Genomic DNA, 56,586 nt, shown 5'->3' with positions numbered 1-56,586 from the left:
CCACGGCCGCTGTCGGGAATAATCGACGCCGCCGCGCGCCCGACATAGACCACGCGCTGGCGGTCGAGCAATGCCACGCCACGGCGGCGAAATGGCACGATCAGCACCGCACCGGCGGCGAACCCGCCCACATGGGCCCAGAAGGCGATTCCGCCATCGACTCCGCCGGTTGAAACGGCTGCCGCTGACGCCACCTGGACGACGATCCACAGGCCCAGAACCGCAAAAGCCGGCAGCCGGAGGGTCATGAAGAACGGGCCGACCACGAGGATTCGCGCACGCGGATGCAACATCAGATAGGCGCCCAGCATGCCGGACACCGCGCCCGAGGCGCCGATGGTGGGGATGGCAGAGCCAGGCTCTGAAACAACGTGGACAAGACCAGCGGCCAACCCGCACAGCCCGTAGAAGACGATCATGCGAAAATGGCCGACCGCATCTTCAACATTGTCGCCGAAGATGTGCAGGTACAGCATATTGCCGAGCAGATGAAACACGCCGCCGTGCAGAAACATGCTGGTGAACAATGTGGCCCACGCGGGTATGGCGCCGGCCGCCCCGTCGCCTGTCAGGTGCGCCGGTACCAGGCCGTATGATTCCACGATGGATTGATAGGACTCTCCACCGCCACTGACGCCGATAAAGAAAATCGCCACATTGGCGATGATAATCGCCAGCGTCACATAGTTACGGCGGATTTGCCGTACCGGATTGAAGTCGCGGAGAGGAATCAGGCCCACAAGCGATCGCTCCGCCGGCGCGGTTCAGGCCAGTCCGGCGAGCGCGGCGAACAGGGCGCTGCCGTCACGGCCTCCCAGCAGCGGATCCGCCGCTCGTTCGGGGTGCGGCATCATGCCAAGAACACGGCGCGATTGGCTCAGGATTCCGGCAATGTCCCGGGCTGAGCCATTAGGATTGGCCCGCCGCCAGTCGTCATACGGCTCGACGCCCGGTTCGGTACTGGCGGCATAGCGAAACGCCACCCGACCATCGCCATCCAGCCGGTCCAGCGTTTCGTCATCGGCGAAATAGCAGCCGTCGTGATGGGCGACAGGGATCGTCAGCATCTGGCCCGCCTTATATCCGGTCGTGAACGGCGAGTCGGTTGTTTCCACACGAATACAGACGTCGCGGCAGACAAACTTCAGCCCGGCATTGGTCATCAGCGCGCCTGGCAGAAGGCCGACTTCGGTCAGAATCTGGAATCCGTTGCAGATACCGAGAACCGGTACGCCCCGTTCGGCATTCTCCACCACGTCACGCATGATCGGTGATCGCGCCGCCATGGCGCCACAGCGCAGATAGTCGCCATAGGAGAATCCGCCGGGCACGACCACCAGGTCCGACTTCGGCAGGTGCGACTGACGGTGCCAGACCATGTGCGGTTCTATGCCGGTCGCTTGGCGCAGGGCAACCTGCACATCACGGTCGCAGTTGGCGCCAGGAAAGACGATTACCGATGCCTGCATGGCCGGGCTTCCTCAATCGGCTGGGACTTCGTCCCCGTCATGCGAAGACGGTCAGGAGTCACCGTCAGCCGGCGACAGATCGATCTCATAGTCCTCGATGACCGGATTGGCCAGCAGGCGGGCGCACATGGCGTCCAGCCTGTCTCTGGCTTCGCCGGCGTTAGTTGCTGCGATCTCGACTTCGATCAGCTTGCCCTGGCGTACGTCGCCAATGCCCTCGAACCCCATGGCTTTGAGGGCATTGGCGATAGCCTGGCCCTGCGGGTCCAGGACGCCGCGGCGCGGCATGATACGGATGCGGGCTTTCATCGGGCGGTCATTGCATGCGCTGCGGGCCCTTCATGTCCCGCGGCCCGCCTTCAGGCAGTATGCCCAAGCGACGGGCGATCTCCTGATAGGCTTCCTCGACCTTGCCGAGGTCACGGCGGAAGCGGTCCTTGTCCAGCTTTTCGTTGGTTTCCAGATCCCACAAGCGGCAGCTATCGGGAGTGATTTCGTCGGCCAGAACGACCCGCACTTCCTCGTTCTCATAGAGCCGGCCGAACTCCACCTTGAAGTCGATCAGGCGCAGCCCGACGCCAAGGAACAGGCCGGTAAGAAAATCGTTGATGCGCAAGACCAGGGACAGAATGTCATCCATGTCCTGCGGTGCCGCCCAGCCGAAGGCGGTGATGTGCTCCTCCGACACCATCGGATCATCCAGCTCGTCGGACTTGTAGGTATATTCAACGATCGAGCGGGGCAGGGCGGTTCCCTCGGCGATGCCGAAGCGCTTGGCGAGAGAGCCGGCGGCGACGTTGCGGACGATGACCTCGACCGGAATGATCTCCACTTCCTTGACCAGCTGCTCACGCATATTGAGCCGGCGCACCAGGTGGGTCGGAATGCCGATCTCACCGAGCTTCGTCATCAGGTGCTCGCTGATCCGGTTGTTCAGAACGCCCTTGCCGGTAATGATCCCGCGCTTCTTGTTGTTGAAGGCGGTCGCATCGTCCTTGAAGTATTGGACGATGGTTCCCGGCTCCGGACCCTCGTAGAGGATCTTGGCCTTGCCTTCGTAGATCTTTCGCCTGCGGGCCATGGAGACAATCCGTGCCATATCTCTGCCGGGTTAATGCGGTCGGGGCCGGTTGGGTGGCCGGAGGCCGCGGGCGGCTGTTGGGTCAATGACCAACCTAACACCCTTCACTGGCCGGCGGGAGTTGCCCCCGCCCGTCAGCGATCCGGCGGCAAGTGGCCCGCCAGGCCAACCGTCGCATAGGCGGTTTGGTGGGGTGGTCCGGCGGCAAAGCGCCACACCGGGCGGGATCCGCCGCCTGACGTCCTCGCCGCCGGCACGGCGATAATCGAGCTGGATACGGTGCCGTGGTCGCCGGGTCCGGCCAGGCTCATGGCGCCGCGTGGACCGGCCCCGTCCGCCGAATGACGGCTGCCCATCAGAGTTTCCCAGCCGCTCCAGCTTCCCTCGCCACCGGCCTGCGGGTCAGGCGCGACAAGCGAGGAAAACCGGGGCAGATAGTCGCGAATCCGCGGATGGCTCATGTCGTTTGGGATGCCGCTGGTGGTCAGCATGGTCAGACCATCGGCCAGGCGCGTCACGTCCACCTGTTCCTGCGGCTGGCCATTGTCGTGGCTCGCCCTGAAGTTGCGCACCAGCCATGCCGCCGCGTCATCGGCGACGACCAGACTGAAGGGCCGGAAGGCCGCCCCGTTCAGATCGGCCAGGGCTTCGGCCGACTGCGTGGCGGACACACCGTCCGCGGCCTCCAGCACCAGCTCGCCGCGTGAGCGATAGCCGGCGGCCGGGCCCCGGCTAAGCGGCCCGTTGAGCACCGCCGCTACAATGCCGGACGGTGAGAGGACCAGCCACGAACCGCCGGCTTCCAGGTCCAGACCACCAATCACGCCCGGCCGGTCCGGCCAGTGCGCGGCCGGTGGTCGCCACGGCCGGTCGCGGGCCTCGTCGCGGTTGGCGCCAACGATCAGCGGCCAGTCATGGCCCGGCCGGCGCAGCAGAATCAGTGTGCACATGGCCGGGCCATCCGGGGTGGTCGGGTCTCTCGCCTCGCCTCTGAAGGCGACGGGCCCAGGGACGGCGGGTATGACATCGGGGCCATCGGGACTATGTGGCTGGTTGTGATAGTATTGGCTTTGTGGAACAAAGCGGCAATGGCTGCGTTTCGTATTGTCACCGCGCCCTGGCGCGGCTGGCGGTGCGGACCACGGCATGGACCATGATCAGGGAAACTTCGGTATATGAGCAATTTCGACGACCGGGAAAAAGGTTTTGAGCGCCAGTTTCAGCGGGACGAGGAACTGCGTTTTCGCGTAACCGCCCGGCGCAACAAGTTGCTTGGGCTGTGGGCGGCGGAGCAATTCGGCATGAAGGGCGATGCGGCTGAGGCCTATGCCCGCGAGGTGGTGTCGTCTGACTTCGAAAAGCCCGGCGATGACGATGTGGTGGCCAAGGTGCTGGCGGACTGCCGGGCGCAGTCGGTCGATATGGACGAACGTCGGCTGCGGCGCCAGATGGATCGTCTGATGGGGGACGCCAAGGCTCAGATTCAGGGCGAGAAGGCCTGAATTGTCTTAGCTTGCGGCCCGCTGCCTCACGGCGGCGGTTTGCTCGGGCCCCGCGCTGTCTCCCAGCACCCGGTCGAAAACCGCATCGATCCGGTCCAGATGACCCGTCACGTCGAAAAGGCCGGCCAGGGTTGCCGCCGGCAGCATCTCACTGACGTCCGGATCCGCGGCCAGACAGGCCTGAAAATCGGTGGCGCCTTCCCATACCTTCATGGCGTTGCGCTGCACCAGGCGATAGGCGTCTTCACGCGCCATGCCGCCATCGGTCAAGGCCAGCAGCACACGCTCTGAGAAGACAAGCCCGCGCATACGATCCAGATTGGCCTGCATGGCCTCGGGATAGATCGACAGCCGCTCCACCACGCCGGCCATGCGGGCCAGGGCGAAGTCCAGCGCGATAGTGCCGTCGGGTCCGATCACCCGCTCGACGCTGGAGTGGGAAATGTCCCGCTCGTGCCACAGGGCCACATTCTCCAGCGCCGGCGTCACCATGCCGCGAACCAGCCGGGCCAGTCCGGTGATATTCTCACTCAGAACCGGATTGCGTTTGTGTGGCATGGCGCTCGACCCTTTCTGGCCGGGCGCGAAATATTCCTCGGCCTCGCGCACTTCCGTGCGCTGCAGGTGGCGGATTTCTGTGGCCAGCCGCTCCAGTCCGCTGGCCACGACGCCGAGGGTGGCAAAAAACATGGCATGGCGATCACGCGGAATGACCTGGGTGGAGACCGGCTCCGGCTCCAGGCCGAGTTTCTCGGCAACCTCTGCTTCCACCGCCGGATGGATGTTGGCGTAGGTGCCCACGGCGCCGGATATGGCGCAGGTGGCGATTTCCCGCCGCGCCGCTACCAGCCGCGCGCGATGGCGCACGAACTCCGCATAGTGGCCAAGCAGTTTCAGGCCGAAGGTCGTCGGCTCCGCGTGGATACCGTGGCTGCGGCCGACGCACGGGGTGTGGCGGTGTTCCACGGCGCGCTTGCGCAGGGCCGCCAGCAGCCCGTCCACGTCGCTGATCAACAAATCGCTGGCCCGTGTAAGCTGCACCGCAAAGGCGGTATCCAGCACGTCCGATGACGTCATGCCGCGATGGACAAATCTGGCTTGTGGTCCCACATGCTCGGCCAGATTGGTCAGGAACGCCAGAACGTCGTGTTTCAACTCGCGCTCGATCTCATCGATCCGCGCGATCTCCCACTGGCCTCGCTCCCACACGGTCCGCGCCGCGGCGGCGGGAATGACGCCCAGCCGGGCATTGGCATCCGCCGCATGGGCCTCGATTTCGAACCATATGCGGAACCGCGTTTCCGGTTCCCAGATGGCAGTCATTTCCGGTCGTGAATAGCGCGGAATCATACGGCTCTCGCTTGATCGGCCCTGACGGCGCGGAGACCTGCGTCGCCTCTGGCCAGGCTATCACATTTTGCTGTTCTGGTGCGCCCCCTGCGGGCCTCTTGGCACACCGCCGCGCGAGCCCTAATTTCGTCTGATCGGAACCTGTCCGGGGACATGCCATGGCGGAGGATATTCAGGAGGTCCGGCGCGATCTGGCGGCGACGTTTCGCTGGGCCGATCGTCTCGGCCTCAATGAGGGGATTTCCAACCATTTCAGCTATGCCGTGGCTGACGACCGGTTTCTGATCAACGGCTGGGGCTGGCATTGGTCGGAGATCACTGCCTCCAGCCTGTTGTTATGTGACGGCGAGGGGCGTGTGGTTGACGGGCCTGAAAGCGGCGTCGGCAGCACGGTGGAGCTGACCTCGTTGTTCATCCACGCCCGCGTGCACCAGGGCGCGCCGGCAGCGCGGGCGCTGTTTCATACCCACATGCCCTACGCCACCGCCATCGCCTCGGTCAAAGGCGGCCGTCTGATCATGGCCAGCCAGAACGCCCTTCGCTTCTACGGTCAATGCGCCCATGACGACGCCTATGCCGGTCTGGCGCTGGCCAATGACGAAGGGGACCGGCTGTGCCGCGCCATGGCCGGCAGACGCATTCTGTTCATGGCCAATCACGGCGTTCTGGTGGCGGGCCGCACCATCGCCCAGGGCTTTGATGACCTCTACTACCTTGAGCAGGCGGCCAAGGTGCAGGTTCTGGCGGCGGCCACCGGACAGCCCCTGCGCGAGCTTGATCAGGCAACCTGCGAAGCCACTGCATCACAGCTCGACTATGAGCGTGAAAATGCGTTCTTCCACCTGGCCGCCATCCGTCGGGTGCTCGACCGGGAAGGCTCCGACTACGCTCATTGAGGTGGCTCTGTGCTGCCGTCCAGACGGGCCGGTGACACAAGCAGCCAGGCGAAGCCGGCCACCTCCAGCACCAGGACAATGCCGAAGGCGGCGGGATAGCCGCCGGCGGGCCAGTGTTCGATCAGCCAGCCCATGCCGGCCTGGACAGCGAAGGCGCCGACGAAAATCAGCAGATTGAGTGTCGTATTGGCGCGACCGACGATGTCGGTGGAAAAGATGCCGGCAAGCACCGCAAAGCTCAGGGTGCCGGCCGTGCCAAAGAAGCCGAACAGAATGATCAGCGGCCACGACAGCCAGGTCAGTTGCAGAACCAGACCAACCTGGACAAGCAGAAAGATCAACATGCCGCCGGCCGCTACGTGAAGCGTCGCGTAGCCCCGCCGGGTCAGGTGGGTGGACAGCGCGCCCAGGGCCAGATAGCCGGCGACCATGGCGACCGCCATGACCAGAAGGTGGTTGGCCGCACTCAGGGCGTCGTGTCCCGCTACCGTGCGCAGCCAGGCGCCGGCCCACAGACCCTGGATCGCCAGATAGGCGGCCTGCACCATGGCGGTGACCGGGGCGATTCGCCAGAACCGGGGGTCACCGACCACCCGCCGCAGGCCGTCCAGCCCCGCCGGCGGCGAGCCGCCCGGGCCGGTCCGCGCTTTCTCCGGTACGACGCCGATGATCGCCGCTGCCGCTGCCAGGGTCAGGGCCGCCAGCCAGACGAACACGCCGCGCCAGTCGGTCAGTCCCAGCGCCACTTCCACCGGGGTGGTGGCGGCCAGGGCGCCGAGTCCGCCAGTTGCCAGCACCATGCCGTTGATTAGCGGCAGGCGCTCACGCGGGTACCACAGGGCGAATATCTTGAGCGACGCCATCAGGCACGCCGAGACGCCGAGGCCGATCAGGGCGCGGCCGATGACTAGTCCCGTCACACTGTCGGCCATGGCGAACAGCAGGCTGCCGCCGGCCGCCACGGTTAGCAGGGTCGCCTCGCTGCGGCGCGGTCCGAAGCGGTCGAGCGCATAACCAAGCGGCAACTGGGCTGCCGCGAATGCCAGGAAATAGGCGCCGGTCAGCAGGCCGATCAGGCCCGGCCCCAGACCTAAATCGGCCATGATATGGGGCGCTGCCACGGCGTTGACCGTGCGGAACAGGTAGCTCAGAAAATAGCCTGCCGCGAAGGGCAGAAACACGCGCAGAACGATCATCCGGCCGGCCTTGGTGAGAACATGCGGCAAGGTCGGTCGCCGTCGCCCTTGTGTCCAGTGGTGGTCACCGCCAGACTAACGAAAACGGCCCCGGCATGCACGCCGGGGCCGCTGTTTTCGCTGGCAAGTCTTGTCGTCAGGTCGGCGACTTGCCGGTGATGTCGCTGATGAACGACTCGATCTGATTGCGAAGCTGTTCGGCCTCCTTCGACAACTGGCCGGATGCGTCTCGCACTTGGCTGGAAATGGCGCCGGTTTCCGAGGCCGCCTGCTGCATCTCGGTCACATTGCGCGCTGCATCCTGCGTCCCGGTTGCCGCCTGCTGCACCTTGCTGCTCGATGGCGGTGGAGATGGACTGGGTGACGTGAGCGTGAACCCAGTAGTAGTCACCGCTCTTGGTCATGTTCTTGACATAGGCGAAAATTTCATGGCCTGCGCCCAGGCGGTCCCACAACAGCTTGAACACGGCGCGCGGCATGTCCGGATGGCGGATCATGCTGTGTGGCTGGCCGAGAAGCTCTGGCTCAGTAAATCCCGAGATGGCCATGAAGACCCGGTTCACATAGGTGATTTCACTTTTGAGATTGGTTTTGCTGACGATGACGTCGTTGTCCGCAAAGAACCGCTCGGGTCTGTGTCGGTGTGATGCTGGTGGCCAGCTTGCGGGCAGCCTTACCGCGACGCGTCGTGATATTGGTGTCCGGCCGGTCGAGAAGGTCTGTGCTGCGCATGGTGTCCTGCCACGGGGTTGGTCCAGGACACAATTCGGTAAGCTTTAGAAATTAAGAGCAAACTAATGCCGGCAGTCTTGTTGCGTGGCGAGGTGTGTGCCAAAGCGCCGCAGGGTGCTGCCGGTTGCCGGCTATAGCAGACCTAGCTGGCGGAAACTGGCGTGACCGGCGCGGCCGACAATCAGATGATCGTGCAGCGTAATCCCCAGGGACTGGGCGGCCGTCTGCACCTGCCTGGTCATGGCAATATCGGCCCGCGATGGTGTCGGATCACCAGACGGGTGATTGTGCGCCATGATGATCGACGCGGCGCCGAAGTCGAGCGCTCTGGCTACAACCTCGCGGGGGTAGACGGATGTGTGATCAAGCGTGCCTTCGTTCTGCACCTCGTCGGCGATAACCGCGTTGCGGCTGTCCAGGTAGAGGATGCGAAACTGCTCGCGCTTAAGGTGCGCCATGCTGGCCCGCAGATACTTGATCAGGGACTGCCAGTTGGACAGCACGGTTCCCTGCTGCATTTCTTCCCGCGCCAGGCGGTGGGCGGCGCTCTCCACCACCTTGATGGCGGCAATCGCCGCGTCACCTACGCCGGCCACCCGCGACAGCCGCTCCGGTGGCGCGGTCAGAACGCCGCTCAGGCTCTTGAACTGGTCCAGAAGCGCCTTGGCAATCGCTTTGGTATCGCGCCGGGGGATGGCGTTGAACAGCACCATTTCCAACAACTCATAGTCAGCGACACTACGTTCGCCGCCGTTTACAAAGCGCGCCCGCAGTCGCTGGCGGTGGCCCTGTGTTCCGTCGTCCTCAGACATCGTCCGCTTCTCAGACGCGTTCGCTCATGCATCCGGGGCCGGGTAGGGCGGCTGATGCCATTCTTTGGGGGACAGGGTAAAAACCTCGTACCCGTCTTCGGTGACCCCAAGGGTATGCTCGAACTGGGCAGACAGCGCCCGGTCGCGGGTAACGGCCGTCCAGCCGTCGTTGAGTACTTTCACCTGCCAGGTGCCGGCATTGATCATCGGCTCGATGGTGAAGAACATGCCCGGCTGCAAGGCCATTCCGGCGCCGGGCTCGCCATAGTGCAGGATGCTTGGCGCGTCGTGAAACACCTTGCCAATGCCGTGGCCGCAGAAATCCCTGACAACAGACATTCGTTGTCCCTCCGCCAGGGACTGGATGGCGTGTCCGATATCGCCCAGTGTCGCGCCCGGTCGCACCTCGGCAATGCCGGCCATCATGGCGTCATAGGTCGTCGCCACCAGGCGCCGCGCCTTCACGCCGACGTCGCCGGCGTAATACATGCGGCTGGTATCGCCGTGCCAACCATCGACGATGACCGTCACATCGATGTTAAGGATGTCGCCGTTGGTCAGACGCTTGGTATCATCGGGGATGCCGTGGCAGACCACATGATTGACCGACGTGCATATGGACTTGGGAAAGCCGCGATAATTAAGGGGCGCGGCAATGGCGCCATGGTCGCTGATAAATCCGGCGCACAGCCGGTCCAGCTCGCCGGTGGATACGCCTGGCTGCACATGGGGCGCAACGAAATCAAGGGTTTCGGCAGCCAGTCGCCCGGCCCGACGCATGGCGGCGAAGGCCTCGGGCCCGTGAATCGGCACCGTATCGGCCCTGGCGGCGGTCTCGGCCATCTCTTCGCCGTAGCTGCTCATGGTGCAGTCATAGCGCGAGGGCGATGGGGCCGTCCATGCGCACTTCCTTCAGATTGATTTTGCAGGCCCAGGCATAGGCCTCCACGCCGGCCCGACGCGCCGCGGTGAAGGCCGCGCTATAGGTCGGGTCGATGTCGGTGGCCAGGGCAAACTGGCCGCAGTCGGCCCTCTGTATCACATACAGCATGACCGCCCGGCCGCCGGCGCGGGCCACATCGGCCAGTTCATCCAGGTGCTTGGCGCCGCGGGCTGTGACTGAATCCGGAAACTCGGCCAGTCCCATCCCTCCAACGCCGTCGCGCCGCAGATGAACGTTCTTCACCTCCACATAGCAGGGCGGCCGGTCATCGTTGCTCAAAAGGAAGTCGATTCGCGAATTGCGGCCATACCGTACTTCCCGTTGCCTATGGTCATAGCCCGTCAAGGGTTCGAGGTGTCCGCCGGCAATGGCTTCCTCCACCAGGAGGTTGGGCCGGCTGGTGTTGATGCCCACCAGGCCACGCGGTCCCGGCGCCACTCGGACCAGCTCCCAGCTCCAGTCGAGACGCCGTTTGGGCGAAGCGGCCGGCGCCAGCCAGATCTCGCTGCCGGGTTCCGCCAGACCGGTCATGGCGCCGGGATTGGCGCAGTGGGCGGTCACCGTTTCGCCGGACGTCAGTTCGGCATCCGCCAGAAAGCGCTTGTAACGCCGCACCAGACGGGCCTGGACGAGGGGTTTGGACCATCGCATGGCGGGCAGGGTGGCCTGTCTGGCGAGCCGGTGGCAAGGCGGCCCCCACACCCAGGCTCCCACACCCCGGCCTCACGTCCCCGACAGGTGCCACCCGGCGGCGCAGCGTGTAAACTGGCTGCCTACCGCCTGGCAGGTCATGGCCGGTGGACCATGGGCTTGAGGGGTCTCAATGAGCGACGTCGGGGACGGCCGGGAGAGCACGGCCTGCATTGTCATTATCGGCAATGAGATCCTGTCCGGCCGGACCAAGGACGCCAACATGCCGTGGCTGGCGGAGCAACTGAATGCGCTTGGCGTTCGCCTGCGCCAGGTCCGCATCATTCCCGATATTGAGCAGACCATCATTGATACCATCAATGAAGTGCGCCGGCACTTTACCTATGTCTTCACTACCGGCGGCATCGGCCCGACTCACGATGACATCACCGCGCCGTCCGTAGCCAAGGCCTTCGATGTGCCATGGGAACTCCATGAAGAGGCGGCGCGCCGGCTGCAGGTCCACTATGGCGATGGCGGCGTCAACGAGGCGCGGCTGCGCATGGCGACCATTCCGCGCGGCGCTACCCTGATCGACAATCCCATCAGCCGGGCCCCCGGCTTTCGTATGGACAATGTCTTCGTCATGGCCGGTGTACCGGCAATCATGCAGGCCATGTTCGCCGGTTTCCGTCATGAGCTGGTGGGCGGCGAGCCGATGCAGAGCCGCACCATCTCCAGCCCGCTGGCGGAGGGGGCGCTGGCTCGCTTCGTCGGCGACCTGCAGGATCGCTATGGCGACCTGGAGGTTGGCAGTTATCCGTTCTTTCGTCAGGGCCGGGTGGGGGTCAGTATCGTTATCCGCGGTGTTGATGCGGCGCGTCTGGACGTGGCGGCCGGCGAAATGGCCGACTATGTGCGCAGCCAGGGCGAAACCCCCGTGATCGAGGGAGTGATCGACGGGGCGAAGACATCATGACCGCACCCAGGTCCATGCTTTGGTCCGGACGCCGCACTGCGCGGCGGCGATTACCGCACTAGATTATCGGTCGCCCCAGGCGGCCTCTGCGGGCGTGGCGGAACCGGTAGACGCACGGGACTTAAAATCCCGGGCCTAATGGCGTGGGGGTTCGAGTCCCCCCGCCCGCACCATTTCATTGAATGCCAGGATCGCCGGGGTTGCCGGCAGGCCCGCTACTGCCCGTGGTGCAGGACGATGACCAGCCGGTCGACCGCCGCGCTGAACGGCAGGTCCGGCTGCGCGCCGCAGGTGTCGTCCAGCCAGGCCAGCAGGTCTGCCATGTCCCGGCCGGCGGCAACGTCCGTGCCCGGATAAACAAAGCGGTTATAGGCGGTCAGATAGCCGTCCAGCCAGGCGCGCAGGTCAATGTCCTGGCCTTGCTGGCGGGCGGCACTCCATGTGGCGCAGGTGGCTTCGCCAAGGCCCAGCGGGACGTACTGGCCGTTGCGGTCCAGGGCCGCCGCTGGGTGGCCAGGCGCGGCCAGCCACAGGCCGCCGGCGATCAGCGCCACGACCAGCCGCGCGGCGTATTTTCGGCCAGGCCCGCCGGGCCCGACGTTGTGCGGTGGTGTCATGGGACACCCTCGACAGTGTGAATTTGCGCGGACTATAGCCGGCCCGCCCGGCCCCGCCATGGCGAGCCCCGAAATTGACCGTGTGGGGCGGTGAATCCTCCGCATGGCTGGGGTAGATTGCCGCTCATGCGGCAACACTTGGGCGGAGGCATCGTCATGGCGGCTGGATCACTGGAACACACGGCACAAGCTATGGTTGCGCCCGGTCGCGGCATTCTGGCGGCTGATGAAAGCACCGGCACCATCGGCCAGCGTCTGGCGTCCATTGGCGTCGAGTCCACAGAAGAGTCCCGGCGTGACTATCGCCAGGTCCTGCTTACGGCCCCGGACCTGGGACAGTATATCAGCGGCGTCATTCTCTACGATGAAACCCTGCGCCAGTCGGCAAGCGATGGCCGCACCTTCGTCTCCATTCTGCAGGCCGCCGGCGTCATTCCCGGCATCAAGGTTGATACCGGCATGCATCCCCTGGCCGGCTTCCCCGGAGAGAAAGTGGCCGAGGGACTGGATGGCCTGCGCCAGCGTCTGGCGGACTATCACCGCCTGGGCGCGCGCTTCGCCAAATGGCGTGCGGCACTGGAGGTCAATGACACGCTGCCCAGCGACGGGTGCATTTCAGCCAATGTGCATGCGCTGGCCCGCTATGCGGCGCTGTGTCAGGAGGCCGGCATCGTGCCGATGGTGGAGCCGGAGGTTCTGATGAACGGCGACCATTCCATAGAGCGCTGCGAGGCTGTAACCGAGACCGTGCTGCGTCGCCTGTTCGCCGCCCTGGCCGATCAGAACGTCTCTCTGGAGGGTCTGATCCTCAAGACCAACATGGTGGTCTCCGGCGAGAAGAACCGGCGTCAGGCGCCGGTGGACGAAGTGGCGGCAGCCACCGTGCGCTGTTTCCTGCGGGCAGTTCCGGCGGCCGTGCCGGGAATCGCCTTTCTCTCGGGCGGCCAGAGCGACGCGGCGGCAACCGCTCATCTCGACGCCATGAACCGGAGCTCGCCGAATCTGCCGTGGACGCTCAGCTTCTCCTATGGCCGGGCGCTCCAGGCCCAGCCGTTGAAGATCTGGGCTGGCAAGCCCGGCAATGTGGCGGCCGCGCAGAAGGCGCTGCTGCATCGCTCACGCATGAACGCGCTGGCGGCGACCGGCCAATGGTCGGCTGGTCTGGAACAGGCCGCCTGAACGGGTTCTGGCATGAATTGGCGGTTCAGGACCGCCCCATCATCATGCGTCGCAGCGCCATGAAGGCCATGGGCGCCAGGCTCACCACCAGCAGAATGCGGACGATGTGGTGGGTGGAGACGAACGCCACATCCGCCTGTATGGCGAGAGCAATCAGGCTCATTTCCGCCAGTCCGCCCGGCGAATAGGCAAGCAGCAGGGCGCCGAACTGGCCGCTGCCGATCACCAGCGCCAACAGGGCGAACACACCGGCCAAAAGCACCATCATCAGATTGGACGCTGCGGCAAAGGCGATGGGGCGCGCCATCTCACGCAGTTTGACGCCGGCGAAGCGGACACCGATACCGCAGCCGATCACCACCTGCGCCACGCCGACCAGCTCCGGTGGTGGTGTTGAGTCGGTAAGGCCGCCCAGATGGGCCGCCGCGCTCAGGAACAAGGGCCCCAGAAACTGGTAGGCCGGCAGGCGCAGCAGGCGGCCCAGCGGCAATCCAAGGACCGCCGCCGCCACCAGCACGGCAATGTCGGCCCCGGCCATGGTCAGCAGGGGGTCGCCGCCGCCGGGCGGCCCGCCGCTGCCGATGCCGTGCAGCCAGCGAAAGAAGAACGGTATGGCCAGAACGACGATAAGCAGGCGTACCGCATGGGTCAGGGCGATGATCCGGTCGTCCCCGCCCATGACGCTGCCGACGGTTATCATCTCCACCAGCCCGCCAGGGGCGGCGGAGAAATAGGCGGTAGCCGGGTCATAGCCTGCCACCTTGTGCAGGAACAGCATGAGGCTGAATGTGGAAACGGACATGAAAGCAGCCAGAATCCCTATGGAGACGGCCCACTCGCCGGCCCGGCTCAGCAGGTCCGGCGTAAAGGCGCTGCCCAGCATGACGCCGATGACCGCAATCATGATCGCGCGCAGCCGCCCGTGCATGACCAGCGGCACGCCGGCCAGGGTCAGTCCGGTGGTTGCCACCATGGCGCCCAGCATCCAGGCCAGCGGCAGATCCGCCTGCCATGCCAGCCAGCCGCCGGCGGCGCCGACCGCAAGCGTGGCTATGAAGCGCGGCCAGGCAAACGCGGCCCCTATGGCGCTGTTGGCCACCGCCAGGCGGCGCTGACGGACGGCGCTGGCGGACATGTCCGGGTCCACCGCCATCAGGTTTCGAACTGCTCCTTGACGATGCGCTCTTCCAGATCGTGCTCGGGATCAAACAACAGACGAACCGTGACTTCCGGTGCGGAACGCACTTCCACGCGGGTGACGTTGCGCACCTCTACATGGTCGGCAACCGCGCTGACCGGACGGAACTCGGCTTCGAGGACGTCAATGGCGATGGTCGCATGGGACGGCAAAATGGCGCCTCGCCACCGGCGCGGGCGAAAGGCGCTGATCGGTGTTACCGCCAGCACATCGGCAGTCAGCGGCAGGATGGGACCATAGACTGACAGATTATAGGCGGTGCTGCCGGCCGGGGTGGCGACCAGAATACCATCACACACCAGACGCTCCAGTCGCTCCACATCGTCGACGCTCATGCGCAGATGCGCCGTCTGCCGGGTCTGGCGCAGCATCGAAACATCGTTGATGGCCAGCGCCTCGCGTACCCGGCCATTGGCCTGATGGGCGCGCATGTGTAGCGGATGCAGGTCCAGCTCGACCGCGGTGGCAACGCGCCGGGGCAGGCCGGACTCCCGATACTTGTTCATCAGGAAGCCGACTGAGCCTCGGTTCATGCCATAGATCGGCTTCTTCCGTTTGAGGTAGCGATGCAGCGTTTCCAGCATGAAGCCATCGCCGCCCAGAGCGACGATGACATCGGCGCTGGCCGGTGACAGGTCACCATAGCGCTGCTTCAGCCGGTTGCAGGCGGCCAGGGCGTCGGGCGCATCTGAGGAAACGAATGATAGCTTCATCGGGCTGTCCTGCGCCGTCCGGCCTGGAGTCGGCGCCGGCATGGCGCCCGTTGCCGGAGTATAGACCCGGGCTCCGCCAATGACAGCCGGTGCCGCTAACCGCCAGTACCGGTCAGGACTGCCAGTACCTGCTGATTGCCGTTCCGTCGTGCATAATCCAGCACCGAATTGCCTTCAGCGTCCCGCCGTGTCGGGTTTGCACCGGCGCGGACCAGTTCGCGGACAATGTCGGGATTGCCATTCCATGCCGCGCGCATCAGCGCGGTGACGCCCTCCGCGTCGGCCTGATCCACGGGCACATTGGCGTCAACCAGTGCATCAACCACAGTGGCATGGCCATTTGATGATGCCCACATCAGCGGGGTCCGCCCGTCAGGGTCGGCAACCGTCAGCGAAGCGCCGGCGTCGAGCAGGGCGTTGATGGCCTCGACCCGGCCGCGCCATGCGGCGTTGATCATGGCGGTGCGGCCGGAGGTGTCCTTGCCGTCCGGGTCGGCGCCCTGTGACAGGGCCGTGGCGATGGAGCCTATATCGCCGGCGATGGCTGCGGTGTTCAGATCGGCGGTGAGAGAAGTTCCCTCATTGCCGATGTAGCGGGGCCGTCTCTGGTTGGACAGGTCGGGCTTGAACTCCTGCCTGATCACCGCTGCGCGCAGGATGTCCTCCGGAGACAGGAATGGCTCCAGTTCCTGCCGCAACTGGCGTGCGGTATCGCTGCCATTGGCCGCCGCCTGATCCAGCAGGGCGACGGCTTCACCAAGGTCGCGTGGCTTGCCGACTCCGCTGGCTGACAGGGTCGCCAGCAACTCCTGCGCCGGGGCAAAGTCCTGTCGGCTGGCGTCGCGCAGCAGGCGACGGGCCTCGTCAATGTCCTGTTCGACGTCGCCCCCCAGCAGGTACCGTTCGGCCAGCGCGTATTGCGCGTGGGCGAAGCCCTGATCGGCCAGCCGGCGCAGCCGCTGGATTGATTGCGCGGCTGCCTCACGGTCGGCAACCGCGCTGCGTTCGGCCAGGGTGCGCAAGCGTTGTTCCTGGTCCTCGGCGATCTCTGCAAGCTGCAGTCCGATTCTGGCCAGCCGCACGTCCGGCGGTTGCCATCCGGCCTGGGTCTGGTTCGGATCCGCATCCGCGCTGGTCAACTGAACCGGTGGCGCCAGGAGGCGGGCAAGAACGTCGCCGGCCGGCGCCGGCGTCGCCGGTCCGGTGCTCAGGGCGTCCGGCGCCAGGGTGTTGCTGCCGCCGCCCTCCGTTGCCGGGCTTGTGGCAATGTCCGCTGATTGGGCGGTGATGATCGAACCGGACAGGTCACGGTCGGCTCTTGGCAGCAGGCGGGCGACGCTTGTCCCCGTCTGTGGGTCCGGAATCTGTGCCCGATCCAGCGCTGACTCGACCGGTTGCTCGGCAACGCCGGCCACCGCCGGCACCTGGGTCAGGGGCTGGCCGGCATCCCTCTCGCGACTGGTGTTGCCGGTTGTTGGCGCCAGCGGCAGGAATCCGGGCTGAAAAACGCTGGCGGTCAGGTCAGTGTGGGGTTCGGGGCTCCGCGTCGCCGGATCATTGCTGTCCTGGCTGAGGGCCGCACTCTGTTCCGTCGCTGGCGCCTGGAGAGGCCCGGCGGTGACGGCCTGCGATGCGGTCCCCGACTCATCTGCGCCGACGGCTGACCGCCCCGGGCTCTCGGCGAGAGGCTGGTTGTCCGGCGATGGCAGAACCGTGCTTGCCGTCGCCACCGGAAGCGTCGGCAGCGCGGAATCCTGCGCCTCTCCCTCAGGCGGAGTTGCGATCTGGTCTGCCGGGACCGCCGCCGCCAGAGAGTCCGGCAAGGGGCGGCCCGCGGCGTCGGTGGCGGTCGCGTCGTTGGTGCCGCCGCCCGTGTTCCGGGCGTCTCCCTCAGATGCGCCCTCCGGCAGCCCGCTTGCAGCGCTGCTCTGCCCCGTCTCAATGCGGTCGAACGGCTCCGCCACGGAGACGAACATGACGATCTCCCGAAACTCGGGCTGCGCACGGGGCGAGGGGTCTATCTCTTCGCTCTCAACAGTCTCTGCACTGTTGGGGGCGAGTGTGCGTCCCTCTACATTGCTGCGGCCGGGCTGCGGCTCACCGAGCTGGGTCAGGGCGCGGCCAAAGCGGGTTTCACGCTGCTCCTCGTCATTGCCCTCGGTATCGCCGGTAATGGCTTCCAGCCCGACTGCATTGAAGCTGGTTGGCGCGGAAACATCCTTGTCTTCGCTGAACAGAAGCACATTGGCAAAGCCGGAGCCGACGCGACCGCGGTCCAGCAACAGCGTGAAACCCGGCAACCCGAAAGCGATGGTTGAGGTGAGAGTCAGGTGGCCGACCAGCGACAGGGCAAGGCCGATCCGCCAGGGACGGCGGGCCATGGGGGTGGCACTGCGGAGCGGCGCCGTGGCATAGGACATTGCCGTCGTGTCAGATCGCCGCACCGCACACCGGCCTAGCCGCCGGTCATGCTCATATGGCGGCCGACCGCGGGCCGGTCGTGCCGCCGGTCGATAATGAAATCGTGCCCTTTTGGCTTGCGCGCGATGGCCGCGCGGACTGCCTCCTGCAGGGGAGTATCGGATTCACTGCGGCGAACGACGGACCGCAAGTCCGCGGAATCTTCCTGGCCAAGGCACATATACAGTTGGCCCGTGCAGGTCAGGCGCACCCGATTGCACGATTCGCAGAAATTGTGAGTCAGGGGCGTAATGAATCCAAGGCGCTGGCCTGTCTCGCGCACGGTGACATAGCGCGCCGGACCGCCGGAACGATAGTCGCTGTCGTCCAGGGTCCACCGCGTTTCCAGATCGCTGCGGACGAGGGACAGCGGCAGGTACTGATCGACCCGTTGTTCGCCAATGTCGCCCAGCGGCATGACTTCAATCAGCGTCAGATCGAATCCCTGGTCGCCGCACCAGGCGATCAAACGATCAAACTCGTGATCATTGACGCCCTTCAGCGCAACCGCGTTGAGCTTGACCTGCAGTCCGGCCTTCTTTGCGGCTTCGATGCCCGCCATCACCTTGTCGAACTTCCCCCACCGCGTCAGCTTGACGAAAACGTCCGGGTCCAGCGTATCCAAAGACACATTGATCCGGCGTACGCCGATATGGGCCAGCTCTTCGGCGAAGCGCGCAAGCTGGCTGCCATTGGTGGTCAGCGTCAGCTCGTCCAGCGCGCCGCACTCCAGGTGGCGGCTCAGACTGCGGAACAGGCTCATGACATCGCGCCGGACCAGAGGCTCGCCGCCGGTCAGCCGCAGCTTGCGTACGCCCAGGGCAACAAAGGCGCTGGCGATCCTGTCCAGTTCTTCGAGACTCAGCACATCCTTCTTCGGCAGGAAGGCCATGTCCTCCGCCATGCAATAGACGCAGCGGAAATCGCATCGATCGGTGACCGACACGCGCAGATAGGTAATGGCGCGCTGAAACGGGTCCACCAGCGGCGCCGATTGCTGTGCGCGGAAAGTCTGCGGGCCTGCGGGCGTCAGTCGGTCCGGCCGGGTGTCCTGGGGCATAGTCTCCATTCTCTCGCTTCGCCGCTCCGTCAGGAGCCGGTGTTATTCGCCCGAGGCCCGGTGGTTCTTCGCGCCTCGTCCCCATTCATATGGGACTGCCGTCGGCAAAACCAACCGGATAGGACGCTTTTCAGGCTATCACACCGGTCAGCTCTCGACCACGCCCGCGCGGGACCGCACGCGGCCGCGCATGCCGCGGGGCCCGTGCCTCAGCCGCCATCTGCGGCCGGGCTGAAGGCGGCCGCGCCGCCAATGCGGAATGTGCTGATTGCAGCCTGGCCGGCCGGGCCGGTCAGCCAGTCGATCAGCGCTTCTGCCGCTGCCTGATTGACGGCGGGGTGGCGTTCCGCACTGACCATCATGACCGCATAGGCATTGGACCACTGTGGCTCCGGCTCCAGCAGCAGATCCAGTCCATCGGTGGCCTGCGCCGCCAGCGTCGCCGAATCGACCAGGACATAGGCGCCAAGCTGAGCGGCAATTCTCAGGGCGGCGCCGGCGCCCTGGCCGACCGGCCGATACCACCGTCGTGACAGGGACTCCGGCTCCAGGCCGGCGGCTTGCCAGATGCGCTGCTCGACCCTGTGGGTTCCGCTGTCGTCGCCGCGCGAGATAAAACCGGCCTGGCTGGTGGCAATGCGGGCAAAGGCGTCTTCGGCTCGCCTTACGCTGCGGATACCGGCTGGGTCATCGGCCGGGCCGGCAATGACAAAATGATTGGTCATCACCGGCCGCCGTTCACTAACCACACCTTCCGCCACCAGGGCGCGTTCGCCTGCCGGATCGTGGGTCAACACAACATCGCCTTCACCGCGGCGCGCCAGATCGTGTGCTTGTCCCGTGCCAACGATAATCGTCTCCACGCGCAAACCGGTAGCCGCCTCAAACTGGGGCACGATGGCGTTGAGAAAGCCGGAACTTTCAAGCGTTGTCGTGGCGATCAGGCGTAGTCGTTCCGTTTGACCGGCGGCCGGGCCAGGCAGGACCAGGGCAATCACTAGAATCGCGAGCAGGCTCGCGAGAAACCGTCCGACCGCCGCCCCTACCATGTGAGACTTCCATCGATGAAGGCCTGCGCCTCCACGCTTTCAGGCGCCTTGAAGAACTGCTGCGCCGGTGTCCGTTCCCGCACATGCCCGCGATGCAGAAAGACGATTTCGTCGCCCAGGCGCCGTGCCTGGCCGAGGTCGTGAGTGGTCATGACGATCTTTGTGCCGGCGGCGTGGATGGCTTGAATGATGGACTCCACGGCGCGCGTCGCCGCCGGGTCAAGACTGGCCGTAGGTTCGTCGAGGAACAGCACGTCCGGTCGCGTCGCCCAGGCGCGCGCCAGCGCGAGCCGTTGCTGTTCGCCGACCGACAGGACCAGCGCCGGCCGCGCCGCAATATCGCTGAGACCGGTTGCGCGCAAGGCAAGAGTCGCCCGGGCGATGCGCTCGCTGCGGGCGATTCCTTTCAAAGCCAGGGCATAGGTGATGTTGGCCATGGCGGAACGCCGCAGCATGACCGGCCGCTGAAAGACCATGGCCTGGTGCGGTGCCGGGTTGGCGCCTTTCGCTCCGCGCCACCGGACCGCGCCGCCGGTCGGCGCCAGAAGACCGTGGCAGATGCGCAGCAACAGGCTCTTCCCGGCGCCATTGGGGCCTAACAGCAGGGTTCTCGGGCCCCCGTCCAGGGTCATGGTGATGTCCTGCAGAAGGGGCTGGCCGGCAACCACATAGGACACCGCCTCAAGTGACAGTGGTAGGATTTGGCTGACGGTGCGCTGCAAATGGGGATATAGCTCCACGTCTGCGGCCGCGCCCGGGGTTGTGACGGCGCTGTCGGTCATGGCCGCTTGGGCGCCAGGGCGCTGCCCATGGCCGCCGCGGCGCCATTGACCACAAGGGCCAGGGTCAGCAGCACAAAGCCCAATGCCAGGGCCAGCGGCAGATTACCCTTGCTGGTCTCCAGGGCGATGGTCGTGGTCATCACCCGGGTGACCTGTTCGATGTTTCCACCGACAATCATGACCGCCCCGACCTCCGCGCTGGCCCGGCCAAAGCCGGCCAGGACAGTGGTCAGCAAAGCGTAGCGGCCGTCCCACAACAGAGTACGGATGGCGCGCGCCGGGCCGGCGCCGAGCGAGCGCAGCTGCTCCTCATATACGGCCCACTCGCTCTCCAGCATTTGCCGCGACAATGCGGCGATAATCGGCGTCACCAGCACCACCTGGGCGATGATCATGGCCGCCGGCGTGAACAGCAGGCCGAGGACGCCCAGCGGGCCGGACCGCGAAAGCAACAGGAAGACGATCAGTCCGACCACTACCGGCGGCAGGCCCATCAGGGCGTTGGTCAGGACAACCAGGATACGTCGGCCGGGAAAGCGGAACAGGGCCAGCGCCGCGCCCAGCGGAAGCCCGATGGCGGCGGCGATCAGAACAGCGGACAGGCTGACCCGCAGCGACAGCAGGATAATGCCCACCAGCTCACGGTCGAGCCGGGCAATCAGGTCAACGGCAAGGCTCAGGGACTGGAAGATTTCCCACATGGGCGGCGCATCTCGTCTGTCCGGACTCAGGTGGTCGGGCCAGGACGTCGTGCCGATGGTGGGCCGCCCGCCCGCTGGATCACCTGCGGAATCAGCGCGAAGTGTATGGCGTGACGCGGGCCGCGTATAGCGCGGGTCAGGACCTGCTGGCGACCTGCAGGGAGTCGCAGCGCATGAACAGGTGGATGCGACCCGCCGTTTCGATAGGCGGGCTCATGACGCCGCGGGGCAACGCGACCAGGCTGCGCAGATGGGCCGGGCGCAGGCGGGTCGTTTCGATCAGAAAATGGCCGGCAGCAGCATTCTGGCCCATCTCCAGCGCCAGGCGGGCCATATCGTCACAGCCGCGCACCACGTCGCTCAAGGTCCAGGCCAGCGCGAACTGTGATCGGCGGTCCTCCGGCTGGGCATCGTCCGGCAGGGCAATGGATACGGTCCGCACCGTGCCGAATATTTGCCGATTGCCGCTGTTCGTGCGGCGGCTGGCAACCTGCGTGGCCGTACCGTCGGCGGCGAGCCCGGCCGCCGGTTGCAGGCGGTGGAGTTCACTGGCCAGGCCACTGGTGGGGTTGAGGGCGGCCGTGTTGCACATGGGCTGCCCACGCAGAATGTTCAATGTCGCGCAGTCGCTGTCCACCGCTCCGGATATGGCCACGTCGGTCAGGCTCTTGCCGGACGAAATGTAGGTGATTCCGCTGACTAATGTAGAGGCGATGGACAGCACCGGGCTGGCCGCACAGCCGGAAATCAGCAATGCCGTCATGACGACAGCCAGTGACGTGAGCGCTGATCGCCCCATGGCTGGCGCATCCTCTTGGCTAGTGTCGGTTCGTGGCGGATACCAGCCTGCGGCTCCGGAGCAAAGAAAAGGTTAACGGCGAATCGTATGCGACGTGGTCGTTGGTGTCGGCGCGGCGGCGGCGGTCTGGCTTGTGGCCGGGCTCAACTCCCGACTGCGCCACAGCACCGGCCAGACGATCAAGCACAGGGCCAGCGCGGCCAGCCCCTCAATGGCGATAATGGACAGTGCCGTCCTGGCGCTGAACATCTCCGCCATAAAGCCCAGATGCAACAGGCCCAGTGGCGATGCACCGATGCTCATGCTGAGGACGCCCATCACCCGTGATCTGAGTTCCGGCGGCGTCGCGGTCAGGATGATGGTGCTTTGCATGGCGCCAAATCCGGAGATGCCGAATCCGGCAAAAACCAGAACCGCCAGAGCGGCGGTGTAGCCGTCAACAAATGAAAAAATCAGAACGCCAGCCAGGAACAGGGCGGAGCCGCCCACATAGATGCGGGTGTAGTCGCGACCGGGCGCGATGAAGGCCACCAGCAACGAGGCCAGAAACGCGCCCAAGGCATCGGCCGCGGCCAGCACACCGATGGCTGTTGGCGTCAGATTCAGGTCCTCCGCGCCGACCACCGGGATAAGCGAACCATAGGAAAACGCCCAGAAGTTCACCAGCATTGTCACCGCCAGGGTCGCTTTGATCACCTGATTGCCCAGGGCAAAGCGCAGGCCTTCAGCGATCTGCCGCCCGATCTGCCGCCCGGTGGCGATGACGCCTCTGGTTGCCAGGACGGCCGCGCGCGGTGGCGGCGGCAAGCTGATGGGCAGGACGAGAAAGACGCCTCCCGCATAGGCCACCGCTGCGATGGCATAGGCGCCTTGCAGACCGATCCGCTCGACCACCACGCCGCCCAGGATCGGGCCGATCATGCGGGTCAGATTGTTCGTCGCCGAATCCAGGCTGAGGGCAGCACTCATGCGCTCCGGGCCAGCCGCGGTGCCCAGCATGGTGCGGCGCACCGGCATCTCAGTAGCGCCGAACATGCCGTTGACCAGCGCGCCGACGCCAATGTGCCACAAGGCAAGATGGCCGCTGAAGGCGATGGCCGCCAGGCAGGCGGCGGTCAGCGACAGGACGACCAGACCGCCGGCCAGCAGCGTCTTGCGATCCACACGGTCGGCCAGGGCGCCAACGAAGGTGCCGAGAAAAAGCATCGGCGCCATGCGGATCGTCATCATCAGCGTGACCTGGAAGGCCGACTGGGTAAGCTGATAGACGGTGACTCCGATGGCCAGGATTTCCAGCCAGCGTGTGGTCCAGGTGAGCCAGCCGGTCATCCACAGGCGGCGGAAGTTTCCGTCACTGATCACACTGATCATGCGGGCGGGGCGGAGAGAGGCCATCGGGGCGGGTTTCTCGTGTCGGTCGCGGGTCCGGTCCCTGGCCGACCCTGGCGGAAAACGGCGCGATGGCAGGGTGGCCGGGACGATAGGACCCATTGTCCGGTCGGTGCGCCACGGTGTCAGGATCATGCTGCGCTTGCCAGCCCCGGCTGCCAAGTCCATATGGTGACGCGATGAAGAGCTATCTTGTCCAGCCCGACCCGGCCGATCCACGATTGACGGAACGTTTGACCGGACATGACCAGAGTGGCGCGGAGGTCGAGACGTCGGTCACCGTTGAACGGCCGCTGACTCTCTACCTCAACAGCCGTGAAGTCGTGACGATGATGACTATCGGCGACTATCCGGAATATCTCGCCGTCGGCTACCTGCTTAACCAGAATATGCTGCCGTCGGACAATCCGATCACGGCTGTCGAGCATGTCCCGGACATCGACGCTGTCGTTGTCCGGACCGAGCGGGAAACGGATTTCGAGGCAAAGCTCAGCCGCCGCACCCAGACCTCGGGTTGCGCCCAGGGGACGGTCTTCGGCGATATGATGGAGGCCTTTGACTCCATATCCCTGTCCGACAGCGCAACCCTTCGCACCTCATGGCTCTACGCCCTGTCGAAGGCCATAACCGCCACCCCCAGCCTCTATCTGGAGGCCGGGGCGATCCACGGCTGCGTGCTGTGCCGCGAGGATCGGCCGCTGATCTATATGGAGGATGTGGGGCGCCACAATGCGGTGGATAAGATCGCCGGCTATATGGCGCTCAACGCCATTTCGCCGGAAGACAAGATCTTCTACACCACCGGGCGCCTGACCAGTGAGATGGTCATCAAGGCCGTGCAAATGCGGATTCCCATCGTCCTGTCGCGCTCGGGCTTCACTGCCTGGGGCGTATCGTTGGCCAGACAGGCCGGACTGACTCTGATAGGCCGGGTCCGCGGCAAGCGGTTCCTTGTCCTGTCCGGCAAGCACCGGCTGATTTACGATCAGGATCCCGATACCGTCGCGGAGGAACCGCGCCGCAGCCGGCGCAAGGCGGCGGACCAGGTCACGGACCCCGCCCTATGACCGGGGGCGACCCTGGCCGTGGCGAAGCGGGTCCCGGCCCGGCGGGCGATGGTGTCGTGGGGGTTCTGCTCGCCGGCGGGCTGGCGCGGCGCATGGGCGGCGGCGACAAATGCCTGCGTCCGGTGGCCGGCAGAACATTGCTGGCCCGCGCCCGTGACCGTCTGGCGCCGCAGGTGCGGGCCCTCGTTCTCAATGCCAATGGCGATCCGTCGCGCTTTGCCGCCTTTGCCTTGCCGGTGGTGGCTGATGCTCAGGCTGGCAACCCCGGTCCTCTGGCCGGTGTTCTGGCCGGCATGGACTGGGCGCGTCGGTGCGCTCCCGCGTGCCCGTTCATCGTCACGGCGCCCACGGATAGCCCGTTTCTACCGAGGGATCTGGTATCCCGGCTTGTGGCGGCGCGCCACGACGCCGGCGCTGATATGGCCTGTGCCGCGTCTGCCGGCCGCGACCATCCGGTGATTGGCTTATGGCCTGTATCCTTGGCTGATGATTTGCGTACAGCCATGGACGTGGACGGCCTGCGCAAGGTTGGCGCCTGGACCGGCCGTTTCCGCCTGGCCCGTGCAGAGTTCGCTACGGTGCCGGTCGACCCGTTCTTCAATGCCAACGCGCCTGATGATCTGGCGCGGGCGGAAGCGCTGCTGTTGGCCGCCGCTACAGACGGCGAGGGCCGGTCCGTAGCGCATTGATCCGAGCAGGCGCGCCGGCCACTATAGCGCTGGACAGGGGACGTTCAGGGGAATTCACATGACCATGTCTTTGGCGCCGGCAGATAACCGCGCCGAGTCACTGTGCGCTGCGGCAGTCGAGGCTCTGTGCGCCAGGCTGTGTCACGATCTGGCCAGTCCGGTGGGGGCGGTGGCCAATGGTGTCGAATTGCTGCAGGACGTTGGCGGCGGCGATGGCGAGATCATCCAGTTGCTGGCCCACGCGGCAGGCGAGGCATCACGGCGCCTGGCCTATTTCCGGCTGGCTTTCGGCATAGGCGGGGATCGTGACAGCCAGCGCACGGCGGTGGATCTGCGCGACGTGGCGGCGGCGTGGCTCGAATCCGGGCGTCTGACATTTGCCTGGCCGGATGCTGAACAGGTGGCGGATTTTGATCGTGTGACGGCCAAGCTGATCCTCAATATGATCGGCGTCGCGGCGGCCGTCATGCCGTTCGGTGGCACCCTGGAAGTCCATGCCGCCGGGGGGCCGGCAGCTGAGTTCAGCCTGGCCATGGGGGCCGAACGACTGGTCGCCGATGGCCCAGTGATGTTGGTCGCCACCGGTGCGGCCACCGGCGAGGCGACGCCGGAGACTGTTCAGGCGCATCTGGCGGCGGTTCTGGCGGCCCGTCTTGGCGGCCGTCTTGCCCTGCGCAGCGGTAGCGGCGGCCTACACCACCTGGTATTTCAGTCAGAGGCGCCCGGCACATAGTGAATACGGCGGACCTCTGGTCCGCCGCCGGCCCATAAGAAAAACGGCGGACTTCTGGTCCGCCGTTTACCGTTGGTTGTCGGGAAAGCTCAGGCCGCCTGCTCGGTCTTTGCCGGCGGGTCGCGCAGCACATAGCCGCGGCCCCATACGGTCTCGATATAGTTGTCGCCGCAGGCCCCGGTCAGCTTCTTGCGCAGCTTGCATACGAACACATCGATGATCTTGAGCTCAGGTTCGTCCATGCCGCCATAGAGGTGGTTAAGGAACATCTCCTTGGTCAGGGTCGTGCCCTTGCGCAGGCTCAGCAGCTCCAGAATGCCGTATTCCTTGCCGGTCAGGTGGATGGACTGGCCGTTTGCCTCGACGGTCTTGGCATCGAGATTGACGGTCAGCTTGCCGGTGCGGATGACGGCGTCTGAGTGGCCGCGTGTGCGCCGGATGACGGCGTTGATTCGTGCCACCAGTTCGGTGCGGTCGAAAGGTTTGGTCAGATAGTCGTCGGCGCCGATGCCCAGACCCTTGACCTTGCTCTCGGTCTCGCCAAGGCCCGAAAGAATGAGGATCGGCGTGGCCACCCGCGCCGCGCGCAGGCGTCGCAGAACTTCATAGCCGTCGATGTCGGGCAACATCAGGTCAAGGACGATGATGTCATAGTCATATAGCTTGCCGATCTCCAGGCCGTCTTCACCCAGGTCGGTCGTATCGCAGACAAAGCCCTCGGCCTTGAGCATGGCCTCAATGGTCTTTGCCGTCGATGAATCGTCCTCGACTAGTAATACCCGCATGGCTGTCTGCTTCCCCTGATCCGGACCCGCCTTAAGGCGTCGCTAACTGAACCTGTTAATCATTCTGTCGCGGCAGGGTTAATAGCCGATTAACAGAAGGCTGACGAGACCGCCGGTCATGAAAACCGGCCGCCACCGGCCAAAGGCGGTGCCTGGCTCGCTTTTCCTTGGTTTACTGAACCTTAAGTCGGCGCCGGTCAGATTGGCCGGGCAGGCCGATTTCGCGGGTCATGCCAGGGCAATCGGGGGAGGCAATTGGACCCATCGGCGGTAATTGAGGCAATCCGGTCCTTGCCGGATTATCAGGTCTATGGCCGCGTAACGGCGGTCCTCGGCATGCTGGTTGAGGTCGGCGGCGTAGAGCGCCGCCTGTCTGTCGGCGACCGCTGCAATCTTGTGGCGCGGGATGGCCGGCGGGTGCCCTGCGAGGTCATTGGATTTCGCCAGGCCCGGGCGCTTCTCATGCCGTTCAGTCCGCTCGAGGGAATCGGTCTCGGTTGCATGGCGGAGGTGGCGGCCGGCCGGCCGGCTCTGCACCCGGACCGTTCGTGGCTGGGCCGCGCCATCAACGCTCTCGGCGAGCCGATCGACGGTAAGGGGCCGGTTGTCGCCGGACGCACGGCTTACCCTTTCCGGGCGCCGCCGCCGCCGGCCCACCAACGCCAGCGCCTAGGCGGCAAGGTCGATCTCGGGGTGCGGGCAATCAACACATTCCTCACCTGTTGTCGTGGCCAGCGCATGGGAATTTTCTCCGGCTCCGGCGTGGGCAAATCAATGCTGCTGTCCATGCTGGCGCGATTCACCCATGCCGACGTCATTGTCATTGGCCTGATCGGCGAACGCGGGCGCGAGGTGCAGGAGTTCATCGAGGATGATCTGGGGCCCGACGGGCTGGCCCGCAGCGTTCTGGTTGTAGCCACGTCCGACGAATCGCCTCTTATGCGGCGGCAGGCGGCCCATGCCACACTGGCGGTGGCCGAGTATTTCCGCGACCAGGGGCTCGAGGTGCTGTGCCTGATGGACAGCGTGACCCGCTTTGCCATGGCATTGCGGGATATCGGACTTTCGGCCGGCGAGCCCCCTACGTCGAAGGGCTATACTCCATCGGTTTTTGCCGAACTGCCCAAATTGCTGGAGCGGGCCGGCCCCGGCCGTGCCGGCCAGGGCAATATCACCGGACTGTTCAGTGTTCTGGTGGAAGGCGACGATCACAATGAACCCATAGCCGATGCGGTGCGCGGCATTCTCGATGGGCACATCGTCCTCGAACGCGATATCGCCGAGCGTGGCCGCTATCCAGCCATCAATATCCTGCGCAGCATCAGCCGCACCATGCCGGACTGCAATACGCCGGACGAAACGGATCTGGTCAGTCGGGCGCGTGGCGTCCTGGCCCGCTATGAGGACATGGCGGAGTTGATTCGCATCGGCGCTTACCGCCAGGGCAGCGATCGGGATGTCGATCAGTCCATTCGTCTCTACCCGCGGATCGAGGCGTTTCTCGGGCAGTTGCCCGATGAACAGGCCGTGTTGGCGGACGGCTATGACGACCTTCGCCGGATGTTGCAGGAAGATGGCGATGGCCAGGCGGCCGATGGTGATGGCGCGGCGCCGGGCGCGGCGAAGAGCGCTGAGCCTGGTCGCGCCCGCACCGCCGCCTGACCGGCCGGCGGCAGCTCGCCCTGACCATGGCAAAAGGCCTGAATACAATTCTCAAGCTCCGGCGGTGGACGCTGGATGAACGCAAGAAAGACCTGTTGGCGGCCGAGGCGCGTCTGTCAGAGGCGCGCCGTTCCCGGCAACGCCTGGACGTATCCATAGCGGCGGAGTTTGATCTGGCCCGTCAGGACGGGTTTGGCGGTGCCGCACTTGGGCCGTGGCTTGACCGGATGCGGCAGCGGCGGCAGGACCTGGATACGGCTGTGCGTCAAGCCATACAGGACGTTGCGACGGTTCGTGATGGTGTCGCTGTGGCCTTCGCCGATGTTAAGAAAATCGAGCTGACGCTGGAGCATCGCGCGTCAGCCGAGAAAACAGCGCGCGACCGGGCGGAGCAGATCACCATTGACGACATCGCCATTGACCGGCACCGGCGCGCCCACTCCCGGCGCTCGTCCGCCTAGACGGTCAGCCCGGATAGAACCGGCGGTGAATCCTTGGCCGCCGACGGAAAACCACTGCCCGCATTGAATCGAAGAACGCCACTGAACCGGGCTTCCTCCATGGCACTCGCATATATGGCGCGCAGGTCCGTGCGTATCGCCTCGCTGAGCGGGGTGGCCGTCCGCACCATCAGGTCCAGGTGACGTTTGTGCACCAGCCCGTCCAGTTGCAACTGACCCAGGGCGCTAAGGGTGACCTCTACCAGAAACCGCTGTGAGCCATCTTCAACCCTTTTGCCTTTGCCGCGACGGTGGAGTGACAGCCGGGCCGGGTGAAAAGCGCCGTCATAGAAAACGGGCAAAAGAAAAGTCCGCCAGTCTCCCTCGCTGCGTGGGCCGGCAAGTCGCGCCAATTGCCCGAAATCGTCATCCAGACGACTGATCAGATCGCCGCGGCCCAGTTCACCCAGTGCCTCGCTGGCGCGTCCACCGAACCATCGGCTGAAGTCACCCTGCACCAACGCGCTGATGAGAGCCAGAATCTGCGGTGTGAAGCGTGGACCTGGTTGGGGCAGAACCGTGGAAAGAAGGTGTGCGCTTGCGCCACTGTCCGCTGCGGTCAGGATGGAAAGAGTGTCGCGCATGGCCGGCCAGCCGGCCGCCAGCGTGTGCCAGGCCGATGCCGCCAGGCTTCCCGGATGGGCCAGGCTCTGCAACGGCGCGTGTGTCCCTGCCGCGGCGGCGCCGGCGACAGCCGGTCCTGTCGCCACGGACTGGCCCGGCAACAACTGGAGCAGAACACGCTGGCCATTGGTCAGGGGGTGGTTGCCGGACAGGATGATGACGCCGGCCGCGGTCCGCACCTGCGCGCTGTTTGAATCCCGCCCGATGACCTCACCACTCAGTGTTGCCACATCGCCCTGCAGAAGACTCTGCGGCATCTGTGCGCGGGTGAGGCCTGATCCGGCGTCAGCGACCGCAAGCAATCGCAGGCGCAATGCATTCGTACTGTCCAATGTCGTTGGGTTGGTTGAGGTGCCGGCTACCGGGGCCGCGACAGATGCGCCGGGGCCGCCGGTATTGGCCAGCAGGTGCCCGCTCAGGACTGGTGATCCTGGGCCAACGCTTGGTGGTGTTTGCGTGACGGAGGCCGGTGTCGGCGGAGTCGTGCCGCCGCTTGTCGCTGCCAGCGGTGGCGTGGCCAGGCGCGACTGGCTGAGGGCCTGCTGATTGACCGACAACAGCACCAGGTGCGTCTGGGCGCCGACGATCTGCACCTGCAACCGTACGGTGGCGCCCTCCGGCAGGTTCAGGCTGGTGTTGATGGTCAACTGGCCCTGGCTGGTGCGAATCAGCGTATGGCCCTGGTTGTCCCGGCCCATGACTGTGCCGCTCAGTACTTCGCCAACCGATCCCGGCAGGCTGTTGCCGCCGGCGAACGATACAAACGTGACGCGCATGCCACCGGTCTGCCCGGTGGTGCCGCCCAGCCGGGCCGGCAGGGGGCCGTGGACATCGCTCATGACGACGAGGCCCGCTCGTCCGGCGCCAGCAGGCGACGGCTGATGGATTCCACATCACTGGCCGCATCGCATGTAGGCGACCGCGTGAACAAGCCCACCTGATGGCGGATCGCTTGTGACACGTGCGGGTCCGCCCGGATAATTCCGGCCAGCGGTGGCTTGAGCGAAAGGAACTCCTCACAGGCTTTGCGCAACGTCATATAGGTTCGTTCGCCGGCCGCTTGGGAGCTTGCCATATTGATGACGATTCTCAGATTTGCCCGCGGCTGGCGTCGGGCGATCACCTTGATCAGGGAATAGGCATCGGTCAGCGCCGTCGGCTCTTCCGTCGTGACAATCAGACAAGTGTCGGCTTCGGCGATAAGACGCCGCACGCCAGGATCAATGCCTGCCGCCAGATCAAGAATCATGTGGTCGTATCGACCGGCCAGTTCGGTAATGTCGGCCAGAAGGTCATCAAAGCGAGCGGCCGGCGTGGCCGCCATGTTGACGCCACCGGATCGTCCCGCGATCACGTCAAATCCGCCGGCCCCATAGGGCGTCACCGCGTCGCTCAGGGGGATCTGGCCGGCCACCACCTGTGAGAGATCATGCGCCGGCAATAGGCTGAGCTGCACGTCCACATTGGCCAGGCCGAGATCGCCGTCCAGCAACAGGACCTTCTTGCCCTGGCGTGCCAGTGTGTGCGCCAGCGAAACAGAGAACCAGGTTTTGCCGACGCCGCCCTTGCCTGAGGCGACCGCAAGAAGCCGTCCGGCGCCGGCCAGGCGGCCGGGGCTGGCGGACAGGGCCGGCGCCGGGGTCATGACGGCCCGCCCATGACTCTGGCCAGAAGGCGCGCCACATGCCCTGCCGAGGCCGGCCCGGGCGCGCGTCGCGGATCGCCGCTATCACCGGTGGCCGACAGGCGAAGCCCGCCGCCTGTCGCCGCCATGACAAGAGCGCCGAGCCGGCCCGCTCCGTCACAGTGGGACACCAACAGGCGCCGGGCGCCCAGATCGGCGAAGGCGCGTCCCAGTTCGTCGCCCGTATGGGGATCGCCATTGGCGGCGATGACCGGGATTATCTCGCCTCTTACGCCATGCCGGCGCAATTGCTGCCAATCATCCCGCTGCCGTGGATCCATGGCCGGCAGGTCGATAACGCAGGTCGTATCCCGCGCGATTGCGCTGGCCGGATCGTCGCCATGGCCATCGCTCAGTGGCACACCGCACGCCGCTGCCAGGCGGTGGGCCGGGTTCTGCGTGTGGTGTGCACCGCTATCGATCAGCACAACCGGCTGGCCCGTCCGGTGCAGGGCGATGGCCATACGAGCCGCATAGACGCTGCGACCGGCGCCGGCTGCGCCGGCAATCATCAGTCGGGCGCCCGGCCGCTGATCAAGACCATCAGCGCAATCAAGGATGGGGGTCAGGGTGGCGACCAGAACGCCGATGGCCTTGCCATCACTTCCCGAGTCGCGGTGGGCGATCCAGTCCTCTATCAGGCCTTCCGACAGACCGTGGTAGAGCAGACACAAGCGGGCAGTGTCCACCGCGTTCAGGCCGTCGCTGCCAGAGCGCTCTGCGATGAAAGCGGGCCACGATGTTGCCACGGCGGGTCTGGCGACCGGACGGACCCGCCGTGGAACCGCCAGCGCCGTGCCAGTGGTCGCGCCCATGGCCGGGGCAGGGCCGGCCTCGTCGGACGCGATCCCGCCGGCGGCGGCTCTCAGAATGACGCCGCTGCCGTCGGTAAGCCGGTCTGAATGCAGCATGATCGCGTCGGAGCCAAGTGCCGCATGGGCCCTGGCCATGGCGTCGGCGATGGTGCGGCCGGTGAAGGAGCGGAGCTGCATGGCCGGCCTATATCTGCCCCAGAGTCTTGATCCGCGCCCGGGCGTGGATCTCGTTCTGGCTGATGACCGGTGTGGTCGAGCGGAATCGCGCGACGATGGAGCGTACGAACGGACGGATGCCGGGGCTGGTCAGCAGCGCCGGCAGTTCACCGAGCATGGCGTGGCGGTCGAAGGTCTGCCGCATGGCGGAGATGAAGTCCTGCAACAGGCTTGGCGCCATGGCCAGTTGGCGCTCGTCGCCCTGGCCAACGATGGACTCGGCGAACGCCTGTTCCCACTCCGGTGACAAGGTGATCAGGGGTACGATTCCATCTTCGTTGGCGGCGGCGTCACTGATCTGCCGCGCCAGGCGGGACCGCACATGCTCCGTTATCTGTGTGATGTTGCGGGTCTGTCCGGCGGCTTCGGAAATGCCTTCCAGGATCGTCGCCAGGTCGCGTATGGAGATGCGCTCTTCCAGCAGGTTCTGCAGAACGCGCTGAACGCTACCCACGTTGATCTGGCCGGGAATGACGTCGGCCACAAGCTTCTGGTGGTCGGGGCCCAGCTCGTCCAGCAGCTTCTGTGTCTCCGCGTGACTCAGGAGCTCGGCCATGTTGGCCTTGATGGTCTCCGTCAGGTGAGTTGTCACCACCGTCGTCGCGTCGACGACCGTATAGCCCCGGAACATGGCTTCTTCGCGAATGGCCGGGTCGATCCACATGGCCGGCAGGCCGAATGTCGGCTCTGTGGTTGTGTCGCCCTCCAGGGCGATGGCTTCGCCGCGCGGGTCCATCACCAGCAGGTGACCAGGCTGCAGATCGCCCCGTCCGGCCTCAATCTCCTTGACGTGAACCACATAGGCGTTGGCCGCCAGTTGCATATTGTCCTGAATGCGGACGGCCGGCAGGACAAAACCCATATCGCCCGCAAGCTGTCGGCGCAACGCCTTGATCTGGTCGGTCAGGCGGTCGCCCTGTTCGTTGCTGATAAGGGACAGCAGGCCATAGCCGAGCTCCAGGCGGATGTCGTCGATATGCAGGGCGGTGGCGATGGGTTCCTCTGTGGCGGGCACGGCGGCGGCGGTCTGACGGGATTCTTCTTCCGCCGCCGCCACCTTGTCGCGGCGGCGCTGCCACGTCAGATAGGCCAGCCCGCCGGTAACGCCGGCGAAGCCGACGAACGGCAGGAAGGGAATCCCCGGCAGGATGGCCAGCGCAATCATCAGGCCGCTGCTCATGGCCATGGCGGCGGGATAGCCGCCCAGTTGGCCGAACACCGCCTTGTCGGCAGACCCCACAACGCCGGCCTTGCTGACCAGCATGCCGGCCGCGGTGGACACGATCAGCGCCGGAATCTGTGAGACCAGACCATCGCCCACGGTCAGAAGCGTATAGGACGAGGCCGCCTCGCCCATGGTCAGGCCGTTCTGCACGACGCCGATGATGATGCCGCCGATGACGTTGATGAAGGTGATCAGCAGGCCGGCGATGGCGTCGCCGCGAACGAACTTGGCTGCGCCGTCCATGGCGCCGAAGAACGTGCTTTCATCCTCCAGATCGCGGCGGCGCTGGCGGGCTTCATTTTCATCAATCAGCCCGGCTGAAAGATCGGCGTCGATGGCCATCTGCTTGCCGGGCATGGCGTCCAGGCTGAAGCGTGCCGCCACTTCGGCAATGCGCCCAGAGCCCTTGGTAATGACGACGAAGTTGACCAGGACAAGAATGGCGAAGACCACAACGCCGATGACGAAATTGCCACCCATGACGAAATTGCCGAAGGCCTCGATCACCTTGCCGGCGGCATCGGTGCCGGTATGGCCTCCCGACAGAATCAGCCGGGTCGACGCCAGGTTGAGCGACAGTCTGAGTATCGTGGTGATCAGCAGCACCGTGGGGAAGGCGCTGAAGTCCAGCGGCCGGCTGATGAACAGGGCGGTCATCAGCACCAGCACCGAAATGGTGAAGGACATGGCCAGCGCCATGTCCAGCATCCACGTGGGCATCGGCAGAATCAGGACAACAAGGATGGCTACCAGACCGAGGGCCAGGAAAACGTCACCGCGGCGCGCCAGACCGTCGCTGAGCGCACTCAGCGACGGGTTCAGGCTGCCGGTGGCTGGCGCGCTGGTGGTGCCACGGGTCGCGGCCGGCATGCCGGGTGGCTGGCCGGTGGTGCCGGGCGTTGGCGCGGGGCCTGTGACGGCGTCTGTCATGGTGGGCTGCGGACCCGGTGGCCTAGGCCATCAGACGATCGGAATCGCCGGGCGCCGGCACACGGACACCATCGGCGCTATAGGCCTTCAGCTTGTTGCGTAGCGTGCGGATTGAAATGCCAAGGATAGTGGCCGCGTGGGTGCGGTTTCCCAGACAGTGGCTCAGCGTCTCGATGATCAGGTCGCGCTCCACGGCGGCGACCGTGCGGCCGACCAGCCCGGCAACCTCGCCATCGTCGCTTGCCTCACTGCCGGCGGCCTCTTCTGCGCCGTCGCTGTGGGCGCCGACCGTGCCGTCGTCGCGGCCTGGTTCCAGCAACATGCTGGAAAGCTGCACGGCAGCCGGGTCAATTGTGTCGCCCTCAGCCAGAAGGACGGCGCGATGCATGGTGTTCTCCAGCTCGCGGACGTTGCCGCGCCAGCTATGGTGCATAAGCTTGTCCAGTGCTGCCGGGTCAAGCGGCCGGTTGGCCACGCCATTGGCCCGTGAATAGCGTTCCAGAAAATGCTCGGCCAGTAGTGGAATGTCCTTCGCTCGCTGGCGCAGGGGCGGCAGGGTGATATTCACCACGCTCAGGCGATAGTACAGGTCCTCACGGAAAGAGCCGTCGCGCACCGCCTGTTCCAGGTCGCGGTTGGATGTGGCGATCAGCCGGATGTCCACTTTGACCGGCTGGGTGCCGCCAAGGCGGTCGATTTCCTTCTCCTGGATGGCGCGAAGCAGCTTGGCCTGCAGACGGCTGTCCATCTCGCTGATTTCATCCAGCAGCAGGGTTCCGCCGCTGGCCTCCTCAAACTTGCCGATGCGTCGCGCCACGGCGCCGGTGAAGGCGCCGCGCTCATGACCGAACAGCTCTGATTCCAGAAGGTTATCGGGAATTGCCGCGCAGTTGACGGAAACGAAGACCTTCTTGGCGCGCTTGCTGTGGCTGTGAATGTGGCGGGCCATGACCTCCTTGCCGGTGCCGCTTTCGCCGGTCAGGAGCACGGTCGCATCACTGGGTGCCACCTGGGCGGCCAGCCGCAGGACGCTGGCCATGGCCGGATCGCGCGACAGAACGGAGTCGGATTCCTCCGCCACTGCCTCAAGAACGGCGGAAATCAGCTCGGCGTCGGGCGGTAGCGGGATGAACTCCTTGGCGCCGGCGCGAATGGCGCGAACCGCGGTGTCTGCGTCCGTGCCGATACCGCAGGCGACAACCGGTACGGCGATGCGTTCACGTTGCAGGCTTTCGACCAGCGTCTGGATGTCCAGAGTCACATCCACCATGATCAGCTCGCCGCCCTGACCGGAGCGAACCGCGTCCAGCGCCGCTTCAACGTCTGTGACGTGCGAGACTTTTGCACCGCGCGCAAGGGCGATCTTGCCGGCCGCGCCGATGTGGCCGCTCAGTGACCCGACGATCAGCAGTTTCATGAGAAGTCTCCGGTGCGGGTCAGGGGCGTGCGTGGCAAAGTAGTCAGACAGGCGGGTCTCATTGTGAATCCTCGATGCGGATTTCCGGCGGCAGAAGCGTATTGAGCGTCATTTGCAGTCTTCGCGGGTTTTCCTGACGGCCAATGGACGCGACGCCCTGCAGAAAGATGGTGTCAACCATCGCTTCGGCATTGGTGTTGCGCTCCAGCTTGCCGGCCAGCGGCAGGAACACCACATTGGCCAGGATCGCGCCATAGAATGTAGTCAGCAGGGCGACGGCCATGGCCGGTCCGATGGTGGACGGGTCATCCAGTCCGCCCAGCATCTGAACCAGACCGACCAGCGTGCCGATCAGGCCCATGGCCGGCGAAATGTCACCAGCGCGGCGCAGGACCATGGCGCTCTTCCCATGACGTGTGTTGCGCGCAGCGATTTCCCGCTGCATCACCCGCTCCACCTGGTCACCTGGCATACCGTCAACCAGAAGAATGAGCGCCCGATACAGAAACGGGCGGTTGGCCACCTGATTGAGAACGGTTTGCATGCCGAGGATCCCGCGTCTGCGGGCGAGCCGGGCGAGCTGGACCATCGTCGCCGCTGCCAGGCCGGGGTTGTGGTCGTTGGTGACTAGGGTGCGAAAGACCACCCGCCAGGTGCCAAACAGTTCGCCCAGGCTGAAATTGGTCATGGTGACCGCGAATGTGCCGCCCAGAACAATCAGCACGGACTTGACGTCAAAGAAGGCGACAGGATCGCCGCCAAGGGCGATGGCCGTAACAATCAGTCCAATGGCGCCGCCGACACCAAGAATTGTCGCGATGTCCGGGCGACCGACGGCCGCGCCGCCGTCGGCGCTGGGGCGCATGGCCGTGTGGCTGTCTCTGACACGGTCGGTCATCACAAATCCGTTCGTTTGTCTGCCGTTGGCCGGCGTCTAGTGACGGTCTGACTTGATGATCTCGGTCATGGTCACGCCAAGGCGATCATCCACCACCACGATTTCCCCGCGGGCGACCAGACGATTGTTGACATAAATGTCGATGGCTTCGCCGACCTTGCGATCCAGCTCCACCACCGCGCCGCGCCCCAGCTTGAGAAGTTGCGACACCTGCATGGTTGATCGGCCAAGCACGGCTGAAAGCTGCACCGGGATGTCAAAAACTGCCTCCAGCTCGCTGGCCCCATGGGTCGGCATGTCGTCCGTCCTACCGCCGCCCTTTGCCGGCTCACTCGCCGCCGTTTCAGGCGGGCTGGCCGGCGGGGCGGAACCGTCTGGCGCGTCACCATCATCTGCTGTCGCATCCAGTTCGTTCAGTTTGAGATCTTCGTCACTCATGGTTTTCTCCTGGGCCTGACCCGTCCTTTGGTGTGTTCTCGTTCTGGTGCGCGACGTCATCGCTGTCGCCGGCCGGCTCCAGACAGGCGGCGATGGCGGCCATCAGGCTGCGCCGGTCTCGTTTGGCGCCGCCGTCCGCCCACTCGACCCGACAGTCGTCCGCGGCGAATCCGTCCTCGGCGATGACGACGATTTTGCCGCTGAAGCCGGTGGTTGCCGCCAACTCATCGCTGCGATCCTTGATGGCATCCAGCAGGGCAGGGTGGACCCGCACCACAATGCGGGGCTCCTCGATAAGCTGCTCCATACAGGTCTGCACCAGATGGCTGACCTGGGATTCTGCGGTTTGCTCGGCCAGGGCCGGCAGGGCCTTCATGGTGACTGTCCGGGCAATCGTCATGGCTTCCTGGATGCGTAGACTGCGTTCGGCTGCCACCATGTCGCTGAGTGACGCCATGCTTTCACCGAGGCGCGCCGTGACCGCGGCCAGCCTGGATTCAATGCTTGCCTGTGCTTCTGCCACACCCAGTGCCCGGCCTTCGGCCAGGCTCTTCTGGCGGGCCTCTTCAAGCTCGGCCTCGGTGAAACGCACGACCTCCCGTTGTGCCGCGCGTTCACTGGCCGGGTCGTCAAACGACAGGTCAAACATGAAGGGCTTGGCGCTGGCGCTGTGCATGGCCTAGTACACCAGCTCATCTTCGCCGCCGGTGTCGGCGATAGTGATCTCGCCGCGCTCGGCAAGGTCTTTTGCAATCTGCACGATATAGGCCTGCGCCTCGTCCACATCGCGCAACCGAACCGGCCCCATGGCCTCCATATCCTCCTTCATGATACGGCTGGCCCGCTCGCTCATGTTAGAGAAGAACAGCGTCTTGAGGTCTTCCGATGCGCCCTTCAGGCCAATGGCCAGTCGTTCCTTCTCGGCATGGCGGATAACGGTCTGTACGCCTGACGTATCGAGCTTCGACAGATCCTGGAATGTAAACATGAGGCTCTTGATCTTCTCCGCGGCGTCCTTGCTGCGCTCTTCTAGAGCGTCCATGAACCGCTCTTCGGTGCTGCGGTCAAAGGCGTTGAAAATGTCAGCCATCATTTCATGGGCATCACGCCGGTTGGAGCGCGCCAGATTGCTCATAAACTCTGTTCGCAGGGTCCGCTCCACGTCGTCCAGGATCTCTTTCTGAACCGCTTCCATGCGCAGCATGCGCATGACCACTTCCATGGCGAAGCTTTCCGGCAGGACGCCCAGAACCTTGGCGGCGTGATCGGGGCGAATCTTCGACAGGACCACAGAGACCGTCTGCGGATACTCACTCTTCAGATAGGTCGCCAGAACCTCTTCGTTAACGTTGTTCAGCTTGTCCCACATGGTGCGGCCCGCCGGGCCGCGTATTTCCTCCATGATGCTCTCGACCTGTCCTTCGTCGAGAATGCGGGTCAGCAGTCGCTCCGTGGATTCATAGCTGCCGGTAAGGGACCCGGTAGATGACATCTGCTCGGTGAAGTCGATGATCAACCGCTCGACGATGTCCGAACTGACATTGCCGAGATTGGCCATGGTCTGGGACAGGTCGCGGATCTCTTCCTCGTCCATCAGAGGCAGCACTTTGGACGCCACCTCCTCGCCGACCGTCAGCACGAGGATGGCTGCCCGTTCCTGGCCCGACAGGCCGCGATAGTCATCACGAACGCGCATCGTCGGCTAACCCTGGCTTTCCTGGTACATCCAGTTACGCATAACCGACACGGTTTCCTCCGGATGGCGGTCGACAATGGTCGCCATCTTCTTGATGGATGAGGCGCGGACCCGGCCTTCGACCTGGCTAAGGTCGATAAGCGATTCCTCCTCTGTCGGTGCGGCGCTCTCCGGCGGCGCAAGCGCTGCCTGCTCGCGGGTCTGGTTTTCCAGCATGGCCGCGCGCTCTTCCGGTGTTTTCGGCTTGGGCAGGGCTTCAAGTGTGCGCGTAATCAGCGGGCGCAACACCAACAGGATGACCAGAACACCGACGATGGCCAGCACAAGAATCTCGGCGATGCGGAAATAATCCTCCTTGCCAAGACCGAAGAACAGCGGCGGCAGGGGGACCGTCGTGTCTTCCGTCACTTGCGCAAAGGGCAGGTTGATGACCTCAACCGTATCGCCCCGGCTTTCATCAAAACCGATCGCGGTCTTCACCAGAGCTTCAATCTGTTGCAGCTCCTGCTCACTGCGCGGCGTATAGGTTGATGTGCCATCTTCAGCGATGGTCGAAACGCCGTTGATCAACAGGGCGACCGACAGTCGACGGACCTGACCGCTTTGCCGTTCTTCCGTCGTGACGATGCGCGATATCTCGTAGTTGACGGTCTCCTCGATGCGCGAGGACTGGCTGGCGCTGCTGGCCGTGGCGTCCGTCTGCTCGTTGCCGCCAGGCAGATTGCTGAGAACCGTGACCGCTTCCTGGCCTTCATTGTCGGAGGAGTTGGCTTGCTCCTCCACGGTTTGGGTCGACCGCACCACCTGGCTGTCAGGATCGTAGGTCTCGGCATTGCGGGTGATACGGTCGAAATCCATCTCGGCGGAGACGCGCGCCTGGGCGTTGCCCAGCCCGACGGTCCGGTCGATCAGGGCTTCAAGATCACGGGCCATGCGCTGCTCGAAGCCGGCCCGCATTTCCTGTGCCGTCACGCCGCCAAAGGCGGTTGTCGCGCCATCCTGTCCGGCCCGCGCCAGCAGGTTTCCGTTGGTGTCGATCACCGACACGTCGTCCGGCGACAGGCTCGGCACGGCTGCCGCGACAAGATATTGAATCGCCTGAATCTGGTTGCCGCCAAATCGGCCGCCGCCGCCAAGGTCCAGTACGACGGAGGCGGTAGGTGCCTCGCTGTCACGGCTGAACAATTGCCGTTGCGGCATGACCAGGTGAACGCGAACGCCCTTGACGCGGTCAATGGTGCGGATGGTGCGTGCCAGCTCCCCCTCCAGCGCTCGCACCAGGTTGATGTTCTGAACGAAGTTGGTGGCCGTCAGGCCGTCGCTGCCGTCAAAGACCTCATAGCCGACGGACCCGCCGGTCAGCAGGCCTTCGCCGGCCAGGGTGACACGCAGGTTGAGCGCCTGGTCGCCGGGTACGAAGACCTGGGTGCCGCCGGCGCGCAGTTCATAGGGGACATTCATCTGCTCCAGCCGGGTGACGATGGACGATGAGTCCGACGCCTCAAGATCGCCGAACAACAGACTCATGTCGGGCGTCGTCAGGCGCGATGTCAGAAAGAAAAAGAACCCGACCAGCGCGGCGACCACCAGACCCATGGTGATCAGCCGGATGGGGCCGAGACTGCGAAGCAAGTCAAATGGAGAATTCACTCCGTCCACCCCCTGGCTTCATGCAACCGATTGCGCGAAGTCGTGCCAAATTGTCGAAGCCGGGCGGGCACGGCCGCCCGTCAGGGGCAAACTAGGCGGGTGAGGGTGAATAGAGTGTTAAACGGCGGCAAGTATTGCCGGGGCGTGTGGGAACTTTCTGCCGGGTATACAGACAATGGTTAGCGGAGGTGGCGTCCGGCACCACTGTCGGTTGTTCCGGCGCGGTAGTCCTGCACTCTGGTCGCGCGCAGCCCGCGAACGCCATGTCGCTCAATCAGCGCTTGCCACGTCCGGAATTCTTCGATGCTTAGTGTATAGCGGGCGCACGCGTCTTCCAGGCTGATGACGCCATTGCGAACGCCGGCGACCACTTGCGCCTTGCGTCGGATCACCCACCGCTTAGTGTCCGGCGGCGGCAGGTCACTGAATGCCTGGGTCCGCGCGACGCTGTCGCGATCGTATCCGGAACTGTTGTGTCTGGCTTCGTGCATGGCCTTCGCTTGAGACATGGTCGATGACACGCGAGGGCCTATTTGTAGGCCGCGCCGTCTTACCAAATGCCTAAGGGAAGCCACTCGTCTGGCAACCCTTAAGCAATGGAAATATTTAACTAAATTGGAATCCAGCCAGGGCTGCCGCTGGGCCCTTAGCGTTTGACCCGAACCAGTTCATCAAGCATTTCGTCGGCGGTGGTGATGACCTTGGTTCCAGCGGAATAGGCACGCTGCACGATAATCATGTTGGTGAACTCTTCGGCCAGGTCGACACCCGACTGCTCCAGGGCGCCGGCGGCGATGGCGCCGGCGGAGCCACTGCCGGCGTCATTGAGGAAAAAGTCACCAGCACGATCAGTTGCGGAGAAGGCGTTGCCCGACACCAGGTTCAGGCCGTTGGGGTTGGGGAAGGTGCCGATGGGCAGACGGTAGATGGGTGTGGTTTCACCATTATCGAAGACTGCTGTGACGATGCCATCCTCGCCGATCAGGGCTCCCTGGAAATTGCCGAAGCGAGAGCCGTTCTGCGTTATGGAGCCAACGGTGAAGCTGGAGGCGAACTGGGTCAGGCCGCTGGGGCCACCGGTGTTGCCAAGGTCAATGGCGATGGCGCTGTTGCTGGCGCCGCTGGAATAGCCCCCGATGGACATGTTCGCCACATTGAAGGAGGTCGGCACACCGTTGCCGTCAAACACCACAGCCGGCGCAATGGTGCCCGCCATCAAACCCGAAACGGTAATGCCGGCGGTCTGCTCGATCTTGGCGGCCAGGCCGCCGGTAAAGGCGTCGATGGTCATGGCGGTGGTGCCGCTCTGGATAATGTTCAGCGTGGAGACGCCGTCGCTGGTGATGCGCGCATCAACAGCGGCGATGTTGGTCAGGGTCGCTGCCAGGTTGGCGCCGACCTGGATCTGGTTGCCGACCGGGGCGCCTGCAACAAAACTGTAGGTCGTCCCATCGATGTCTATGGTTTCACCGGGCGCTGCATTGGCCGTGAAGTCCAGCCGGCCACTGGCGTGATAGACCGCGCCGGCAGAGTTGGTCAGGCTTAGCGTGCCGGCGTTGGCGGGCGGCGGCGCGGTGATGTTCCACTCATTCGTCGCTGACTTGGTGAATGTCAGATTGACGTTGTTGCCATTGCCCAGGCTGTCGAAGACCTGCACGGTCACCACATGCTGATCGCCGACGGCTGCGGTTGATGGCAGGTTGGCGTCAATGCCGGCCGATGATGTGGCCGCGGCGGAGCCAATCAGGCTGGTGACCTTGACCGGCCGCAGCTCCGTCTCCACCAGCGCGCCGCGCTGAACAGTGTCGGAGGAGTTGGACAATCCGTCGCCGTTGAGGTCAATGGCGCCATTGTTGTTTGTTGGCCAGCCCATCAGATAGAAGCCGCCGGTGTTGCGCAGATAGCCGTTCGAATCGGGCGAAAAAGAGCCGGCACGGGTAAACATAAACGATCCCGTAGCCTGATCGGCCGTCGCGTCAACACTGTCATTGACGATGAAGAAGCCGCGTCCGGATATGGCGATGTCCGTGCCAGAGGCGGAGGCCTGCAACAGGCCTTGCTGGTCGACCAGCGACTGTGGTTTGGAAGACACGCCGCCGGGTGAGTAGCTGTTGGGATTGGCCTGTGACGTGACCAGCGTGGCAAACCGGCTGCGCGTTGCCTTATAGCCGATTGTATTCACGTTTGAGATGTTGTCAGAGATCATCCCCAGTGCCTGGCTGTTGGCGAACAAAGCTGACACGCCTGAGAACATCGCGCCGTAAATGCTCATGTCCTATTCCTTCTGATTGGCCTGCGCCCTGTGGCGCTGGCTAGATGGCTGGGGTCTTGGTGACAGAGATAATGGTGTCGAGCGGCTGGCTGATGCCGTTGATGTCAAGTACCAGAGTACCGCTTTCGGTGTGGACGCCCGTGACGACGGCGGCATAGCTCACGTCGCCGGACAGGGGTTCACCATCCTCGTCGGTACCCAGGACCTGAACGTTGTAGGTTCCGGGGTCCACCGGATTGCCCAGTGTGTCCTTGCCGTCCCAGACATATCCATGACGGCCCTTGCCGTTTTCGCCGGCCGTCTGAAAGACCACCTGACCGGTCGCGTCGAAGACCGTCAGCAGTGTCTCTTCCGCCTCGACCGGCAGTGTGTAGTAGAGCTGCAGCGGTTCGCCGTTGTAAGGCACGTCATTGCCTGTCGCCTCTACGGTCATGCCGATATAGCCAAGCGCGGCGGTGTTGAAACTGCCCTGGCTGAGGGCGATGACCTGCTCCAGGTTCTTATTGGCGGTGATCGACTGCTCCACCTGAGAGAAAGACACGAGCTGGGAGGTGAACTCGGTCGTATCCATGGGCGACAGCGGGTCCTGATTCTGTAGCTGGGTAATCAGCAGGCTGAGAAACGTGTCGAGGTCGGAGCCAAGGGATACGCCGGCGTCGTCGGCCAGATTGACCGGATCGATCAGGCTCGCCGCGCTGCTGATTGAGGTGATGTCCATGGTGGGCTGCTTTCGCTGGGCTGACGGTTGCGCGGCTAGACGTGCAGGTCGTAGGCGCCGTCATGATGGGCGGCGGTGCGGCCGAAGGTTTGGGCGATGCCGCTGTCACCAGTCGCGTCACCGGCGGCGGCGGAAGATAGTGGTCGGCCGTGTTCCTGGGACTGGGCATGGTCGCCCTGGCCGCGCTGGTTGAATGTCAGGCTTCCGGTGTCGGCCTTGAGTCCGGCTTCCTGCAGGGCACGCTCAAGGCTGCGCGCATCCCGTTGCAGAAGGTCCAGGGTCTCGCTGCGTTCGGCAGAGATGACCGCTATCACCCGTCCGTCCCGGCCGACTTCCATCTGGACATCGACCCGGCCCAGTTCAGCCGGTCGCAACTGAACCGAGATGCGGTCCAGGCCTTCGCTGGCGGCCTTGGTGATGCGCACCGCGATCTGCTCGACGGCCGGTCCCGCCGAAGCGGCGGTCCGAGTGGCGGTCGGTGTCGCGGCGCCCGCATTGGTGCCGTGGGCTGACGTTGGTCCACTGATCCCACTGATTGCTGCGGCCCCTCCTGGCGCCAGACGCGGACCGGCTGTCTGGGCAAGAGTGCTGTCGGCCAGCAAGGCGGTGCCGGCCAGCACGGCGGTCTTTGGTGCACCCGCCATATCCAGGCCCTGCGGCTGGACCTGGGGCTGGGCGATAAGAGCCTGGCTGGGGCGTGAGTGCAGGGCTTCCGCATCGATGGTGATGGCCATGGACCGGCCCGTTTGGGCTGTGCCGGTCAGCAACCCGTCGCTTGTGGCGCCGGGTCCGTTTACCACACCCTCACCGGACCGGAGCCCGGCCTGCGCTGTGCGACCGGCGAGGCCGGCTGCAAACGGGGTTTGCACTGTCTCCGCCTGACGCGCTGTGCTGCCGGCCATGCTGGCTTCACCGGCGGCCGCGCTAGCGGCCGGTACGGCGGCCGTAGCGCCACGCTGTCGCATGGTGTGCAGTCCGGCCTCATCCCCGGCATTGGCCGGCAAGACCTGGCCGGTCATAACCGTGCCGGCCAGGGCGGCTGCGATGCCTTGAGTCGTCGCCGCTTCACCCGGTTCTGCGACGCTGCTGTAGTCCTCAGGTGCCGGGGCCGCCGTATCCACCACCGTGACATCATCGGCGGGGCCGTCGTCATGGGCTGGCCTAATTGCCGTCTCATCGGTCGGGTCGCGTGGTCGTTCGGCCGCGGGCTGCCGCTCCGGCACCGGATCCGGTCGCCGCTCACGCTGACGGGTTTCGATCGGCGCCGTCGGCGTATCCGTGGCCTGACGGTTGCCAAGCAGGTTGTTGCTGTCCGGCATGCCAAGGAAGAACATTTTGGCGAAAGCGCTCTGTCCACCGGATGCCAGACCGCCTGGCAGGGACGGGCCCGGCCTGACGCCGGACTTGTGGTCATCGGTTGTCAGGAAGGAACTGGCGATAGCGCTGGTCGTCATGCTGATGCCTGTGGTCGCTGTGCGGGGCGAAAGATCTACTTGCTACCGGCCACGGCCAGTTGCATCCGGCTGGCTGTGTGTGCCGCCTCTACAAGCGGGGCATCACTGTGTTCGCCCGCCTGGCTGGCGATGGTGTACCAGGCCTGGCCCAGTGGCTTCAGGATGGTCACCAGGCTGCCCGCCAGTGCGCTGTTGTTCTCGATATTGATGAACGCCATGCGGCTCATGGTGAAGGCATAGATCTGCGCCAGGCTGTCGGCGAGCTGTCCGCCGTTCTCCCGATCCAGCATCATGTACAGCGTGGACACTGCGTCCATCGCCCCCTCGACGGCGGCACAGCGGGCGGCCACATCGCCGTCGGCAATCGCCTTGGCGGATGCGTCCAGACACTCGATGGCCGTCAGGTGGTGCTGCACCGTCATGATCAGGGCAGCCAGCTCGCGATCACGGGCAAGCTCTTCATCGTATTCGCACGCCGGATCATCGCCGTGCAGGTCGAGATAGGTCATAGCGGGTCTCCTTTGCGCTGACGGATCGTCAGGGCTACTGGAACAGTCGCAGCAGGTTCTGCGGCATCTGGTTGGCCTGGGCGAGCATGGAAACGCCCGCCTGCATCAGGATCTGCTTCGATGTGAAGGCGGTCATTTCTGCCGCCACATCCAGGTCAAGCAGATCGCTTCGCGCCGCATCGGAGTTCTCGATGGTCACCGCCAGATTGGCCGCGGCGAACTCCAGTCGGTTCTGATTGGCGCCGATGTTGGCGCGCGATACGTTGATCAGGTCAAGCGCCGCGGTAACCCGGGTGGATGCGGTTTCCGCCGTGGTGATGGTGGTGATGTCCGTCCCTGTCATATTGAGGGCGGAGTTGCTGACCGCACCGATGGCGAAGGACACCGTGTCAACGCCGGCGACATTGCCGGTGCCGAGCTTGAACGAGAAGGTGGCGTTATTGCTTGTGGCCTGAACGCCGGACACCATGTGGTTCAGGGCGTCGATGGTCAGGGTGCCGCCGGCGCCGTCGCTGTTGAACGCGGTGTTAAGGTCAAAGTTCACCACCATGGTGTCCGTGCCGTTGGCGACGGTCAGGTTGACCGCGCCGGTGGCCGAAGCGGCGAAGGTGCCGGTGGCGCTGGCTGTTCCCATGTCAAAGGTCACCAGCACGGCGTCCGTTGTCGCCCCGCTGGACAGGGTGCCGGCGTTGTCGCTCACCGAAAGCAGGGCCGTGCCGCCGGCCAGTGTGATATTGCCGATGGCGCCGCCGCCGCCGCCGATGGCGACCGTGTTGGCGATGGCGACACTGCTCGTCTTGTCAAATGCGGAGTTCAGGACAATGGTCGTGCCCACATTGTTGAACTGAATGTTTTGTGTGTTGTTGCCGGTGATGGCCGTAGCACCGATATTGATGCCTTCAGACTCGCCGGTTGACAGATTGGATACCGTCATCACGTTGGTGGTCGAGTCATAGGCGATGGTAAAGAACACATCGCCGCCGGCGGCCACCGTGTCGTCGAAGTTGATTGAAGCAAAACCGTCGGCGGCCTCGATGGATGATGCGGTCAGGGTATTGCGCGTGGCGGTGGTGGCGGACGACCCGTTGACCATGGCGTTGCCGTTGAACTCGGTGTCCTGGGCAATTCGGTCCACTTCCAGCAGCAGCGCCTGGTATTCCGCGTCCAGCATGGAGCGCTCGGTGTTGGAGAACTGGCCAGAGCCGGCTTGAACCGACAGCACCTTCATCCGCACCAGAATGTCGTTTACCTGGCTCATGGCGCCGTCGGCGATCTGCAGCATGCTGATCGCCTGCGTGGCGTTGACGGTCACCTGGCGCAGGGCCGCGACTTCCGCGTTCAGGCGCGAGCCGATGGCCAGTGATGCGGCATCATCTTTGGCCGAGATCACACGCTGGCCCGACGACAGCTTGGCCAGCGAGCGGCTCGCCTCCATGTCGGTTTGCGCCAGATTACGGTGGGCGACGCTCGCAGCCAGATTGGAGATTACGTTGAGGGCCATGGGTCCGGGCTCCTTGCATTGATCCTTGCTGCACCGGCCTCCCGGCACGACCGTCTGGGGCGTGGGTAGAGGGAGGCGGGCAGCGCGTGCCCTCTGTCTGCAAGCGCCGGGCCAGTCGCCTGTGGCGTCTTAAAAGCCTGTATATAAAGAGAAATACCCGGACCGATGGGGTTAGCCGGGCATCGCGGGCCGGGCGGTCTGTCACACATTGCCGGGCAGCGGGGCAGGATTTTCCGCGCCCGGCCAGTCTTGCCGAGGTGCCTGCCCGGGGCGTTTTGCGAGAGGGGTGGTGCGGATACGAAAAGAGCGCCTGCAAGGCGCTCTGTCCGTTCGGCTTCTGCCCGGCTGGTCAGGCGCGGATGGCCATGCGCGGCATGGCCTCAATCATCTTCAGAGAGTCTGACCGGTCCGGCGTTCTGGCCTGTGTCGACGTGCCGGTACTGCTCCGACCGTTGAGGGCGGCTTCCGCCTCCGCGTCGCTCGCCGCCGTATGGCCGTCCGCAAGCAATGTCCAGGACCGGTGCAATGGCTCCAGGAGGGCAATGACTTCCTTTGCCGGGGTGGCGTTATTGCCACTGTCCACCTGGCCCAGCCGGACAATCATGAACTTGTAAAGCTGGCCCAGATTGGCGGCGATTTCACCGCCCTTGTCCTGGTCCAGGGCGCCCCACATGTAGCTCAGGATATCGATGGCCCGCTTGTTGGCGCGCCAGCGCATCTCCACATTGCCATCGTCAATGGCCCGGATCACTTCGCGCAGGGAGGTAATCGCGCGGTCCAGCAGCATGGCGACGACGCGGGACGGTGAGGCGGTCATGGCCTGCTGGCTCTTGTATGTCTGGGCGGCGCGATGATCCATCATTGTCTCCGATTTTGCGAAAATTTTATGTTTCGCTCGCTGTCCTGGCGGACCGCGGTACCTAGCTGTTCTGGGTCAGAGAATTGGTCATGGAGGTTAATTGTTCGAGAAGATTGGTGGCCGAGGAGATAGCCTGTTCCATGGCCAGAAACTTGTTGGTCAGGACCTGGCGCTGCTGTTCGATGCGAATAAGCATCTCATCGATCCGTGTCTGGGCGTTGGTGTTTTCGTCCTGCAGACCGTCCACCGCCGTATCGAGAATGCCGGTGGCTTCGTCGAGCATCGAATTCACCTCATCATATGACAGGGTGCCGATACCGGTAGAGAAGTTGAGGGCGACGCCGGACAGGTCGCTGACCCCCTGGAAGAAGACTTTCAGGCCCTCGCCGCCGGAGCTGGAGGTGATGGTCAGGGTCTGGCCGCTGATCGTTACCGTGCCGTTGTCGCTGCCGTCGGCAGCGCCACCGATATTGGCCTGGCTCGGGATGTAGCGGCTGGCGGCGAACGGCATGCTGGCCAGCAGATCGCCGGTGTCGCCATCGACGGTGACCGGGACGCTACCCAGAACGCGCAGTTGAAAGTCGCCATTGGAGTCCGCGACAACCGATGCCGTGACACCGCTGATCGCCGCATCGTTGATGGCCTGGGCCAGAGTCGTCAGCGTATCTGTCGTCACGTCATAGGCGATAGCGTTGCCGTTGACCGAAAAGCTGCCGGACGTTGTGGCGCCGGCACCGTTGACGGAGTCGTTGAGTAGCGCGGTGCTGTTCTCAACCGCGGCGCCGGTGTGCTGAGACGGACCGACTCCACCAAGATTGAGCACATAGCCGCCACTTTGCGGTGTGGTGGCGCTGGTCCAGCTAAGCAGGGAAATGCGCGGATCGGAGCTGGAGAAATCAAAGGCGAACAGGCGCCGAACCCCGTCGGGATCGGCCAGCAGCTTTTCGTCCAGAGTCGCTTCGTTGAGTTCCAGAGTATCGACCTGCAGCGGATCGGCGACATCGTCATTGTCGACAAATGTCAGGCCGATCTGCGCCAGGACGCTAAGAGCGCCCGAGCCGGTCAGGCCCACGGCGCCACCGCCGAATACTGCCGCCAGGCGCCGCTCGATGTCGGCCGCCGTCCGGTTGCCCACCAGTTGCGCAGATTCGTCCACGTCGGTGGTATCGGGGTTGTCGGCGACAGCGGCGCCGGTGGCCGGGTCGAAGGCGGTCTGCTGATTGAGGAAGACTTTCACGTCATTGTAGGCGCTGGCGAAACCGGTAATGGCCTCTTTGACTGCAGTCAGGTTGCGTTCGATGTCCATGGTAATGGTGGTTCCCACCTCTGCCTGAAACAGGCTGAGGGTCACACCCTGCAGGACATCGGTGATGGTGTTGGAGCTGCGGCTGACCCCGGTGAAACCGTCAACATTGATCAGGGCGTTCTGGGCGGCTTGCATCTGGGTGGTAAAGGCGGCGTCACCGCTGCTGCCCACCAGATTGTCCAGTTCGTTCAACGTAATGGACGCCGCGCTTTCCGTGCCGTCAAACACGGTGGCGACGGTAAAGCTCACTTCCAGGGCGTTGCCGCTGCCGTCGCTCAACGTCACGGTCTTGGCGCCGGTGCTGGTGCCATCGAATGTGCCGCTGAAGCCGCCGACCGTGACGGTGATGGCGGCGGGCGTCCCAAGATCGGAGAATGTCAGGGTTTTTGACGAAATGGCCGACATGTCATTGGTCACACCGGATATCACGATGGTGCTGTCGGTAATCGCACCGGTGCCGCCGGTGACTGACGAACTGTCTGCGTCCAGGGTCAGATCAGAGCCCTTGTCGAAGCTGTCGTCGATGGTGATCGACATGCCGAAGGTGGAGAACGCGACCGTTTCCGTGGCGCCCGGCGACAGGACATTGCTGCTGAGGATCGCCGTATCGGTGGCGCCGTCACCGCGACGGAGCGTGATAGTGCGTGTGGCATTGTCATAGCTGATGGCGAAGGCAGCATCGCCCTGGGTGCCGTCGGAGGCGATTCGCAAAAAGCCATCGGCCATGGCTACCTTGCTGGTGGCGGATCCGGTGCGGTAGGTCGACGTGCCGTGATTGGTCGACAGGCCGAGCCCGGCCAGTACCGTGCCTTCCTCGCTCAGCAGAAGATCTTCGCCGGTATCGTCCTTGGTCAGCACCAGATAGTGCTCGCTGGACGACACTGACAGGATAGAGGCCGTGACGCCGGTGGCGTCGGTGCCACTATTGGCGTTATTGATGCGTGAGCGGACGTCGGCCAGAGTATCGCCGGCCGTCACTGTGATGGCCTTGCTGTCACCGTCCGCGTTCACAATCGAGAAGCTGCCGGCAAGGCCGAGGCCGGTCGCCAGAGAGCTGAAGGACTGGCTGCGCACCTTATGCGCCTTGGCGAGCTGCGTGATCTCCACGGTATGTGAGCCGGTGGAGGCGGTGTTGGCGACCGTGATACCCATCATGGACGCTGCCGCGGTCGGCGTCTGGCTGTCAGTCCGGCTCGAGGAGGCGAAGGCGCTCTTGGCCTTGAAGATGTCGCTGGAGCTGTCGAATGAGATGGCGCCGCGCAGGTTTTTCAGGGATTCCCTGTAGGACTGCATCAGGCTCTGCAACTGATTCATCGCCGCGATCTTCGCCGTGTTGCTCACGATGTTGGCTTCCAGCCGATCCACCGGGATGCGCTTGGCGGAGATGATCGAATTGACTACACCCTCCACGTCGATTCCGCTCGACAGGCCGCTGAAGCGGACCCGCCCGTTGGCGTCGACGCTGAGATTGCTCAGATTGTTGATGATGCTGACGTCTGACATGGGATGTTCGTCGTTCTTGTCCCGGGGACCTGTCTCGACAAAGTCCGTTGCAAGAACCGTTCCAGGACGGGGCAGGGCCGGGTGTTTTTGTCTAACCCGTTGGAACTATGGAAAGATTTAGCTCTCTTACACGGCCGGAAACGGAAAGTGGGGACGGGCGAACCCGTCCCCACCTGGCCGTTGCGGGCCTGTCGTCGGACCTACTGGAGAAGGGCCAGCAGGTTCTGCGGCATCCGGTTGGCCTGGCCAAGCATGGCCACACCAGCCTGCAGAAGGATCTGCTTCGATGTGAAGCGCGACATCTCCGAAGCGATGTCCAGATCCAGAAGGCCGCTACGTGAGGCCTCCATATTCTCGATGGCAACCGAGATGTTCGCCGAGGCGAATTCCATCCGGTTCTGAGCCGCACCGACCTGGGACCGGCGCGTGTTCAGGGTATCGATCGCCGTGGTGATCAGGCCGGACGCGGAGTCCGCGTTGGCCGCATCAGTCACGTCGGTACCGGTAAGACCCAGCGAGGAAACGCTGATGGCACCCACGGAAACCGAAATGTCATCCTGGGCGGAGGTGCCCGAGCCGACCTTGAACGAGAAGGTGGTCGTGTTGCTCGTGGAAACCGCACCCTGAACCGCGTGGTTCAGAGCATCCAGGGTGATGGTGCCGCCGGCGCCGTCCGATGTGAACGCGGTCTCCAGAGTCAGGGAAACCGTCACATTGTTGGTACCATTGGCAATAGTCATGGTCTGCGCGCCAGTGGTATTGGCGAACGAACCAGTGGCAGAATCGGTACCCACATCAAAGGTGATGAGAACCGCACCGGTCGTCGCACCGCTGGTCAGCGTACCGGCCGCGTCGGTGATGAACAGGAGGTCGGAACCACCCGTCACCGTGACGCTGTCGATATCACCACCGTTCGACAGGGCCGAAACGGTATTGGCGATCGTCAGATCAGCGGTCTTGTCGAAGGCCGAGTTCAGGACAACGGTGGCCCCCAGATTGGAGAAATTGACCGTCTGGGTGTTGTTGCCGGTGATCGCGGTCGCGCCGATGTCCACACCCTCGCTCTGACCGGAAGTCAGATTGTTGATGGTCAGAACATTGGTGGTGGCGTTGAACGAGACCGTGAATTCGGCATTGCCGACGCTGTCGTTGAAGGCAATGCTGGCGAAGCCGTCAGCCGCCTCAACGACGGAGCCGGACAGGCTCGAACGAGCGGTGGACGTGGTCGAGGACCCGTTCACCAGAGCCGTGCCGTTGAACTCCGTGTCCTGAGCGATACGGTCGACTTCGAGCAGCAGAGCCTGATACTCGTTGTCAATCAGTGACCGTTCGGTCGAAGACAGGTTACCGGAACCGGCCTGAACCGACAGGCTCTTCATACGAACCAGAATGTCGTCGGTCTTGGCCATGGCGCCATCGGCAATCTGCAACATGCTGACCGCCTGGCTGGCGTTCACGCTGGCCTGCTTCATGGCCTGAACTTCCGCGTTCAAGCGTGAACCAATGGCCAGAGAAGCCGCATCGTCCTTGGCCGACAGCACTCGCGTGCCGCTGGACAGTTTCGACAGAGAGCCCGTCACTTCCATATCTGTCTTGGTCAGATTTCGATGGGCGACGCTCGCGGCGAAGTTAGAGATGATATTAAGTGCCATTAGGGTGTCTCCTACTTGGATACAGGTTTCCGGCGTCCTGCCGGAACGGCGGGGCCGGTTGCCCGGACGCACCTCCGCATGGCCTGTGATGCACAACCCGTGCCAATTTCGGCAAATTGTGCCGACAGGCCGGAAATCGCTGCCGGGTTGCCGCCGGGCCGTCGCCCGACCGCCCGTGACGGGCCGCCGCGGCGGCGGTTGGCCCGCCCCTGTGATCGGCAAGGATTGCCGGGTGGCCGGTCAGACTTGCCGCATCGCGGCAGAAATTGCCCGGTCGGCGGCAGGACTTGCCGGGCGCAACGGCCACTCGTCCATGCATCCGGCCCGGTGGCGGCCGGCCCGGTGCCGGCTTTAAGTATTTCTCAACCCTGAACCACCACTGTCGGCGGGAGATTTATCGCACATGACGGGGCAGGGGGCGCTTCGGCCGCCATGGCAGGACGCAGGAAAATACTGGCCGGTGCACCGCCACCGGGAAAGGATGGTGTGACCACCGTCTATTCCCTGCTGGAACTGGCGTCCGGCTGGCATGCCCAGGGCGACCTGAAGCGGGCCGAGGCCGGCTATCGTCATGTTCTGGATGCCGCCCCCGACACGGCGGACGCCCTGCAGTTGCTCGGCCTGCTGCGTCACCAGCAAGGGGATACCGCCACCGGCCTGACGTTGATGGAGCAGGCGCTTGATCTGGACCCGACCAATACGGCGGCCCGCGGCAATCTCGGCGCGGTGCTGCTGGAGGCCGGCCGCTATGCGGACGCTGAGGTGGCGTTCCGCCGGGTTTTGGAGCAGGCGCCGGACAGTTTTGACAACTGGCGCAACCTCGCACTGGCCAGTGAAAAAGCGGGGCACGAGGCTGCTGCACTGGCGGCCTATGGCGATCTGGTGCGCCGTTTCCCGGCGATGGCCGTGGCCCATCAGGCTCTCGGCACTTTTCTCCTGTCCATCAACAAGCTGCCCGAGGCGGCAGCCGCCTTTACCGAGGCCTGGCGTCTGGCGCCGCACATGGCCGCCTACGCCAATGATGCGGGAATCAGTCTGGAACGGCAGACACACTACCTGGAAGCGGCGGAATGGTATCGCAAGGCCATTCAGCTTGATCCGGAAAATAGCAATTATCACAATAACCTGGGCCAGGTTCTTGGGCTCACCCGTGACTTCCGGGCAGCGGAGGCCCATATCCGTCGGGCCTATGAGCTGGATCCGGAGAACCCGCTGTTCGCCGGCAATCTGGCGACCTTCCGGACCGGCGCCGGCGACCATGCGGCGGCGATTGCCCTGCACGAGGAAAATCTCGCCCGCGATCCGGACAATGTCCAGGTGCTGCGCGACTACGGCTACAGCCTGATTCAGCTAGGCCGGCCGGCCCGCGCGGTCGAGGTTCTCTCGCACGCCGCGGCCCTGACGCCGGACAATGCGCTGATCCACAACCTGCTGGGCAATGCGTATAACGCACAGGGCCGGACGGAAGACGCCGTGACCAGTTACCGGGCGGCATTGCTGCAGAACCCGGAGTTTCTGCCGCCCATGCTCAACATGTGCCTGGCCCTGTCGAAGTTGAAGCGCATCGACGAGGCCAATCTGTATGTCCATGCGGCCATTTCACGGGGCGCCCAGAACTCGGACATGGCCACCATCATGTTCCAGATTCTGAAGACCAGCTGCGACTTCGACACGCTGGATAGATTCGGCGAGATCTGGGCGTTCTCCGAGCGCGTGGCCCCCAGTATGCTGCCGGCTCTGTTCCTCAATCTCCTGGTGTCCGCCGCCGACAATGAGGACAGCGCCAGGCTGGCCGAGCTTCATCGCACATGGGCCGCCTACGCCCGCGCCATTGCCGGCGGACCCTATCCCCGCCCGCCGGCGCCAGATCGCGGTGACGGCAAGATCCGCATCGGCCTGCTGTCGTCGGATCTGCGCTCCCATTCCGTCGCCAAGTTCCTGCTGCCGCTGCTGCGCAACTATGACCGTGACCGGTTCGAGATATTCGCCTACACGCCCTTGTTTTCGCCGCAGGATAGGGTGCAGACCGCCATACGCTTCCTGGTCAGTTGGTTCGTCCTGATCGACGAAATGAGCGATGAGGAAGTGGCGGACCGCATCCGCTCCGACCAGGTGGATATCCTGATTGACCTGAACGGCATTACCGCGTCCACCGAGGTTCAGGTGATGGTGCGCCGGCCGGCGCCGGTCCAGGTGACATGGCTCGGCTATCCGTTCACCACTGGTCTGTCAGAGATCGACCATGTGATCCTTGATCGCTATGTGGCGCCGCAGCATGAAGGGCTGTTCGAGGAAAAGCCGCTGATCATGCCCAACGGGTGGCTTGCCTTTGCCGCGCGGGAGGCCTTTGCCAGCATTCACGAGCCGGGGCCTCTGCCGGCTGAGGCCGATGGCGTCGTCACCTTTGGCACCCTCAACGCCACATACAAATACACCACCGACCAGATTGCCTGCTGGGCGGAAATCCTGCGGCGCGTGCCGAATTCGCGCTTCCTCATTGTCCGGCCGGAAGCCAATTCCGCCGCGGTCATCCGCAACGTCACCGCCGCCTTCGAGGCGCATGGTATTGAAACGGCGCGGGTTCAGTTTCTCGATAACCAGAAGGCCAACCTGCCGCACATGCAGGCCTATCAGTTGCTTGATATCTCGCTGGATACCTTTCCCCTGACCGGTGGCACGACCACTGTTGAGTCATTGTGGATGGGCGTGCCGGTAATCAGCCTGGTCGGCGACTCCATGCACCAGCGAATCAGCTACAGTGCGCTCGCCCACTGTGGGGTGGAGGACCTGTGCGCCTGGAGCCGCGACGAGTATGTGGCCAAAGCCGTGGCGCTGGCGCAGGATCTGCCGCGACTGGCCGCCTTGCGGGCCGGTTTGCGCGACCGTATGCGGGCCTCTCCATTGTGTGATGAGGAGGGCTTTGCCCGCGATTTCGAGGCGGCAATGGAGCGTATCGCGCCGCGACCGGCTGTCCATGCCGCAACGGTGGCGGAGCCCGCCGCATGACTCCCGACAGTCCGACCATCCGCCCGCCAGCCGCGACCCCGGCTTCCGCCCCGGCCGCGACTGGCGGCGCATCGGAACCCGGTCATTTCCGCCTGGCCGTGCTGGCCGACGGTGCGGTCGGCGCGGCGGCTCTGTCGCACGTTCTCACCCACTACCCGGACGATCTGGTGTTCGTCGGCTGCGGCCCGCGCGCCGCGCCCGTTATTGACACACTCGCCGCCGCCGGTTGGAACGGCGTTCGTCGCAATGCCGCCGATCTGCCGCCAGCGGCGCCGCCGGCCGCCCTGGCCGAAGCGTCACCGGACGTTCTGCTGTTGGCATGGTGGCCTGACATTCTGCGCCGTCCCTGGTTGGCGGTGCCGGCCCGTGCCGTCATTAACTTCCACCCCAGCCTGCTGCCCTGGTGTCGTGGCAAGAACTACAACTTCTGGGCGTTAGTGGAGCAGGCGCCGTTCGGCGTCACCCTCCACCTGGTGGATGACAGTGTGGATGGCGGCGCGGTTCTGTTTCAGCAGCCGCTCGCCACCGACTGGAGCGATACCGGCGCCACCCTCTATCACCGCGCCCAGACGGCGATGGTTGAACTGTTCAAGACCGCCTATCCGCGGATTCGGCGTGGCGACTGGCGTCCGGTGCCACAGTCGCCATCCGATGGCAGCTTCCATCGCGCGGCGGAACTGGACGCCGCCAGCACCATTGATCTCGACCGGTCCTATCGGGCCCGCGATCTTCTCAATCTCCTGCGGGCGCGCACCTTCGCTCCTCATCCGGCCTGTCGCTTCACGGATGGCGGCCGAACCTGGGAAGCCCGCATCCACATCACGCCTGTCGATTCCCACACAGGCATCACGCCGTCGGAGACACTGTCCCATGAATGACGCCACCGTGAAGACGCCTGCTCCGTCAGGAGACGATTCTGCCGCCTTCGCCGCTGCAAACCGTCGCGACATCGCTGCCATGGGAGCCGATCCCGCGGTCACCGGTCTGACTCGCCAGTGGTTTGATGCGGTGTCCCGGCACAAATACTCCTATCACTTCACCTGGCTCGGCCTGCCGGTCATTCAGTTTCCGCAGGACATTGTCGCCATGCAGGAAATCCTCTGGCAAACCCGCCCCGATCTGGTGATCGAAACCGGTATCGCCCGTGGTGGCTCGCTCGTCCTGCACGCCTCGATTCTGGAGCTCATCGGCGGTCCTGGCCGGGTGCTCGGCATCGATGTGGATATCCGGCCGCACAATC

The 56,586-nt window shown here is 64.5% G+C and carries 53 protein-coding genes, 1 tRNA gene and 1 pseudogene (2 of these 55 cut by a window edge); 13 read left to right on the top strand and 42 right to left on the bottom strand.

Translation table 11 applies throughout. The features are described from left to right. The 5 genes from RIE31_03200 to RIE31_03180 all read right to left on the bottom strand — a co-directional run. On the bottom strand, positions 1–740 hold the 5' portion of the coding sequence (locus RIE31_03200; GenBank protein ID MEQ8639608.1) for a rhomboid family intramembrane serine protease. 64 nt of this gene lie to the left of the window's left edge; the window shows 740 of its 804 coding nt (coding positions 1–740); it begins with the start codon at positions 738–740; its stop codon lies beyond the left edge, outside the window. 24 nt (positions 741–764) lie between these two features. Then, positions 765–1,469, bottom strand: coding sequence for a phosphoribosylformylglycinamidine synthase subunit PurQ (purQ, locus tag RIE31_03195; GenBank protein ID MEQ8639607.1), 705 nt, complete (start codon positions 1,467–1,469; stop codon positions 765–767). 51 nt (positions 1,470–1,520) lie between these two features. After that, on the bottom strand, positions 1,521–1,778 hold the full coding sequence (purS, locus tag RIE31_03190; protein MEQ8639606.1) for a phosphoribosylformylglycinamidine synthase subunit PurS: 258 nt from the start codon (positions 1,776–1,778) through the stop codon (positions 1,521–1,523). A gap of 7 nt (positions 1,779–1,785) precedes the next feature. Beyond that, positions 1,786–2,550 (bottom strand): phosphoribosylaminoimidazolesuccinocarboxamide synthase, encoded by a 765-nt coding sequence (locus tag RIE31_03185; protein MEQ8639605.1) that lies wholly within the window; start codon positions 2,548–2,550, stop codon positions 1,786–1,788. Positions 2,551–2,684: 134 nt separating this feature from the next. After that, the gene (locus RIE31_03180; GenBank protein ID MEQ8639604.1) at positions 2,685–3,500 is read right to left on the bottom strand and encodes an NRDE family protein; all 816 of its coding nucleotides are present in this window, start codon (positions 3,498–3,500) and stop codon (positions 2,685–2,687) included. A 225-nt stretch (positions 3,501–3,725) separates the two neighbouring features. Here RIE31_03180 and RIE31_03175 point away from each other — a divergent pair, with 225 nt between their 5' ends. After that, entirely contained in the window at positions 3,726–4,052 is a 327-nt protein-coding gene (locus RIE31_03175; GenBank protein MEQ8639603.1) for a DUF1476 domain-containing protein, read from the top strand. Between the two features lie 6 nt (positions 4,053–4,058). Here the strand turns inward: RIE31_03175 and purB are convergent, their stop codons facing one another. Continuing rightward, positions 4,059–5,402: an adenylosuccinate lyase gene (purB, locus tag RIE31_03170; GenBank protein ID MEQ8639602.1), complete on the bottom strand. Its 1,344-nt coding sequence runs from the start codon at positions 5,400–5,402 to the stop codon at positions 4,059–4,061. Positions 5,403–5,560: 158 nt separating this feature from the next. On the opposite strand from purB, the gene RIE31_03165 reads away from it, so the two are divergent. Continuing rightward, positions 5,561–6,298 carry an aldolase gene (locus RIE31_03165; GenBank protein ID MEQ8639601.1) on the top strand — a complete coding sequence of 246 codons (738 nt, stop codon included), beginning with the start codon at positions 5,561–5,563 and terminating at the stop codon, positions 6,296–6,298. Here RIE31_03165 and RIE31_03160 read toward each other — a convergent pair. The 6 genes and pseudogenes from RIE31_03160 to sfsA all read right to left on the bottom strand — a co-directional run bounded on the left by RIE31_03160 (position 6,292) and on the right by sfsA (position 10,632). Continuing rightward, positions 6,292–7,524: an MFS transporter gene (locus RIE31_03160; protein MEQ8639600.1), complete on the bottom strand. Its 1,233-nt coding sequence runs from the start codon at positions 7,522–7,524 to the stop codon at positions 6,292–6,294. The two genes, RIE31_03165 and RIE31_03160, sit on opposite strands and share 7 nt — an antisense overlap. A 106-nt stretch (positions 7,525–7,630) precedes the next feature. Then, positions 7,631–7,822, bottom strand: coding sequence for a hypothetical protein (locus RIE31_03155; protein MEQ8639599.1), 192 nt, complete (start codon positions 7,820–7,822; stop codon positions 7,631–7,633). A gap of 25 nt (positions 7,823–7,847) precedes the next feature. Beyond that, positions 7,848–8,165, bottom strand: a pseudogene (locus RIE31_03150) (PAS domain-containing protein). 192 nt (positions 8,166–8,357) lie between these two features. Next, entirely contained in the window at positions 8,358–9,038 is a 681-nt protein-coding gene (gene radC, locus RIE31_03145; GenBank protein ID MEQ8639598.1) for a DNA repair protein RadC, read from the bottom strand. 24 nt (positions 9,039–9,062) lie between these two features. Further along, the gene (gene map / locus RIE31_03140; protein ID MEQ8639597.1) at positions 9,063–9,902 is read right to left on the bottom strand and encodes a type I methionyl aminopeptidase; all 840 of its coding nucleotides are present in this window, start codon (positions 9,900–9,902) and stop codon (positions 9,063–9,065) included. Positions 9,903–9,909: 7 nt separating this feature from the next. Next, entirely contained in the window at positions 9,910–10,632 is a 723-nt protein-coding gene (gene sfsA / locus RIE31_03135) for a DNA/RNA nuclease SfsA (protein MEQ8639596.1), read from the bottom strand. A 172-nt stretch (positions 10,633–10,804) separates the two neighbouring features. Between sfsA and RIE31_03130 the strand changes: the two genes are divergently transcribed. Together RIE31_03130 and RIE31_03125 are read left to right on the top strand one after the other, a co-directional pair. Continuing rightward, positions 10,805–11,590, top strand: coding sequence for a competence/damage-inducible protein A (locus RIE31_03130; GenBank protein MEQ8639595.1), 786 nt, complete (start codon positions 10,805–10,807; stop codon positions 11,588–11,590). Positions 11,591–11,678: 88 nt separating this feature from the next. After that, a tRNA-Leu gene (locus tag RIE31_03125) sits at positions 11,679–11,763 on the top strand. A 42-nt stretch (positions 11,764–11,805) separates the two neighbouring features. Here the strand turns inward: RIE31_03125 and RIE31_03120 are convergent. Further along, positions 11,806–12,207, bottom strand: a complete 402-nt coding sequence (locus tag RIE31_03120; protein ID MEQ8639594.1) for a hypothetical protein — start codon at positions 12,205–12,207, stop codon at positions 11,806–11,808. A 156-nt stretch (positions 12,208–12,363) separates the two neighbouring features. On the opposite strand from RIE31_03120, the gene RIE31_03115 reads away from it, so the two are divergent. Further along, entirely contained in the window at positions 12,364–13,386 is a 1,023-nt protein-coding gene (locus RIE31_03115) for a class I fructose-bisphosphate aldolase (protein MEQ8639593.1), read from the top strand. Between the two features lie 25 nt (positions 13,387–13,411). On the opposite strand, the gene RIE31_03110 is transcribed toward RIE31_03115, so the two are convergent. The 9 genes from RIE31_03110 to RIE31_03070 form a co-directional block, all read right to left on the bottom strand. After that, positions 13,412–14,521, bottom strand: coding sequence for an AbrB family transcriptional regulator (locus tag RIE31_03110; GenBank protein ID MEQ8639592.1), 1,110 nt, complete (start codon positions 14,519–14,521; stop codon positions 13,412–13,414). A 17-nt stretch (positions 14,522–14,538) separates the two neighbouring features. Next, a complete protein-coding gene (locus tag RIE31_03105; GenBank protein ID MEQ8639591.1) occupies positions 14,539–15,297 on the bottom strand; it encodes an NAD kinase in 759 nt (252 codons plus the stop codon). A gap of 95 nt (positions 15,298–15,392) precedes the next feature. Continuing rightward, the gene (locus RIE31_03100) at positions 15,393–17,678 is read right to left on the bottom strand and encodes an ankyrin repeat domain-containing protein (GenBank protein MEQ8639590.1); all 2,286 of its coding nucleotides are present in this window, start codon (positions 17,676–17,678) and stop codon (positions 15,393–15,395) included. 74 nt (positions 17,679–17,752) lie between these two features. Further along, entirely contained in the window at positions 17,753–18,817 is a 1,065-nt protein-coding gene (moaA, locus tag RIE31_03095; GenBank protein ID MEQ8639589.1) for a GTP 3',8-cyclase MoaA, read from the bottom strand. Positions 18,818–19,026: 209 nt separating this feature from the next. Next, positions 19,027–19,866 carry a substrate-binding domain-containing protein gene (locus tag RIE31_03090; protein ID MEQ8639588.1) on the bottom strand — a complete coding sequence of 280 codons (840 nt, stop codon included), beginning with the start codon at positions 19,864–19,866 and terminating at the stop codon, positions 19,027–19,029. Next, the gene (locus tag RIE31_03085) at positions 19,860–20,648 is read right to left on the bottom strand and encodes an ATP-binding cassette domain-containing protein (GenBank protein MEQ8639587.1); all 789 of its coding nucleotides are present in this window, start codon (positions 20,646–20,648) and stop codon (positions 19,860–19,862) included. Before RIE31_03085 ends, RIE31_03090 begins: the two co-directional genes overlap by 7 nt. Continuing rightward, positions 20,645–21,349 (bottom strand): ABC transporter permease, encoded by a 705-nt coding sequence (locus tag RIE31_03080; protein MEQ8639586.1) that lies wholly within the window; start codon positions 21,347–21,349, stop codon positions 20,645–20,647. Before RIE31_03080 ends, RIE31_03085 begins: the two co-directional genes overlap by 4 nt. Positions 21,350–21,485: 136 nt before the next feature. Continuing rightward, positions 21,486–22,148 (bottom strand): hypothetical protein, encoded by a 663-nt coding sequence (locus RIE31_03075; protein ID MEQ8639585.1) that lies wholly within the window; start codon positions 22,146–22,148, stop codon positions 21,486–21,488. 72 nt (positions 22,149–22,220) lie between these two features. Beyond that, positions 22,221–23,543: an MFS transporter gene (locus tag RIE31_03070; protein ID MEQ8639584.1), complete on the bottom strand. Its 1,323-nt coding sequence runs from the start codon at positions 23,541–23,543 to the stop codon at positions 22,221–22,223. Positions 23,544–23,716: 173 nt separating this feature from the next. On the opposite strand from RIE31_03070, the gene RIE31_03065 reads away from it, so the two are divergent. Genes RIE31_03065 through RIE31_03055 form a run of 3 tightly spaced genes read left to right on the top strand, consistent with a single transcriptional unit; the run spans position 23,717 to position 26,026 of the window. Next, positions 23,717–24,604: a formate dehydrogenase accessory sulfurtransferase FdhD gene (locus tag RIE31_03065; GenBank protein ID MEQ8639583.1), complete on the top strand. Its 888-nt coding sequence runs from the start codon at positions 23,717–23,719 to the stop codon at positions 24,602–24,604. Then, entirely contained in the window at positions 24,601–25,293 is a 693-nt protein-coding gene (gene mobA, locus RIE31_03060) for a molybdenum cofactor guanylyltransferase MobA (protein ID MEQ8639582.1), read from the top strand. The genes RIE31_03065 and mobA overlap by 4 nt, the downstream gene beginning before the upstream one ends. Positions 25,294–25,351: 58 nt before the next feature. Beyond that, positions 25,352–26,026, top strand: coding sequence for a histidine phosphotransferase family protein (locus RIE31_03055; protein ID MEQ8639581.1), 675 nt, complete (start codon positions 25,352–25,354; stop codon positions 26,024–26,026). A gap of 89 nt (positions 26,027–26,115) precedes the next feature. Here RIE31_03055 and RIE31_03050 read toward each other — a convergent pair whose 3' ends face one another. Then, complete coding sequence (locus tag RIE31_03050) at positions 26,116–26,811, bottom strand: response regulator transcription factor (GenBank protein ID MEQ8639580.1); 696 nt, start codon at positions 26,809–26,811, stop codon at positions 26,116–26,118. Positions 26,812–27,102: 291 nt separating this feature from the next. Here RIE31_03050 and fliI point away from each other — a divergent pair, with 291 nt between their 5' ends. After that, on the top strand, positions 27,103–28,473 hold the full coding sequence (fliI, locus tag RIE31_03045; protein MEQ8639579.1) for a flagellar protein export ATPase FliI: 1,371 nt from the start codon (positions 27,103–27,105) through the stop codon (positions 28,471–28,473). 26 nt (positions 28,474–28,499) lie between these two features. Then, a complete protein-coding gene (locus RIE31_03040; protein MEQ8639578.1) occupies positions 28,500–28,934 on the top strand; it encodes a hypothetical protein in 435 nt (144 codons plus the stop codon). On the opposite strand, the gene RIE31_03035 is transcribed toward RIE31_03040, so the two are convergent. From RIE31_03035 to RIE31_02945, 19 genes are all read right to left on the bottom strand, one after another. Further along, positions 28,931–30,436: a hypothetical protein gene (locus RIE31_03035; GenBank protein ID MEQ8639577.1), complete on the bottom strand. Its 1,506-nt coding sequence runs from the start codon at positions 30,434–30,436 to the stop codon at positions 28,931–28,933. The genes RIE31_03040 and RIE31_03035 overlap by 4 nt on opposite strands. Further along, positions 30,433–31,242 (bottom strand): P-loop NTPase, encoded by an 810-nt coding sequence (locus tag RIE31_03030; protein ID MEQ8639576.1) that lies wholly within the window; start codon positions 31,240–31,242, stop codon positions 30,433–30,435. The genes RIE31_03035 and RIE31_03030 overlap by 4 nt, the downstream gene beginning before the upstream one ends. Continuing rightward, positions 31,239–32,273, bottom strand: coding sequence for a hypothetical protein (locus RIE31_03025; GenBank protein ID MEQ8639575.1), 1,035 nt, complete (start codon positions 32,271–32,273; stop codon positions 31,239–31,241). Before RIE31_03025 ends, RIE31_03030 begins: the two co-directional genes overlap by 4 nt. Positions 32,274–32,280: 7 nt before the next feature. Next, the gene (gene flhA, locus RIE31_03020) at positions 32,281–34,407 is read right to left on the bottom strand and encodes a flagellar biosynthesis protein FlhA (GenBank protein ID MEQ8639574.1); all 2,127 of its coding nucleotides are present in this window, start codon (positions 34,405–34,407) and stop codon (positions 32,281–32,283) included. An 82-nt stretch (positions 34,408–34,489) separates the two neighbouring features. Beyond that, complete coding sequence (locus tag RIE31_03015; protein ID MEQ8639573.1) at positions 34,490–35,884, bottom strand: sigma-54 dependent transcriptional regulator; 1,395 nt, start codon at positions 35,882–35,884, stop codon at positions 34,490–34,492. 58 nt (positions 35,885–35,942) lie between these two features. After that, positions 35,943–36,782, bottom strand: coding sequence for a MotA/TolQ/ExbB proton channel family protein (locus RIE31_03010; GenBank protein ID MEQ8639572.1), 840 nt, complete (start codon positions 36,780–36,782; stop codon positions 35,943–35,945). 36 nt (positions 36,783–36,818) lie between these two features. After that, a complete protein-coding gene (gene fliN, locus RIE31_03005; protein ID MEQ8639571.1) occupies positions 36,819–37,220 on the bottom strand; it encodes a flagellar motor switch protein FliN in 402 nt (133 codons plus the stop codon). After that, positions 37,213–37,896, bottom strand: coding sequence for a FliH/SctL family protein (locus tag RIE31_03000; GenBank protein ID MEQ8639570.1), 684 nt, complete (start codon positions 37,894–37,896; stop codon positions 37,213–37,215). The genes fliN and RIE31_03000 overlap by 8 nt, the downstream gene beginning before the upstream one ends. Positions 37,897–37,899: 3 nt before the next feature. Continuing rightward, on the bottom strand, positions 37,900–38,916 hold the full coding sequence (gene fliG, locus RIE31_02995) for a flagellar motor switch protein FliG (protein ID MEQ8639569.1): 1,017 nt from the start codon (positions 38,914–38,916) through the stop codon (positions 37,900–37,902). Between the two features lie 6 nt (positions 38,917–38,922). Beyond that, positions 38,923–40,566: a flagellar basal-body MS-ring/collar protein FliF gene (gene fliF, locus RIE31_02990; GenBank protein ID MEQ8639568.1), complete on the bottom strand. Its 1,644-nt coding sequence runs from the start codon at positions 40,564–40,566 to the stop codon at positions 38,923–38,925. A 179-nt stretch (positions 40,567–40,745) separates the two neighbouring features. Beyond that, positions 40,746–41,057, bottom strand: coding sequence for a DUF1153 domain-containing protein (locus RIE31_02985; protein ID MEQ8639567.1), 312 nt, complete (start codon positions 41,055–41,057; stop codon positions 40,746–40,748). 155 nt (positions 41,058–41,212) lie between these two features. After that, entirely contained in the window at positions 41,213–42,838 is a 1,626-nt protein-coding gene (locus RIE31_02980; protein MEQ8639566.1) for a flagellar hook-basal body complex protein, read from the bottom strand. Between the two features lie 40 nt (positions 42,839–42,878). Further along, complete coding sequence (locus RIE31_02975) at positions 42,879–43,556, bottom strand: flagellar hook assembly protein FlgD (protein MEQ8639565.1); 678 nt, start codon at positions 43,554–43,556, stop codon at positions 42,879–42,881. A gap of 35 nt (positions 43,557–43,591) precedes the next feature. Further along, positions 43,592–45,010, bottom strand: coding sequence for a flagellar hook-length control protein FliK (locus RIE31_02970; GenBank protein MEQ8639564.1), 1,419 nt, complete (start codon positions 45,008–45,010; stop codon positions 43,592–43,594). A gap of 35 nt (positions 45,011–45,045) precedes the next feature. Next, the gene (locus RIE31_02965; protein MEQ8639563.1) at positions 45,046–45,519 is read right to left on the bottom strand and encodes a flagellar protein FliS; all 474 of its coding nucleotides are present in this window, start codon (positions 45,517–45,519) and stop codon (positions 45,046–45,048) included. Between the two features lie 34 nt (positions 45,520–45,553). Next, a complete protein-coding gene (locus RIE31_02960; protein MEQ8639562.1) occupies positions 45,554–47,020 on the bottom strand; it encodes a flagellin in 1,467 nt (488 codons plus the stop codon). A 349-nt stretch (positions 47,021–47,369) separates the two neighbouring features. After that, complete coding sequence (gene fliS, locus RIE31_02955) at positions 47,370–47,879, bottom strand: flagellar export chaperone FliS (GenBank protein MEQ8639561.1); 510 nt, start codon at positions 47,877–47,879, stop codon at positions 47,370–47,372. Positions 47,880–47,940: 61 nt separating this feature from the next. After that, complete coding sequence (gene fliD / locus RIE31_02950; protein MEQ8639560.1) at positions 47,941–50,688, bottom strand: flagellar filament capping protein FliD; 2,748 nt, start codon at positions 50,686–50,688, stop codon at positions 47,941–47,943. A gap of 200 nt (positions 50,689–50,888) precedes the next feature. Further along, positions 50,889–52,340 carry a flagellin gene (locus tag RIE31_02945; GenBank protein ID MEQ8639559.1) on the bottom strand — a complete coding sequence of 484 codons (1,452 nt, stop codon included), beginning with the start codon at positions 52,338–52,340 and terminating at the stop codon, positions 50,889–50,891. Between the two features lie 486 nt (positions 52,341–52,826). Between RIE31_02945 and RIE31_02940 the strand changes: the two genes are divergently transcribed. The 3 genes from RIE31_02940 to RIE31_02930 form a co-directional block, all read left to right on the top strand. Next, a complete protein-coding gene (locus tag RIE31_02940; protein MEQ8639558.1) occupies positions 52,827–55,346 on the top strand; it encodes a tetratricopeptide repeat protein in 2,520 nt (839 codons plus the stop codon). Then, positions 55,343–56,224: a formyltransferase family protein gene (locus RIE31_02935; protein MEQ8639557.1), complete on the top strand. Its 882-nt coding sequence runs from the start codon at positions 55,343–55,345 to the stop codon at positions 56,222–56,224. The genes RIE31_02940 and RIE31_02935 overlap by 4 nt, the downstream gene beginning before the upstream one ends. Positions 56,225–56,303: 79 nt before the next feature. Continuing rightward, a protein-coding gene (locus RIE31_02930) for a cephalosporin hydroxylase family protein (protein MEQ8639556.1) crosses the window boundary here: on the top strand, positions 56,304–56,586 show its start. 404 nt of this gene lie beyond the right edge of the window; only the first 283 of its 687 coding nucleotides appear in the window; its start codon is at positions 56,304–56,306; the stop codon falls past the right edge of the window.

The organism is Alphaproteobacteria bacterium (assembly GCA_040218575.1).
Taxonomy (GTDB): Bacteria; Pseudomonadota; Alphaproteobacteria; order JAVJRE01; family JAVJRE01; genus JAVJRE01.
The sequence above is the reverse complement of the archived record's forward strand: the minus strand, read 5'-3'. Positions and strand labels throughout refer to the sequence as shown.

What these genes read in the sequence shown, in the direction of transcription:
- purB (MEQ8639602.1), bottom strand. Translation starts at nt 5,402, where the DNA reads ATGATTCCGCGCTATTCACGACCGGAAATGACTGCCATCTGGGAACCG.
- fliS (MEQ8639561.1), bottom strand. Translation starts at nt 47,879, where the DNA reads ATGGATCATCGCGCCGCCCAGACATACAAGAGCCAGCAGGCCATGACC.
- RIE31_03180 (MEQ8639604.1), bottom strand. Translation starts at nt 3,500, where the DNA reads ATGTGCACACTGATTCTGCTGCGCCGGCCGGGCCATGACTGGCCGCTG.
- fliD (MEQ8639560.1), bottom strand. Translation starts at nt 50,688, where the DNA reads ATGTCAGACGTCAGCATCATCAACAATCTGAGCAATCTCAGCGTCGAC.
- purS (MEQ8639606.1), bottom strand. Translation starts at nt 1,778, where the DNA reads ATGAAAGCCCGCATCCGTATCATGCCGCGCCGCGGCGTCCTGGACCCG.
- RIE31_02980 (MEQ8639566.1), bottom strand. Translation starts at nt 42,838, where the DNA reads ATGAGCATTTACGGCGCGATGTTCTCAGGCGTGTCAGCTTTGTTCGCC.
- RIE31_03055 (MEQ8639581.1), top strand. Translation starts at nt 25,352, where the DNA reads ATGACCATGTCTTTGGCGCCGGCAGATAACCGCGCCGAGTCACTGTGC.
- RIE31_02945 (MEQ8639559.1), bottom strand. Translation starts at nt 52,340, where the DNA reads ATGGCACTTAATATCATCTCTAACTTCGCCGCGAGCGTCGCCCATCGA.
- RIE31_03050 (MEQ8639580.1), bottom strand. Translation starts at nt 26,811, where the DNA reads ATGCGGGTATTACTAGTCGAGGACGATTCATCGACGGCAAAGACCATT.
- RIE31_03065 (MEQ8639583.1), top strand. Translation starts at nt 23,717, where the DNA reads ATGAAGAGCTATCTTGTCCAGCCCGACCCGGCCGATCCACGATTGACG.
- RIE31_03105 (MEQ8639591.1), bottom strand. Translation starts at nt 15,297, where the DNA reads ATGAAGCTATCATTCGTTTCCTCAGATGCGCCCGACGCCCTGGCCGCC.
- RIE31_02960 (MEQ8639562.1), bottom strand. Translation starts at nt 47,020, where the DNA reads ATGGCCCTCAACGTAATCTCCAATCTGGCTGCGAGCGTCGCCCACCGT.
- radC (MEQ8639598.1), bottom strand. Translation starts at nt 9,038, where the DNA reads ATGTCTGAGGACGACGGAACACAGGGCCACCGCCAGCGACTGCGGGCG.
- RIE31_03130 (MEQ8639595.1), top strand. Translation starts at nt 10,805, where the DNA reads ATGAGCGACGTCGGGGACGGCCGGGAGAGCACGGCCTGCATTGTCATT.
- RIE31_03015 (MEQ8639573.1), bottom strand. Translation starts at nt 35,884, where the DNA reads ATGAAACTGCTGATCGTCGGGTCACTGAGCGGCCACATCGGCGCGGCC.
- RIE31_03070 (MEQ8639584.1), bottom strand. Translation starts at nt 23,543, where the DNA reads ATGGCCTCTCTCCGCCCCGCCCGCATGATCAGTGTGATCAGTGACGGA.
- RIE31_03120 (MEQ8639594.1), bottom strand. Translation starts at nt 12,207, where the DNA reads ATGACACCACCGCACAACGTCGGGCCCGGCGGGCCTGGCCGAAAATAC.
- fliG (MEQ8639569.1), bottom strand. Translation starts at nt 38,916, where the DNA reads ATGCGCGTTCGTGATGACTATCGCGGCCTGTCGGGCCAGGAACGGGCA.
- RIE31_03080 (MEQ8639586.1), bottom strand. Translation starts at nt 21,349, where the DNA reads ATGTGGGAAATCTTCCAGTCCCTGAGCCTTGCCGTTGACCTGATTGCC.
- fliN (MEQ8639571.1), bottom strand. Translation starts at nt 37,220, where the DNA reads ATGAGTGACGAAGATCTCAAACTGAACGAACTGGATGCGACAGCAGAT.
- sfsA (MEQ8639596.1), bottom strand. Translation starts at nt 10,632, where the DNA reads ATGCGATGGTCCAAACCCCTCGTCCAGGCCCGTCTGGTGCGGCGTTAC.
- flhA (MEQ8639574.1), bottom strand. Translation starts at nt 34,407, where the DNA reads ATGCCGGCCGCGACCCGTGGCACCACCAGCGCGCCAGCCACCGGCAGC.
- moaA (MEQ8639589.1), bottom strand. Translation starts at nt 18,817, where the DNA reads ATGCCCCAGGACACCCGGCCGGACCGACTGACGCCCGCAGGCCCGCAG.
- RIE31_03175 (MEQ8639603.1), top strand. Translation starts at nt 3,726, where the DNA reads ATGAGCAATTTCGACGACCGGGAAAAAGGTTTTGAGCGCCAGTTTCAG.
- RIE31_03075 (MEQ8639585.1), bottom strand. Translation starts at nt 22,148, where the DNA reads ATGGGGCGATCAGCGCTCACGTCACTGGCTGTCGTCATGACGGCATTG.
- RIE31_03165 (MEQ8639601.1), top strand. Translation starts at nt 5,561, where the DNA reads ATGGCGGAGGATATTCAGGAGGTCCGGCGCGATCTGGCGGCGACGTTT.
- RIE31_02985 (MEQ8639567.1), bottom strand. Translation starts at nt 41,057, where the DNA reads ATGCACGAAGCCAGACACAACAGTTCCGGATACGATCGCGACAGCGTC.
- RIE31_02970 (MEQ8639564.1), bottom strand. Translation starts at nt 45,010, where the DNA reads ATGACGACCAGCGCTATCGCCAGTTCCTTCCTGACAACCGATGACCAC.
- RIE31_03110 (MEQ8639592.1), bottom strand. Translation starts at nt 14,521, where the DNA reads ATGTCCGCCAGCGCCGTCCGTCAGCGCCGCCTGGCGGTGGCCAACAGC.
- RIE31_03090 (MEQ8639588.1), bottom strand. Translation starts at nt 19,866, where the DNA reads ATGGTAGGGGCGGCGGTCGGACGGTTTCTCGCGAGCCTGCTCGCGATT.
- RIE31_03010 (MEQ8639572.1), bottom strand. Translation starts at nt 36,782, where the DNA reads ATGACCGACCGTGTCAGAGACAGCCACACGGCCATGCGCCCCAGCGCC.
- RIE31_03030 (MEQ8639576.1), bottom strand. Translation starts at nt 31,242, where the DNA reads ATGACCCCGGCGCCGGCCCTGTCCGCCAGCCCCGGCCGCCTGGCCGGC.
- RIE31_03100 (MEQ8639590.1), bottom strand. Translation starts at nt 17,678, where the DNA reads ATGGCCCGCCGTCCCTGGCGGATCGGCCTTGCCCTGTCGCTGGTCGGC.
- RIE31_02965 (MEQ8639563.1), bottom strand. Translation starts at nt 45,519, where the DNA reads ATGACCTATCTCGACCTGCACGGCGATGATCCGGCGTGCGAATACGAT.
- RIE31_02975 (MEQ8639565.1), bottom strand. Translation starts at nt 43,556, where the DNA reads ATGGACATCACCTCAATCAGCAGCGCGGCGAGCCTGATCGATCCGGTC.
- RIE31_03000 (MEQ8639570.1), bottom strand. Translation starts at nt 37,896, where the DNA reads ATGCACAGCGCCAGCGCCAAGCCCTTCATGTTTGACCTGTCGTTTGAC.
- map (MEQ8639597.1), bottom strand. Translation starts at nt 9,902, where the DNA reads ATGAGCAGCTACGGCGAAGAGATGGCCGAGACCGCCGCCAGGGCCGAT.
- RIE31_03115 (MEQ8639593.1), top strand. Translation starts at nt 12,364, where the DNA reads ATGGCGGCTGGATCACTGGAACACACGGCACAAGCTATGGTTGCGCCC.
- RIE31_02935 (MEQ8639557.1), top strand. Translation starts at nt 55,343, where the DNA reads ATGACTCCCGACAGTCCGACCATCCGCCCGCCAGCCGCGACCCCGGCT.
- purQ (MEQ8639607.1), bottom strand. Translation starts at nt 1,469, where the DNA reads ATGCAGGCATCGGTAATCGTCTTTCCTGGCGCCAACTGCGACCGTGAT.
- RIE31_03085 (MEQ8639587.1), bottom strand. Translation starts at nt 20,648, where the DNA reads ATGACCGACAGCGCCGTCACAACCCCGGGCGCGGCCGCAGACGTGGAG.
- RIE31_03040 (MEQ8639578.1), top strand. Translation starts at nt 28,500, where the DNA reads ATGGCAAAAGGCCTGAATACAATTCTCAAGCTCCGGCGGTGGACGCTG.
- RIE31_03185 (MEQ8639605.1), bottom strand. Translation starts at nt 2,550, where the DNA reads ATGGCCCGCAGGCGAAAGATCTACGAAGGCAAGGCCAAGATCCTCTAC.
- RIE31_03035 (MEQ8639577.1), bottom strand. Translation starts at nt 30,436, where the DNA reads ATGAGCGATGTCCACGGCCCCCTGCCGGCCCGGCTGGGCGGCACCACC.
- RIE31_03025 (MEQ8639575.1), bottom strand. Translation starts at nt 32,273, where the DNA reads ATGCAGCTCCGCTCCTTCACCGGCCGCACCATCGCCGACGCCATGGCC.
- mobA (MEQ8639582.1), top strand. Translation starts at nt 24,601, where the DNA reads ATGACCGGGGGCGACCCTGGCCGTGGCGAAGCGGGTCCCGGCCCGGCG.